The organism is Pseudochrobactrum lubricantis, assembly GCF_041929865.1.
GTDB lineage: Bacteria > Pseudomonadota > Alphaproteobacteria > Rhizobiales > Rhizobiaceae > Pseudochrobactrum > Pseudochrobactrum saccharolyticum.
In genome coordinates, this window is the sequence record NZ_JBHEEE010000002.1 from 287,938 (window position 1) to 345,608 (window position 57,671).

Below are 57,671 nucleotides of genomic sequence, written 5' to 3' on the forward strand. Positions count from 1 at the left end.
GCCAGCTGGATTATATCTGGGCATCACCGGCTCTGGCGCAGCGCAATGCACAGGCTGTGCCGGAAATTATTCGCAATGGGCAGCCTTACCGTACCTTATTTCCTGAAGGGCAGGATGTGGTGCGCTTCCCGCGTATCGGCTGGGACAGACCAAAAGCGAGTGATCATTGTCCTGTTGCCGTCACACTTGAGCTTTAAGGACAGGCTCAGTCTAACGGAGCAGACGAATGCAAAGCAGAGATCAGAACAGGGTTTATCCTGTCCGTGATGTCAGGATACAGGTTGTTGGCGGTGTTCCTGATTATGTTGTCCGGAATCAGAAGGCTATTGATGAAAACTGGCAGCAGGAAGTAGCAAGCAATCCGACACTCTATGACGGAGAAATTTATCTGGCAGCAGAGGCGCGCCTGTCTGAAGATATTCTGAGTGCGCCCTATCAGCGTACCAGTTTTCGCAGTCTGCTTTACTGGCGCAAAGACAAAACTGCGGATAAGCCGTTTCATATTTTCGGCAGTGGCGTCATCGTCTCCTCAGATAATCAGCTATTGCTCGGGCAAATGGCCTCACACAACGCTGTCGGCGGCCGGATTTATTTTCCGGCGGGCTCCAATGATGATCAGGATATTGTTGACGGTGTGGTTGATCTTGACGGAAATGCCAGACGTGAAGTGCTGGAGGAAACCGGAATTGATCTGAATCATGCGGTGCGTACCGGTGGCTATAGTCTGGTTATGTTTGATCGCAGTCTGGCGCTGTTTCGTTGTTATTATTTCGACCGCACGGCGGATGAATTGCAGAGGCAGGTGGAGGAATTTATTGCAGCGCAAAAGCAGCCGGAATTATCGCGGGTGCTGATGATCGGGCAGGGCGGCATATTGGATGAACGCAGTCCCGATTATATTCGTACTTTCACCGACTGGTATTTTGCGCAATAGTAACGGCATATGATGCGGGCGGCTGAGATTTGAATTGCATATTATGCACTTCATGAATCATTTGAATGTTTTAACCGGCAATGCAAATGTGTTGAATCAGATACGGTACTTTCGAAAGTTCCGGAGCGGGGCGGACATGGATCATCTTAAAGGGCAGGGAATATGAACGGCATGGCTGTACAGGGGCGTTTCTACGAGATCTATGATGTTTTCACAGAGAAAGCTCTAAGCGGTAATCCGCTTGCTATTGTTCATGATTCTGAAGGGCTGGATGATGCCACAATGCTGGCCATTGCCCGCGAGTTCAATCTCTCGGAGACTGTGTTTGTTGCTCCTGCAGCCAATCCGCTGCATACAGCTTCGATACGAATTTTTACGCCGGATTATGAGTTGAATTTTGCCGGTCATCCGACCGTGGGTACGGCGGTTGCGCTGGCCTATAAAAATTGCAACGGACAAAAACCTCAGACCGACCTGATTATGACGCTTGAGGAAAAAGTCGGGCCGGTGCGTGTCGCGGTTCATTGCGCAGGTTCCGGCGACACGGAAGGACAGTCGGCAGCTTTCGCCGAATTTGACCTGCCACGCCTGCCTGAGCGTGTGAATATCACCGTAGAGAAGGAGCAGGCCGCCGCTGCCTTGCGCCTCAATACACATGAAATCGGCTTTGAAAATCACGTGCCTTCGGTCTGGAGCGGCGGTAAGCCGTTTGTGCTGGTGCCGGTGAAGAATATGATTGCCGCAGCCAAAGTTGTGGTTGATCCGGTTTTTGTGGAAGATCATATGCAGGCTTTTGAAGGTCGTGCGATACCTTTCTACATTTATACCCGTGAGACACGGCTCTTTGAGAGTAATTATCATGCGCGGATGTTCACATCCGGCAAGCATGTTTATGAAGATCCGGCCACCGGCTCTGCGGTTGCCGCCTTTGCCGGTGCAATCAACGAATTTGACCAGCCTGTAGACGGGCTTACGCAGCTATGGATCGAGCAGGGTATTCAGATGGGCAGACCATCGCGTATCCGGCTGGAGTTGGATGTGGCTGCGAAGAAGCTGACCGGTGCGCGCATCGGCGGCAGTGCGGTTAAGGTTGCTGAAGGCTATCTGAAGATTTAGAATATGTTGTATTGCGTGGCTGGTTCTTGCTAAAAGTCACAAGATGCAACATTTCTGTATCTGGAGTTGTCTGTGGCAGAAACCTCATCGCAATCTGATCCTCAAAATCCGGTTGATGCTCAAAACCCGACCGGGCAACGCATTCTGGCATCGCAGCGTCATGATGAAATTCTGCGCAGGCTGAATGAAGATGGCGTGGCGGGTATCAGTGAGGTTGCGGCGTTTTTTGATGTCTCACGGGAGACAATCCGCCGTGACCTGAAACTGTTGGCACAGCGGGGATTGCTGGCGCTGGTTCATGGCGGGGCTACAAAAATCCAGCTTCATGAACCAGCCTTGGGACTGCGCAGTCAGGAAAATAGCGGAGGCAAAGCCGCGATAGGTCAGGCCGCCTGTGCCTTGATCCGCTCCGGCATGGTAGTTTTTCTGGACTCCGGCACAACGACTTTGGCTTTAGCGCAGGCTTTAACACAACAGGATAAAGCACCGGAAAATCTGACAATCTGCACCACAAGTCTGCGAATTGCATTACAGCTTTGTCATGTGCAAACTATTCGCGTGCATATATTAGGCGGTGAGATCAGTCCTGAAGAAGAGGCCAGCGGCGGTATTGATGTATTACAGGCGCTGGAGCATTTCCGGTTTGATCTGGCATTTCTTGGCACGGGCGGCATTACTGCCGAGGGCGAGATTACGGACTTTACCCGTAATGGTGCGGAATTGCGCTCACGGCTTGCCGTTGTTGCCGGTGAAGCATGGTTTCTGGCCAGCGCAGAGAAATTCGGACGCATGACGCCGCTGCGTGTTGCACATTATGAGCAAGCCGCAGGCATTATTACAGATCACAGACCGGAGCCGCATTTTGTGACAGCACTGGCTGAGAAGGGCCTTCGGTTACATATTTCATAAATGTGATATTTTGTTGCATTTAATGTTGTTTTTTGTTGCTTTGTTTTTATAGTGATCTCAACCGGAGGGAGTGAGGTCATGACAGAGCATAAGGCAGATCACAAAAACAAAGCAGATAGTTTTCCGTCTCAGGCGCGGGTGGTGATTATTGGCGGAGGCATTATCGGCTGTTCCGTTGCCTATCATCTGACCAAAGCGGGATGGACCGATGTTGTGTTGCTGGAGCAGGGCAGTCTGAGTTGCGGCACAACGTGGCATGCGGCAGGACTGGTGGGGCAGTTGCGCAGCCATGCCAATATGACCGGCCTGATCCGCTATTCCACACAGCTTTACAGTGAGCTGGAAGCGGAAACCGGCTTAGCGACCGGATGGAAGAAATGCGGCTCCCTGTCTGTTGCCCGCAGCAAAGATCGCATGACTGTTTTGCAGCGCACTGCTGCCTCTGCTCGTGCGCAGGGTGTCAATGTCGAGGTGATTTCAGCCCTTGAGGCAGGCGATCTCTGGCCGGTTATGGCCACGGATGACTTGCAGGGGGCTGTCTGGCTGCCGGATGACGGAAAGGCTAATCCCAGTGATCTGACACAATCTTTGGCGCGCGGCGCACGAATGCGCGGTGCCAGAATATTGGAACGGGTTCAGGTGACCGGTATTACCGTGAAAAATGGCCGTGCTTGCGGTGTTGAAACGGATCGCGGCAATATTATTGCAGAAATCGTGGTCAATTGCGCGGGGCAATGGGCGTGTAAAGTCGGACAGATGTGCGGTGTAACGGTGCCTCTGCATTCGGCAGAACATATGTATATCGTCACCGGAAAGATTGAGGGCGTGCATCCGGATTTACCGGTTATGCGTGATCCGGACGGTTATATTTATTTCAAGGAAGAGGTTGGTGGTCTGGTCATGGGTGGTTTTGAGCCGCAGGCCAAACCATGGGGTATGCAGGGTATCCCCGATAAGTTTGAATTTGCTTTGCTGGAAGATGACTGGGATCAGTTTGAGCCGCTGATGGAAAATGCTCTGATCCGCGTGCCGCAACTGGCGGAAGCAGAAGTGAAGAAGTTTTATAACGGGCCGGAAAGCTTCACTCCCGATAATAATTTTATTCTCGGTGAGGCACCGGAACTGAAGAATTTCTTTGTTGGCGCCGGTTTTAATTCCATGGGTATTGCCAGTGCCGGCGGTGCGGGACGTGCGCTCGCGGAATGGATTATCAATGGTGCTCCGACGATGGATCTCTGGCCGGTGGATATCCGCCGTTTTGCCGGATTCAACAATAATCAGCGCTGGCTACATGACCGCGTTAAAGAAACGCTTGGTCTGCACTATGCAATGCCCTGGCCGAACCGCGAGCTTGATACGGCGCGGCCGTTCCGCCGGTCGCCGCTTTATCATCTTCTGGAGGCGAAGGGGGCTTGTTTCGGTTCGAAAATGGGCTGGGAGCGGGCGAACTGGTTTGCGGATAAGGGACAGAAGCCGGAGACGGTCTATAGTTTCGGGCGGCAGAACTGGCATGAGAATGTCGGGCGTGAAATGCAGGCTGTGCGCGAGCATGTTGCTTTCTTTGATCAGAGTTCTTTCGCCAAGCTGCTGATACAGGGGCGTGATGCCTGTCGGGTTCTCAACCATCTCTGTGTCGCTGATATTGATGTGCCGGTGGGGTCGTCGGTTTATACGGGCATGCTCAATGAGCGCGGCGGTTATGAAACAGATCTGACTGTGCTGCGGCTTGGTGCGGAGAAATTTCTGATCATTACCGGCTCCGCGCAGGCAGTTCACGATGCGGATTGGATTAACCGGCATATCAACGACGAAGATTATGTAACGGTCACCGATGTTTCCTCCGCCTATGCAGTGCTGGCACTGATGGGGCCGCAGTCGCGCAGCCTATTGCAAAAACTGAGTGATACGGATTTCAGCAATGCAGCATTTCCGTTTGGTCAGGTGCGTGAAATCGGCGTGGGCTATGCAACCGCTTTTGCCAACCGCATGACCTATGTGGGTGAGCTTGGCTGGGAACTGATTGTGCCTGTTGAATTTGCCGTTGGTGTTTATGAAGCGCTGCAGGACGCGGGGCAGGAATTCGGCCTGCGTGATGCCGGATATTATGCACTGGAAGCCCTGCGCCTTGAGAAAGGTTATCGTGCATGGAGCCGCGAACTGACGCCGGATATTAATCCCTATGAGGCCGGACTGGGATTTACCGTGGCGATGGATAAGGCCGGTGGTTTTATCGGGCGGGATGCGCTGGTGAAGTTCAAGGCTGAAAATATTCTGAAGCGGCGCATTGTGCAGCTGACCCTTGATGATGCAGATGCCGTTTTGTGGGGCGGGGAACTGATCCTGTGCAATGGCGTGCCTGCCGGTGAAATCCGCTCTGCTGCCCATGGTCATACATTGGGCTGTGCTGTTGCCTTGGGGCTAATCAGTCATACGGAGGGCGTTAGTAAAGACTGGCTGGAGCAGGGGGATTTCGAGGTTGATGTTGCCGGTCAGTGCTACTCTGCGCATGTGCATTTGCGCAGCCCTTATGACCCGAAATCCGAGCGGGTAAAGATCTGATTTTGATTCAATAACCTACCGAATGATGTTGTTTTATTTATAAAAACAGATCTTCCGGCGGGCTTCCGATTGTGGAGGCTACTATGTCGGGGCGGCGTGCCGCGACCGCTGTCACAATGGCATCTGCCAGCGCAAAGATTGCTGCCGGAGAATTCGGCAGCAAACGGTTCCGCGCCGGTGCGAAAAAGATTGTATCAGCAACCTGAACGAGCGGTGATGTCGGGCTGTCGGTGATTGCCAGAATCACTGCCCCTTTTTGCTTGGCAGCTTTGGAAAGCTGCACGGTATTGTTGGAATAACGCGGCATGGAAATAGCGATAACCACATCGCCTTCATCCACCGAGCGCACAAAATTGTTGGAATATTGGGATGCGCCGCGTGACAGAATATTGGATACGTTTTTCTCCGTATAGAGAGCCAGTCCTTCCTCCAGCAATGTCGCAGCGTAATGGCTGGCGCCGGTGCCGAGAATGATGATGCGTCTGGCATTGATAATGGCTTCAATAAATGCCTCCGATGAAGGCGTATCAATATTGGCAATCGTGTCTTTGATATTGTCGGAACAATCGGCCAGAACAGTATGCAAATAGGCACTTTGCTGGCCGGACTGGGTGTTTTCAGCACTGTTTAATCTGTTAACTGACGGTGAAAACTGAAAGTCCGAGACAATTTTTTCACGAAACTCACCATAACCGCTATAGCCAGCCGCACGCACGAAACGGGTGATTGTGGCGGTCGAGCTGCCACTGGCATGAGCCAGCCCTTCAATCGACATGGCAACGACATCCAGCGGTTTTGCCAGAACAAAATCGGCAATCCGGCGATAGGATTTGCTGAAAGAAGGATATGCCGCAGACATGCGGTTGGCAAAATCGGACTTGGGATTCAAAGTTTGCGACATGATGGTTTCCGGTGTTGACGGCATAAAATTTTCATATACTCTATTTTTGAAAATAACCATGTCAAATATAATGATAATTATATCAAAAATGACATTCGTTGGGGAACGGAGACTTTTATGTATAAAAAAATGCTCGTGGCGAGTCTGCTGGGAACAACTCTGCTAAGCTCTGCTTTGATGAGCGGTGCGGCATCAGCTGAAACACTGCGCATTGCGCTCGGATCAGAACCGACTGCAATTGATCCGCATTATCATGATCTGACACCGAATAATGCTTTGGCAGTCCATATATTTGACGGACTGACCCGTCAGGATGAAAAGCAGAATGTACATCCGTCTCTTGCAAGTTCATGGGAGAATGACGGCAAGAATACCTGGACATTCAAATTGCGGGAAGGCGTGACTTTCTCTGATGGTTCACCTTTTACTGCCGATGATGTGATCTTTACTTTCTGCCGCACGCTGAAAAACGAAACAGCGATTGCCGGTTCCTTTGCGGACATTACCGCGAATTTTGAGTCTGTTGAAGCACCTGATGCGCAGACACTGGTGATTAAGACCAAAGCGCCTGAGCCGCTGCTTCCGTCCTTTATCGGCACTGTGGGTATTCTGAGTTCCTCAATCGTCAAACATGACAAGATCAGTTTCGCACCGGAGCAGAATTGCGGTGTGACCGGTGCTTGGCCGGTGGTTGGTGATTTCAATGACGGCAAACTTGCAATCGGCACCGGCCCTTACAAGCTGAAAAGCTATGTGCGCGGTTCTGCTATCGAGCTGGAACGTAATGATAAATATTGGGGCGAAGCCGAGCCATGGGAAGCTGTGCGTTTCCTGCCGGTTCCGAATGCCGGTCCGCGTCTCGCCGGTCTTCTCGCCGGTGACTATGATATTATCGAAAATCCGGCTGCCCGCGATCTGTCCCGTATCAAGGATGATAAGCGTTTCGGCTACACGATCACACCTTCAACACGCGTGATTTATTACCAGCTTGATGTGGCGCGTGATGAAAGCCCTTATGTCAAAGCTGCTGACGGCAAAAACCCGCTGAAGGATGTGCGTGTCCGTCAGGCTATGTCGCTGGCGATTGACCGTAATGCTATTGTTGCCCGTCTGATGGACGGTGCGGCGGAACCTGCCTATCAGTTCCTGCCTACGGGCATGTTCGGCACACTGCCAAACCCGCCGGAACTGCGTTATGATCCTGCGGAAGCCAAGAAACTGCTGGCTGAAGCCGGATATCCTGACGGTTTCCAGCTGACACTTTCCACCACCAATGACCGCTATATCAATGACAGCCAGATCACGCAGGCCGTGGCACAATATCTGACGCAGATCGGCATTAAGTCGGATGTGGATGCCATGACCCGCGCCATCTATTTCCCGCGCCGTTCCAAGAAGGAGCTGAGTGTGGCGATCGGCGGCTGGGGTTCCACCAGCGGTGAAGCTTCATCCTTCCTGCGCCAGTGGCCGGCAAAGCCGAATGAAGAAGGCACTTTGGGCGGCTCCAATTATGGCGGCTATTCCAACCCTGCTTTTGACAAGCTGATCTATGAAGCTGTTGCAACAATGGACGATAATAAGCGCTCGGAACTGCTCCAGCAGGCACAGACCGAAGTGATGAAAGACTATGCTTTCATTCCGTTGCATTTCGAAAGCGGTATCTGGGCGCATAAGGCCAATGTCACTTATACCGGTCGTTCAGACCAGTTCACGATGGCTATGTCTGCCAAGCCGGCCAAGTAACTGAGGGTTAAGACCGGAGCGTGTGACGTGGTTTACTCAATGTCACCCGCTCTGGAGTCTTTCGTGGGGACATCATCACAGTCAGACTTGTTCTTGCCTGACTGTGAAATATTTCAGCCCCAGATAATCTGAGAAGCATGTCATGACAGCTTATATTCTTCAGCGACTTATCCAGAGCGCATTGGTTTTGCTTGCTGTGTCGGTTGCTGTTTTCTTTGCCGTATATGGCATTGGTGATCCGATTGAACTTCTTGTTCCCCCGCAGGTCAGTGCTGCCGAACGGCTGGCTCTGATTAAGCGGCTGGGGCTCGATCTGCCGGTATGGCAGCAATATTTCACATTTCTGGGCAATGCCCTGAAAGGCGACCTCGGCACATCTTTCGTTCACGGTGTGCCGGTGGTCTCGCTTATTCTTGCCCGCTTGCCAGCTACATTTGAACTGGTACTGCTGTCGATGACAGTTGCCGCCGTTATCGGTATTCCGCTGGGTCTTCTGGCTGGGCTTAATCCTGACAGCCGCCCGTCGCGTTTCATTATGGCCGGTACAGTCATCGGCTTTTCACTGCCGAGTTTCTGGAAAGGCATGATGCTGGTGCTGCTGTTCAGCGTGGCACTTGGCTGGCTGCCGACAGCAGGGCGGGGCGAAACCGTTTCTGTGCTCGGCGTTCAGACCAGTCTGTTTACCGCCAATGGTCTGCGCCATCTGATCCTGCCTGCGCTTAATCTTGCTATTCCCAATATGGCTTTGATGATCCGCCTTGTAGCGGCCGGCACCACGGAAGCGATGACGCAGGATTATGTGAAATTCGCCCGCGCCAAAGGTGTACGCCGCAAGCGTATCGTCAACCGCCATGTGCTGCGCAATATTCTGATACCTGTTGTGACTGTTGTCGGCATTGAATTCGGCAGTCTTGTTGCTTTCTCCACCATTACCGAAACCGTGTTCTCATGGCCCGGCATGGGCAAACTGCTGATTGACAGTATCTACCAGCTCGACCGCCCTGTGGTGGTTGCCTATGTGCTGCTGGCCACGCTGCTGTTCGTCGCTGTGAATTTCATGGTCGATGTGCTCTATGCGGTTCTCGATCCGCGGGTCAAACTTTCCGGAGATATGGTATGAATAAGCCGATTATTCCGGATTATGCCAATACACCGCTGCGCCAGAAAGTGCTGCGCAGCATCCGCAACAAACCGACAACACGCGGTGCGGGTATCCTGCTCGGGCTGCTGGTTTTGCTGGCGGTGCTGGCGCCTTTTATTGCCCCGCAAGACCCTTATGATCTTGCCTCTTTGAGCGTGATGGATAACCGTCTTGCACCAGGCTCAACAAGTATGACGGGTTCGGTCTACTGGCTGGGCACGGATGCGCAAGGCCGCGATATGGTCAGCGCCATCCTCTATGGTTTGCGTACCAGCCTGCTGGTCGGTCTGCTGTCGACACTTGGCGCCATGACCATCGGTGTGAGTGCCGGATTGCTGGCCGCACAACTTGGTGGTGTTGCCGATGCGATTATCATGCGCGTGGTGGATTTTATGCTTGGCTTTCCGTCAATGCTGGTGGCGCTGGTGCTGCTGGCCTCGGTCGGGCGCGGTGTTGATAAAGTGATCCTCGCGATTATTCTGGTGCAATGGGCGCAATATGCCCGTCTTATGCGTGCTTCTGCTCTGGTTGAGCGCCGTAAGGAATATATCGAAGCGGCCGTCAATTTCGGCCTGCCGACCCATTATATTATGCTCCGGCATTTGCTGCCGAATTCCATCGGCTCTGTGCTGGTGATCTCCACCATCAGTATTGCCAGCGCCATCACATTGGAAGCGACCTTGTCCTTCCTCGGTGTTGGTGTGCCGGTGACGCAGCCGTCGCTTGGCCTTCTGATTGCTAATGGATTTGATTATCTGTTGTCGGGCGAATACTGGATTGCCGTGTTTCCGGGGATTGCACTGGTTCTGCTGATTATCTCGCTCAATTTTGTCGGTGACCGCCTGCGTCGCAGCTTTAATGTGAGGGGCGTGTGATGACGGCTTTGCTTGAAGTAAAGGGTTTAAGGACCGTATTTCACCTGCTGGGCGGTACATGGTCGGCAGTTGATGGCATTGATCTGAGCATTGCACGTGGCGAAGTGCTGTGCCTTGTCGGCGAGTCCGGTTCCGGTAAATCTGTCACCGGTTTTTCTCTGGTACAACTGATTGATCCGCCGGGGGAAATTGTTGAAGGCGAAATCCTGTTCAATGGCGAAAATCTGCGTGAAGCATCCGATGAACGTCTGCGTAATTTACGCGGCGACCGCATCGCTATGATTTTTCAGGATCCGCTTTCCACGCTTAATCCGGTACTGACCATTGGTGAGCAAATGTGCGAGGCGATCCTTGAACATCGTTCCTGTGGTAAAGCGCAAGCGATGAAAGAGGCGGCGGATGCGCTGGGGCGGGTTGGCATTTCCTCACCGGAAGTGCGGCTCAAACAATATCCGCATGAGTTTTCCGGTGGTATGCGCCAGCGCGTGGCGATTGCCACCGCATTGCTCAATAACCCCGATCTGATTATTGCCGATGAGCCGACCACGGCTCTGGATGTGACCATTCAGAGCCAGATCCTCTATGAGGTGCAGAAGCTGGTACGGGAAACTGGTACTGCTGTGCTGTGGATTACTCATGATCTTGCAGTCGTGGCTGAACTCGCCGATCGTGTGGCGGTAATGTATGCGGGGCAGATTGTTGAAACCGGTGCGGTCGATGATGTGCTGGACAGACCGCTGCATCCTTATACGCAAGGTCTGCTGAATTCGTCTTCCGGCACGGTAAAACCGGGGGAACGCCTGCACCAGATTGACGGCAATGCACCGCGTATTGATGACAGGCCAAGCGGCTGTCCGTTCCGCACGCGCTGCGAGCGCGTCAAACCGGTTTGTGCAGAAGTTAATCCCGAACAGCAGGTGATCGACGGGCGGATTTTCCGTTGTCACAATCCGGTATCACTGCCTGTCCGTGAGGCATTTACTCAGGAGGCAAGACCATGAGTGATGCATTTTTTGAAATGCGCGGGGTGAAGAAGCATTTTCACTCCAAATCCACAATGGCTGACCGCATTCTGCGCCTGACAGGGCAGGCCGCACCGGCGCGGGTTTTACGTGCGGTAGATGGTGTTGATCTCAGTATCAAACGTGGAGAAGTGTTGGGACTTGTCGGCGAGTCCGGCTGCGGGAAGTCCACTCTGTCCCGTATGGCTACAGGGATTTATCAACCGACCGCAGGCAATGTGCTTTATGACGGTCGCGCCGTTGAAAAGCTCAAAGGCCGTGAAAAACTCGACTTTCTTTTGAAAGTACAGATGATTTTTCAGGATCCTTACGCTTCGCTTGATCCGCGCATGAAGGTCAATCAGATTGTCGGCGAGGCACTGAAGGTGCATCGCCTGATGCCGAAAGCCGAGATTGCCGGTGCGGTGAACAAAGCGCTTGAAGAGGTGGGGCTTGATCTCGCCTATCGTGACCGCTATCCGCACCAGTTTTCCGGTGGCCAGCGTCAGCGTATCGGTATTGCCCGCGCTTTGTCAGTGAAACCTGATTTTCTGGTTTGTGATGAGCCGGTATCTGCACTTGATGTGTCTATTCAGGCGCAGGTGATCAATCTGTTTATGGATTTGCGTGCCCGTTACGGGCTGACTTATCTGTTTGTCAGCCATGATCTCGGCGTTGTCCGGCATATCAGCGATCGGATTGCGATCATGTATCTCGGCCGTATCGTTGAGATTGGTTCCGCATCAGCAATTTTCAGCAAGCCTGCGCATCCCTATAGCGCGGCTCTGATTAATGCCAGCCCGTCGATCAGCCGTCGTAAACGTGATTTCCAGCCGCTGACCGGTGATCTGCCATCACCGCTGGCACCGCCTTCCGGCTGTCCGTTTCATCCGCGCTGCGCCCATGCCATGCCGGTATGCCGCGAGCGCCGCCCCGAACTAAAAGATGTGACAGCCGACCAGAGTGCTGCCTGTCACTTGCATAATCCGGAGACATAATGACTACCACCATTCTTCGTCCAGAAACCGGACGCAGTACGCTGCCGTTTGTTGATCAGTATCATCCGGACAGACCACTGGAAGTAAATTTCTACCGCCCTGAAAGCTATCGCCCCGAAGATCCGGTGATTATCGTTCAGCATGGTATGCTGCGTAATGGCGATGAATATCGTGATTTCTGGATTCCGGCGGCTGAAAAACACCGTTTACTGATTGTTGCGCCGACATTTCCCGATGCTCAGTTCCCGATGGCGGAAAGCTATAATAACGGGCTGATCCTCGATGAAAGTGCAGGACTTGTGCGTGAAAAGCAGGATTGGCTTTATGGTGTGCCTGCGCGTGTTCTTGCAGCCCTTCAGGCCGGAGGTGTGACCACGCAGAAACAGGTGCGTTTATACGGCCATTCGGCTGGTGGGCAGTTCTCACATCGTCTGCTTGCCACGCAGGATCACAGTATTTTCTCGGATGTGGTTGCGGCCAATCCGGGCTGGTACACACTGCCTGATCTGTCGCGTAAATTTCCGGAAGGTATGGGTGGCATTGGTCTCGATGAGACGCAGCTTGCCCGCTGGTTTGCCTATCCGATGCATATTTTTGCCGGTGATCAGGATATTGATGAGGCTGATCCCAATTTGCCGGATCAGCCGGAAGCATTCGCGCAGGGACCTTCCCGCTATAAACGCGCATATTTCGTCTATGATTTTGCGAAGAAACAAGCACAAAGTTTGGGCATGCCGTTCAACTGGAAGTTGATTGATGTGGCCGGTGTCGGTCATGACGGTGCGGCTATGTCGCGTGCCGCTGCGGCTTACTGGTTTGAGGGGCGTATTCCGCCCGCATCCGAACTGGTCTTTGAAGAAGCAACCAATCTCTAATTTTATGCAGGAATGATCAATGAGCATGAATGACCGTCAGGACTTGTGGCAGAAGGTTGAGGACGAAAAGCAGCGCCTCATCGAAATGAGCGACCGCGTTTGGGGAATGCCGGAGGTTTGCTATACCGAAGAGCGCTCTATGGCTGAACATAAAGCCGAGCTGCTGCATCACGGTTTCCGTGTGACCGAAGGCATTGCCGGTATTCCGACCTCTGTCATTGGTGAAGCCGGTGAAGGCGGGCCGGTTATTGCTTTTATGGGCGAATATGATGCGCTGCCGGGTCTCAGTCAGGAGGCCGGAGCGTCCGAGCATCAGCCGATTGAAGCGGGGGGTCATGGCCATGGCTGCGGCCATAATTTGCTGGGCGCAGGGGCATTGCTTGCGGCAGTTGCTCTCAAAAATTATCTCGCTGAGAATAAAATTCCTGGGCGTGTGCGCTATTATGGCTGCCCAGCGGAAGAGGGCGGTGCGGCCAAAGCATTTATGGTGCGTGCCGGTGCTTTTGACGATGCCGATGTTGCAATCTCCTGGCATCCGTATAGCTTCTGGGAAGTGGCTCCGGCTTTATCGCTGGCCAATACCCGTGCGGACTTCATCTTTACCGGTCGTGCTTCCCATGCCGCTGCTGCGCCGCATCTTGGACGCAGTGCGCTTGATGCGGTTGAGCTGATGAATGTCGGTGTCAATTATATGCGTGAACATATGCCGTCTGACGCGCGTATCCATTATGCGCTGCTGGATGCCGGTGGTATTGCGCCGAATGTGGTGCAGGCTCATGCACGGGTGCGTTATTCTATCCGTGCGATGGATTTGCAGGCCATGTTGTCGCTGGTGAACCGCGTGAATAAAATTGCGCAGGGCGCAGCGATGATGACCGAAACCCGCATGGAGATGAAGATTGTCAGCGCGGTTTCCAATACGCTGGGCAACAAGCCGCTGGAACAGGCACTGTATCGCACCATGCAGGAGCTGGGCGCACCGGAATTTGACGATCAGGATCGTGATTATGCCCGCAAAATCCGTGCCACCCTCTCACCGGAAGAAATCTCCTCAGTCTATAATGTGATCGGTATGCCGGAAACTGATGCGCCATTGGCAGAGTTTCTGGTGCCGCTCGATCAGCCACATAAGCCGCAGATCGGCTCGACTGATATCGGTGATGTCAGCTGGGTGGTGCCGACTGTGCAGGTTCATGCGCCAACCGTTGCTATCGGCACGCCTTTCCATACATGGCAGGTAGTGGCGCAGGGCAAATCACCGGCAGCACATAAAGCCATGGTGCATGTGGCAAAGGCGATGGCCGCAACCGGTCTTGCCGTGCTGAGTGATCCGGTGCTGATGGCAGATGCCAAGGCAGCATTGGCGGCGCAGACCACCCGCACACCTTATATCAGCCCACTGAGCGAAGGCGTTGAGCCGCCGCTGGATATGTCCAAAGGCTGATGGTTGTTTAAAGCGCTGATAAAATGAAAAAGGCAGCCTTCAGGCTGCCTTTTTTGCTGATGATTTTGAGTGCTCTCAATCATTCGATTTGGTGCGATACCAAATATATCCGATACCAATGATGGCGATAAATGGTGCGAAAGCCCATAGCAGCGCATTGATGAATAGTTTCAGCATCATCAGGATCAGCGCGTTCATCAGGAATATATTCTGTCCCATGACGAGATTTTTCAGCTCATCCCAGACGAGTTTTGAAAACGGGAACATAAGCGTGCAGATTGCAAAATAGAAAAGCGGGGCGAACTGTGCGCCGTTTTTTGCCTGCAAAGCTACCGTGACCATTAAAGCGAAGAAACAAGCACCAATTAACCAGGCACGGATCAGATATGTGCGTTCAACACCGTTCAGAATACGCCCTAACATTTTACCTCAGTCATATTTATGAATATTGATAAAGGGGCGTATAACTTTCATGTGTCGAAAAAGTAAACAAATCAAATAATTTGGTATTACTGAGGCTATGTTCATGCCCGGTACAGTTTTGAATGTTATTGTGCAACTGTAATTTACGACAGGAAGTCCGGTATGTTTTCAAAACCTATAATTATCGCTTTGGCACTGGCAGTCTTTCCGGTTTCGGCACATGCAACAACAGGGCCGGGTTGTCTTCGCGTTGTGAATGTTGATGCCGGTGATGCGTTGAATGTTCGTGCGAGACCCTCTGCAAAAAGCAGAATTGTGATTTCAATTCCTGCCAATAATTATGGTGTGCTGGCTCTGAAGGGGGAATGCACACCGAAGACAATTCCGTGGGGACAGCGCTGGTGTCCGGTCAGCTATTCCTATGAAGACGGTACATTGCACGGTTTTGTTAAAGCCCGTTTTGTTCGGGATCAGGAATGCCCGTGATCAAATTCATTCATGGATGAACGGGATATGTATGACTAAAGTATAAGGCAGTCTTTTGACTGCCTTATTTGTTTTACTTGACCTTAATCAATCCCTTGGCCAATTAGACTGTGTGTATATGGTGGGGGAATCATGAAGATCAAATTAATATTAGCTCTGTCTTTGACAGTATTTTCTGTAGCATGTGCTAAAAGACCTGATGCTATAGTGCCGGTTGATATTCCGATGGCAGCTTATTCAAATTTGAACTGTCAGAGTTTGGCTCATGAATATTCCAGAGAGAAAAATAATCTTGCTGTTCTTTCTAAACAGCAGAATGATGCCGCAACCGGAGATGCCGTTGGTGTGTTTTTAATCGGTGTTCCGGCTTCGAGCACATTTGGCGGAAATAAAGAAGGACAGGTTGCTGTGTCTAAAGGCAAAATAAATGCCATTGAAGCCGTGTGGAGAAACAAAGGCTGCAGATAGTCATTCGCAATTTTACAGACCCCGCCAAGTGCGGGGTTTTTATTGAAGCAGGAATAGAGTGGCTACAAATGTGCAGATGAAAACAACAATCACAATTGCTGAAAAAGCAGTGCTATTCAGCTGAGTTTTAGGCGGAGGCGGAAGCATTCGCAGCTTCTTTTCAGGATCTGCGTGTTTTACACTTCTGGATTTGTGGACATTGTTTCTCATTGGCTAGAGCATAATTTTAAAGTGTTAGAGCGAGTTTTGTGTGCCAAGTCTGGCACACGGCGCTCTATGTCGTTTCATCTAACGATACCGCGAGAATAAATCGAACTGGGCCTGATTGATTGCCTGTTCATTCCAGTCAACTTCCCGCTTTGATTGCGGTATGAAGTTTTTACGGTGATCGTTATCGTAGAATAATGTCCCGTGAATACCAACAGCATTACGTTTCAATATCGGACGCTCCCAAAGAGGAGCCAGTACACGATTGGTTTCATCGTCACCGAGCCGTGCAATGAGGTCTTCAATCAGCTCCATATCACATTCATCGGGAAAGATGATGTTATATTCACTCTCGGTTGCCTGAAATATGCTATAAGTCGCGTTTATTGCACCGTCGATAATCTGGATATTTTTCATCATTATTATCTGCTGTTTTTATCGGACACACTATTACTGCAAGCTTATGTCATATGGATACTGGTAATAAGCAAGCGGTTTTCTGGTAATATATTCTACAGCTTATTGGCTGCCTTTTTTGTTGATCGCTGTTTCAGGTGCGGAGGTGTCGGGATCATCTGTCAGAGACTTTCCGTTGGAGAACATCCACAGGGTTAATAGTGCGAAAACCATAATGATGATTGCGACATCAAATGTGCCCATCGCACATGCGATGCCGACTGCGCCGGTGGCCCAAAGACTTGCGGCTGTTGCTGTCCCTTTGACTGAAGTACTGAGGCGTAAAATTGCACCGCCGCCGATAAAGCCCATGCCGGTGATGACACCTTCTATAATACGGGCAAGCGCTTCCGGATTGTCTGCTGTGATGCTTTCAGCCGCCTGAACAAAGCCGCAGCTGGCTACGGCAACTAAGGGGAAAGTTCGAAGGCCTGCGCTTCTTTCTTCCCTTTCCCGGTGCCAGCCTATGGGCAAAGCCAATATATAGGCCGCTGCAAGGGCGATAACATGCGGCCAGACATTGAAATTATCGGCGCTGAACGTGGTTGTGATTGCTGCCTGAAACGCTTCCATCCGCTTCCTCGCATCTTTGTGGTGATGAAGAGGAAAACGTGGTGATCTGCAGAATGTTCCAAAGAAGCGGTTGTGGCAGAAGCTCTTACAGTTCCGCGCGGAAGCTCATTTTCTCAATATGGCCTTCCCGCAAATATAAGAATAATGGCAGTGCGAAGGATACGCCTGCAGCTAAGCCGATCAGCGCATAATATCCGGAAGGCATTTTAAGTTTCCGGCTCTGATGGATGATAAAAATGATTAGTACCAGTGCGGATATAGCGACATCTGCTGCGAAGAAGCGTGAGATATTGTTTGCAAATAAATGCTCAAAAAATAAAGCTGGGTTGAACCCGTTTTCGATCAGGAACAAACAGAAAAAATATAAAGGGAATACTGCGCCTATAATCATCAATAGAAAATAAATCTGCCGCATTCTGCCCTCTGATTTAAATATTAAAACCCGAGGAGAATAAAACGCGACTTCCGGAGTAAAGCAAGAGGCGATAGCATGAGGAACTGCAACGGTCAGGCTGGCCAATTAGTTGTCGTGTCTGCCACCAGCATAATAAAGTGCGATTGCCCCGTTTATGGCGAGTATCACAAAAATACATATCCAGAACCCTGCCATATCAATCTCCTGTCCGTGGAGAATGGCAAGTCAGAGGGCGTATTGCCCAGCTATAATTTTCTGTAATTTTGTTCGCTGTGAAAGTTTTGTTCTACAGGCAGATAATCAGTTAAGACCGATAAGCGAAGGCATGCCGTGCTTGAGCATTTCACAGTCAAGTTGGATCAACTTGACTTCTTGATTATGTCAAGTTGGATCAACTTGACGCCCGTGATAATGCGACCAAATAAAGAATCTAGAGCGAGCGAATGATCCAATCTGGTCGTAAACCGCTCTAGGTGTCGGGATATGCATGAAGAGGATAGTTGGAGCAAAATGATTTTCAGCCGGTTCTTTGCAGAAGGTGTCGCTCATTTTTTATCCAAGAGAGGGAGCATAACAGGGGGTGTCTGTCTGCTTTGCGTTGTTGCTGTTTTTACTCCGGCTTCTGCCCATGCAGAAGATGTTGCAGACTGGGAAGATATAGCTTCAGGCACTGCATTTATGTCCAATCCTGCTACTGTTGAATATAAGATCGGCTATAGCAGTATTGGTTATGATCATTTCCGTTCGGAAATTATGCTGAACTGGACTGATGGCGAGGCGCAGTCGCAGACTATTTATGAGGGGATTTATGACAGGCCTCCCGCTAAAGTCTGGGGTGCCGGTGACCGTCTCTGTGTATCAATTCAAACCTGCGCACGGTATGAGGATAGCTGCACGACACATATCATAACCTATCACTATGATGGGGATGCTAAACTGTTTTCTGAGCTTCCGGCCGGTGGCAATCTATGCGTTCAAGAAAAGAAATAATTTGTGCGGCTTCATTATCTGAAGTCAGTCAGAATTGTGTAGAGTGTCTGCTTTGGCGAACAGTTAAACAATCCGGCGGGAATGGCGCGGTGCAATTATTTTTCCGGCATGTGCCGCAATCGCCATTTCAAAACTATCGGCAATGCGGCGCGCCCGATCAATAAAGATAATGGCGGTTTCCTCAGGGAATATTTCCCGTGCAGTTTGCTCAAACAAGCCGAGCCAGCGGTCAAAATGCTCGCTTTTTAAATTGAGTTTCAGGTGAGGCGGCATCGGACGACCTTCATAGCCACCGGTTTTGAGAATGACTGCCGACCAAAATTCCGAAATCTGCGCGATGTGATGATCCCAGTCATGCACTGCATCGGCGAAGATCGGGCCAATTAATGTATCTTCACGGGCACGGCCGTAAAATCTGGCAACCAAAATCTGGATTGACGCTTTGTCGATGGATGGATGCGGTTGATTAATAAGAACAGTCATAACCGATACAGGAAGCACTGTCCGACGTAAGGTGTGCTTTTTTGTTGGAAGGATATCGCAGCTTGTACTCAAGACGGGCATGTTTTGAAAGCAAATTCACGGCTGGATTAAAAATTGCTTTGCAACCTGCGTAACCTGTCGGGTGAGATTGGTCAGTTCATTCGCTGCCAGATGATTGACCTGCCAGAACAGAGGAATTTCCAAAGCACTGTCGGGAACCAGTTCAACCAGACGACCAGATTTGATGTGTTCATGCACGATATGAACCGGATTCATACCCCAGCCCATTCCGGCTAAACAGGCATCGATAAAACCTTGTGTTGAAGGAATCCGATGCGTGGGCATAGTAATAGTACGCCCCATTGTCCGGTTAATCCATTCCTGTTGCAGCCGGTCTTTCTGATTGAATGAGAGTGCCGGTGCTTTAGCAATTCCTTCTGCAATACCATTGGTAAAATGCTTCTCAATAAAGGCGGGGGTGGCCGTTGCCTGATAGCGCAATGCTCCCAGCTGCGAAACACGACAGCCCTTTATTGGCTTTGAAAGTGATGTAACTGCCGCAAGTACCCGACCGCGCTCAAGCCATTCAGCCGTATAGTCTTCATCATCAATCGCAATGCTCAGTAAATAGCCTGTATCCTGCACAAAAGGAGCCATAGCCTTTAGGAACCATGTGCCTATACTGTCTGCATTTACAGCTATATTGATGGTAATTCGTTGCATCGCTGAGCTGCGCATCTCAGTCAGATTTGGCAAATGCTTGGCCAACTCGCTTTCAAGCATGCTGACATGTTCCAGATGCCGGCAAAGCCATTCACCTTTCTCTGTTGCCACACACGGGCTTCCTCTCTCGATCAAAGAAACACCGAGACGTTCTTCTATGATTTTCACACGTTGAGAGATTGCAGAGGGCGTAACATGCAGAGCTTTGGCAGCCTGTTCGAAGCTGCCGGTTTGTACAACCATCTTGACAGCAAGAGCGGCAGGATAGTCAATCATGCATTAGTTTCCCTTACTTTGAATTAGATTGTTTAATTTTACTAAACTCACGCTTCTGATAACACGGTTTGCAATTCCAGCCGAGTTTAAAATTCAGATATGAGCTTATCAGTATTCATTACAGGCATGACGATGGGGCTGAGCCTGATCGTTGCCATTGGTTCGCAAAATGCTTTCCTGCTGCGGCAAGGCTTGCGCAACGAACATGTTTTTGCCGTTTCTTTAACCTGCGCTTTGTCCGATGCAATTCTGATCGCATTGGGGGTCGCGGGCTTTGGTACGATTATCGGCATGGCGCCCTGGCTTGATCCGGTCATGCGCTATGGCGGAGCCGCGTTTCTTATATTCTATGGAGCGGCTAATATGCGCTCGGCATTGCGATCATCTGAAACCCTTGCATCCGGTAATTCTGCTGAAAAGCAAAGTTTAAAAGCAGCTGTGCTAACCTGTTTCGCGCTCACATGGCTCAATCCGCATGTTTATCTCGATACGGTGATGCTGCTCGGCTCTATCTCGACCCAGTTTTCAGGTTTTGAGTTTATGTTTGCAGCCGGTGCAATCTTAGCTTCATTTTTATTTTTCTTTTCGCTTGGTTACGGGGCAAAGTGGTTGAGACCGCTATTTGCAAAACCGTCAGCGTGGAGAATTCTTGAGGCAATTATTGCATTTGTAATGTGGGGAATTGCTGCCCGTCTTCTTATTGGTTCGTGAGTAAATTACCGGAGTTTAACTGAATGCCTGAAGCCCCGTTTATTTCTGAGAAAGTAATGGCAATAGCGCCGGATTTTCGTGCGCTGAGTATCTATGTCGATACTAAGGCGGGTGTCATGAATGAGGCTGATCCAGTTATTCTGGACGATGCGTGTGCTTATGTGCTGGCAGGCGGACCAGCATGGGCAGAGGATCACCTGGCTGGTTGGGCAGACATCTATCTGAAATTTGGTGCGAAGCCTAATCGCACTCCATGTTCTGCTCAGGCGCTTCGAAAGCGCGTTTTGAAAGAGGGACGCATTCCTGCAATCAATCCTGTTGTTGATCTCTATAATGCAATTAGCCTGCGCTATGCGCTGCCGGTAGGTGGGGAAAATTACGATGCCTATGTCGGGCGTCCTCAATTGATGCTTGCTGAAGGAACCGAGATTTTTGACACTAAGAATAACGGAGAGGACGTCATTGAGAACCCTATGCCGGGGGAGGTGATTTGGCGTGATGATCTGGGTGTTACATGCAGGCGCTGGAACTGGCGTCAAGGAAGCAGGACGCGGCTTGATCATGCTGGAGGCCGTATGTGGTTTATATTGGAAAGTTTAAAAGCAATGCCTGCATCTGCTCTTGATGAAGCAGGGGATATGCTTGTGAATGGTATTAGGAAAATGGCACCGAACAGTGAAATACTCATACAAAAAACCGCAGTTTAACCGGTAGGTGCGAGAAATTTTATGTCAGTATTAACCGGACTCTCTGCGTTTCCGACCACGCCTGCCAATGAATATGGCGAAGTCTGCATAGAAAACCTATGTTCGCTAATCGAAAGAATGATTGTCGCCGGGGTCGATTCAATCGGGCTTCTCGGCAGTACAGGTACATATATGTATCTGAATTATACAGAGCGAAAAAAGGCGATAGAAGCAGCGCATCAGCAAATTAAAGGCAGGGTGCCGCTAATTGTCGGCGTAAGTGCTCTGCGGACTGATGATGCCGTTAAATTTGCACAGGATGCGAAGTCTTTAGGAGCTACAATAGGGCTTTTAGCGCCTGTTTCATACACAGCTTTAACGCAGGACGAGGTCTTTGAGCACTACGCTGCTGTCGCTAAAGATAGTCAGTTGCCGATCTGCATTTACGACAATCCGGGAACGACGCACTTTAACTTCTCTGATGCGTTAATAGCCCATCTTTCCAGAGTGTCGGGGATCATCGGCATCAAAAATGCTTTGCCTGCAGATAGTAATTTGGAGCAGCATATATTGAAGCAACGCGCTTCAGTTCTGCCAGAGTTCTCGTGTGGCTATAGCGGTGACTGGAAATGCTCCGAAGCTTTGCTCAAAGGCGCGGATGTTTGGTATAGCGTTTTGGGAGGTGTTTTTCCTGAGCTCTGTGTCAGTTTAACACGGGCATCTGAAAGAAAAGATACAGAGCTGGCACACAAACTTAACGGGATTTTGCAGCCGGTTTGGTCTTTGTTTCAACGACATGGCAGTCTGCGTGTTGTTTATGAAATGCTTAATCAGCTGTCTTTGTCTGATGCTGTACTTCCGGGCCCGTTTTTGCCGCTCGATAAAAGCATTACTGCTGAAATTGCAGTTGCAATAAGGGCAATTTCTGGAGCCACAGGGCAGGAATAAATAACAATGGCAGAGCTTTGTAACATGCGAGCCTGCCGCTAAAATCACATATAAATGCGCACGGCTTTTATATGTAACTACGCTGTTATGTTCTTGCGAGAAATCACTAAGCTATTGAAAAATTGGTGAATACGATGTTGCGCACCCGTGCCCCTCTGATTAGTGGGGGCAAAGGAAATAGGCGAACTGTGCTATTGGTTGTGATGCGGGAATTTACTGATTATTGAGCGGGCATATTGGGCGGGGCGAAGACGATAAACGGCGTTTTTGGTGTCTGATTTGGTTCCACATATTCTGGGGCAGGACGCCCAATTTCCCCAAGTGACTTCACATATTGATATAATGACCGCAACTCATGGTCAGTCATGGCATTTACTCCGTACCACGGCATAGGTGGACGGGCTTTCATTGTATGTCCGTATTTTACGAATTCATTTTCGCTCATTTTGGAGAGGGTAATGCGCAAATTAGCCGGATAAGTCGTCCCCCAAGGCCCTTGAAACCCGATTTGATTTCCTAACAGCGCTTTCTTGGGATCGACTTTACCACCATTTTCAGCGAAGCCTTCTGTGTGGCAGTCATGGCATCCGCCGACCACAGCGATACGCGCACCTTCTTCCACGCTGGCCTTGTCGGCCGCTATTGCTGTACTTGCAAAAACAATAATGAAAGTCGCTGTAACAAACCTTATCATATTTCTCTCCATTTAGCTTGATACCTATGACAGTTAACAAGGTAGAGGCGCTTAAGTAAGCTAGCTAAACGGAGTACAATATTAGCCTTTTGATGGAGGGCGTGGGCTAAATACAGAGCAGGATAAGTATTAATGAGGTAATCGACGGCTTAGGCAGAGTTGAGCATGGTGACTTACGTGGCGAATGCCGATAGTTGTTCGGATGATATCAATGGCTGATCGGGATATCTGCCTCTATAGCCGTTTCATTTCGGTCTCTTGCTGTATCCATCAAGGCCGACGATGATGCCCTACATGAGCGGATCAACAGAACACGTGATGATTACGTACACCGTGTTGGTCTTGACGGTCATGTGACCCAGTTACGAGATGGTGTGAAAAAGCTAACGGAAGAGACGCGGGAAAGTGTCAAAGAGACAATTAAGGGTCTCGACTAAGTGTTGGCTGTTTTAGCTCAGGAGAAAAAGCAACATCCATCGACCCGTTTTTGAGCTAAGCGTTGCAAGTTGGGTACGGACGAAAAACTGATTAATTCTCAATCGTTGCCATTCATAAACTCATTGTTATCTGGCGCTTATTGGAGAACACTCCTTGCCAACAATGTCTACGGTATTAGCCTTCGCAAGCTTGACATTTGGAATGGCCCTCATTCCGGGGCCTAATATGATTTATTTAATCTCACGTACTGTTTGTCAGGGAAAAACAGCAGGTTTTATCTCTCTTTTCGGCATTGCAATGGGGTTTGTTGTTTATGTCTTGTGCAGTGCCTTGGGAATAACTGCGGCGTTTTTCGCAGTGCCTTACGCTTATGAGGTGCTGCGTTATCTGGGGGCTTTGTATCTGCTTTTCCTGGCGTGGGCAGCCCTGCGGCCAAAGAAAACACTTTCGTTAACACCTCATCGAGTTGATGTTGATTGTTATCAAAAGCTTTTTATAGTTGGGTTTTTGACAAATTTATTAAATCCAAAAGTTGCAATGCTTTACTTAGCGCTGCTCCCTCAATTTATTGACCCAGCACAAGGGAGTGTGTTTGTGCAGTCTTTGACACTAGGCTTAGTGCAGATACTGTCGGCAATTACGGTTCAGTCAGTAGTAATAGTAACAGTCGGTTCAATTTCCTTTGTCGTGTTGCGTCACACGAAGTGGATCAAGATACAGCAGTGGGTAATGGGAACTATTTTTGCAGGCCTTGCACTTCGTGTTGCAACACAAAATTAAAACTATCTAATACAGCGTGAGTTACTCTACTCATACCACCCCTGAGGTAAAGCCGGACAGTTCATCCAGCCTGACCATAGCTATGCGCATCTGACCTTTGCAGCCTCTAGCCTTGCATCGGACACGGTTTCAATTTCATTTAGATGGGGTTGTTTTTGAACTGCATGGCAATCTTCCAGCTCATCTATGTTCCTGCCAGAGATGCATAAAGAGTGCTCTAGTGCATTCAATCTCATGCCGATTAGGGAGTGAGATTGCACAAAATCTGTAAACTGATTGTAAACTACAGCAGTTCGTTCTGGGGAGGTCGCCACTAAGCTATTGAAAAGCTTGGTGGGTGCGACAGGGATCGAACCTGTGACCCGCTGATTAAGAGTCAGCTGCTCTACCGACTGAGCTACGCACCCACTTTTCTGAATAATCATTCAGTAAGTGAGCGGTTCTATAAAGTGGAGCCGAAGGCCTGTCTAGTCATGAAATTATTTTTTTGAAAAAAATGTGCAATTTTCATGTCTTGTGATGTGAGGCAGGCAAGTGACTGATCCGGATTGTGTTTTTACGCCTGACTGGGATGTTTCGGTTCATAAACCGCAAAACAGGCGGCTAAATAGCCTTGATACGTGATAAATCATTGCACATATAGTTTGCATTGCAGACATATAGGTATATCACGCTGAATTAAGTTTCAGCCTGCATATCGGATTTTTAATAATCTAACAGCTATACAGACTGCTGAATATTGTTGCTGCTGACTGGTTTTGTCATCAGAGTTTTGTCTTTGTGCCATAATTAGGCGCAAAAAAACTGGCATAGCGTCTGCTATGGTTCTGGTTAATCCGCCTTCCGGGCAGTATTAATCATTTACAGGAATGATGGCGAAGCAGCGCGGAAATTTTCATGCTTTGCATGATCTGAGGGTTCAATGGACGGTTTTATCGGCGATCTCGGGCAGTTTATTTCGGCCAATCAGGCTTGGGCCGGACCAATTGTCGGGTTGATAGCATTTGGTGAGTCTCTGGCTGTGATCGGTATGCTGATTCCGGCAACACCAATCATGCTGGCGATCGGCGGTCTGGTCGGAGCCGGTATTATCGATCCTATTCCCGTCATGATCGGCGCTGTCATCGGTGCCGTTATCGGCGATGTTATTTCCTATTTGCTCGGCTGGTGGCTCGGACGCCGGGTTATTCACCAGTGGCCGCTGAACAAATACCGTTCCCATATTGCGCAGGCACGCCTGCTGTTCCGCAAATATGGTTTTGCTGCCGTGTTTTTTGGCCGTTTCTTTGGCCCTGTGCGTTGTACAGTGCCGCTGGTTGCGGGCATGATGTCCATGGATCAGAAGCGTTTTCAGACCGCTAATATTACCTCCGCGCTGGTTTGGGCGCCGGTTATGATCCTGCCAGGTTGGTTGGCCGGTAAAGGTGCGGGCATTTTTGCACGTCTCGATGGTACTGACTGGGTGTGGATGGCTGTTGCTCTTACAGTGCTGGCGACAGTTGTCAGTATTGTTGGTGTCCGCTTTATGCGTGCACGCCCGAAACATGAGCGCAGACGCGGTGCCGCGAAGAATAAAATCTCTGCAACACCAGCTGAATAATAGTTCCTGTCATAAATTTCGGGGCAGTGTCTGATATACACAGACACGTAAAATTGTTGCCGCATTGCCAGAGGTTTGGCAAAATAATCACCGGACGAACTTGATTAGATTTGCATTTGTATTCATTATAAATGCAAATTATCAGTCCAACAGACAGCCGTTCATCGTGCAATGGTCTGATTTTTAAAAAGCTTTACGCTGAATATGAAATGTTTAACCGCGCAAATTGCGCCTAAAATGGGTCTTTAAAAACTCCGATGCCGGAAGATACTTCTGACGATTCGTCTATTCCGGATTGTTGCCGCTCCGAACTGGTAACAATCCGAAACACAATTTTCCTGCACGCCGCTGGCAGACATAACAGGTCTTTGACATATCAGACCTCTGTTCCACCGGTTGTGCATGTTTCCCGTCCTGTACAATTTCTGCGTGATAAGACTGCCGGTGCTGCAGCTGTCATCGCCCGCCTGTTTTCTGCAAAGGAGACCGGCCCGCGGGATAAAATCCTTCTGTTTTTCTCTGTGATGTATCAAGCCTTATTTCAGGTGCCTGAAGCGGCTCTGAAAAAAGGGATCTCTGATCCTGCACGATCAGCAGGAAATCACGCTGCCAATAAGCATGTCCGGTTATCTGATTTCAAAACCGGTAGCGGAACGGAACTGATACGGTTTTTGGTAACCGGATTCAGTGCCGAACCAGTGCTTGCGCGTTTGGCTGGCCAAAAACAGGCTTGCAACCGCATCCCGCAACAGAAATTCTAGGAAACGACAACCCATGGAATGGATTGCCGATCCCAATGCCTGGATAGGCTTGGTTACTCTGATTGTTCTTGAGATTGTTCTTGGTATCGACAATCTCGTATTTATTTCTATTCTTGCCGGTAAATTGCCACCGAGCCAGCGTAATAAAGCGCGACTGCTCGGCCTTGCGCTTGCGCTTTTGATGCGCCTTGGTTTGCTGGCCTCGATCTCGTGGATCGTAACGCTTACAAAGCCGCTCTTTACCATTTTCTCCTTTGGTTTCTCCGGCCGCGATATCATTATGATCGTCGGTGGTGTGTTCCTGCTTGCCAAGGGTACGATGGAGCTCCATGAGCGCCTTGAAGGTGAAAATGCTGTCAAAGAAGGTAATCCGGTTCATGCGGTGTTCTGGCAGGTTATTGCGCAGATCGTTGTTCTTGATGCCGTGTTCTCGCTTGATAGCGTGATTACCGCTGTGGGCATGGTGCAGCATCTGCCGGTGATGATGATTGCTGTTGTTGTTGCTATGGCAGTGATGATGGTTGCTTCCAAGCCGCTGATGACATTCGTCAACAAACATCCGACCGTGGTTATCCTGTGTCTTGGCTTCCTGATGATGATCGGTTTCAGTCTGGTGATTGAAGGCTTCGGTTATCACGTGCCTAAGGGTTATCTCTATGCGGCAATCGGCTTCTCAATCCTGATCGAAGCTGCCAATCAGGTCGGCCGTCACAACCGTGAAAAACGTGTGACGACCAATGACCTGCGTGAACGTACCGCCGGTGCCGTGCTGCGCCTTCTTGGCGGTGGCCGCGGCAGTGACAATGCTCTGTCGGAAACCGTTGACGTGATTGCGGAACATACTGCTGCGGCAGATGTGTTCCGTCCGGAAGAGAAGGAAATGATCCGCGGTGTGCTGGATCTGGCTGATCGTCCGGTTCGTTCCATCATGACACCGCGTAATGAGGTGGAGTGGCTGGATCTGGATGCGAGTGAAGAAGAGCTTCGTAATGAATTGCGCCAGTTTGCTCATTCGCGTGTTATTCTTGCCCGTGGACAGGTCGATGAATTTGTCGGCGTGGCGCTGACAAAAGACTTGCTGCTTTATCTGGCGGATTCCGCACCGATTGACTGGCAGAGTGCCATGAAACAGCCGCTCGTTGTTCATGAACACAGCAATGTGCTGCGGGTTATGGAGCAGTTGCGCGGTTCTCCGGTGCAGATGGCGGTTATCGTCGACGAACATGGTTCTTTCGAAGGTGTTGCAACGCCGACGGATATTCTTGAGGCCATTGCCGGTGAGTTCCCGGATGAGGATGGCGATGCTCCGAGCGTCGAGACCGTTGAAGACGGTGTCTGGATTGTCGATGGCTTTACAGATATCCGCCGCCTGAGCGGTATTCTGGATCGTGATCTTGTGGATGAGGATGACCGCTATACGACACTGGCCGGTTTTGTTCTCTGGCATCTCGGACATATTCCGACAGGTGGTGAAAAATTCACTGCCGAAGGTTTTGAGTTCGAGGTTCTGACCATGGAGCGCCGCAACATCGCCAAAGTCAAAATCACAGCTTTGCCTGCTTATGATCTTTAAGCTGGCTGACTGATAAGAGAAAAACGCCGCATCATCTGATGCGGCGTTTTTATATGAAAATGCATTGTCCTATTCTGTGAACACTGTGTCGCAGGAGATAACTTGCAGTTTTTCTGAAACACTTTTAACAGGTGGCTGAAAAGAGGGCGCAGTTATGCCTGTCTGTTTTCAGCTGAAAAGGAAATATCCGTGCCAAAGCTTTATACAATCATTTGTGCAACACGTTCTGCGCGTCATGGCGATAAATTTGCCAAATGGTTTAATGATTTTGCAGCTGCAAATTCTGATTTTGATGCAGAGCTGGTTGATCTGGCTGAAGTTAAACTGCCGTTTTTTGATGAATCCACACATCCGCGCGCGCAGAAATATGAGCATGAGCATACCAAAAAATGGAGCAAGCTCATTGATGCCGGTGATGCATTTGTCTTTGTGATTCCGGAATATAACTATTCCCCGCCGGCTGAATTTTTCAATGCAGTGAACTTCCTCAATACCGAATGGAATTATAAGCCTGCGGCTATTATGAGCTATGGCGGTGTGTCCGGTGGTTTGCGTTCCGCACAGGTTGCCCGTTCGCATCTGAGCACATTGCGTATGATGCCGCTGCCGGAAGGTATTCCGCTGCCGAATTATCCGCAGTTCCTGAATGAGAACGGCGAATTTGTTGCGACTGAAATGGTTGAAGCCAGTGCAAAGACCGTTTTGGCAGAGCTGAAAGTCTGGAATGACGGTTTGCAGACAATCCGCAATAAGTAAGCCTTCATCTTATTGATGTTGAATGAAAAACCGCTGCAGCAATGCAGCGGTTTTTTGTTGTTTAGCGCCAAATTAGCAATCTTAAATCACATAAAATTAATGGGATTATTGACAATAGCACTGCATTGGCAGACATTAACGGAATGTTAATTCTGGAGCATTTCCGGTTTATCTTGATCACAGGAAATGCTCTGTCTCTTTGTTTCTGCGCGTATCTTACCCGAAAACCGTTTCACACTTTTCGGGATACGCTGGCAATCTGACGATACAGGAGTGTTATTCATGGCTCTATTTCAGTCTCTGAAGGGAATAATGCAGCAGCGCGGTCAGGCGTTTCAAAAATTCTGGCAGGAAATTTCTCAGGACGAGAAGACTATTGAACGGCGACGCCAAAGCCGCCTTGCACCTAACCAATCCGAAAAATTCGGCTGCTGGCGTCACCGCGGTATTTGGTAAAACCTTCCGCAAACTGCGATTTTTCAACCATGTTCAGGAAATCAAATTGCGTCATATGAATGTTCGGTAGTAAAATCTTGCTCATTCTTTTTCTGACGTATCATAGATTTCTGATTTTGTTTCTAAAAGTAAATTATCTATTTAAATCAATAATTTAGTATTGATTTCATGCCGCTGCTGCTTAATCTTTGGAGCTATAGATAACTCCAATCATTTGCCTCAGGCAAAGACACAGGCGGCGGGTATTTCATGAAAAAACTTCTGTTAGCGGCCGGGCTTGTGCTCGGTTTGGGAACTTCTTTGACTGCGGCACAGGCTGAGGATCCGAAAGAAATCCTCAATGTCTCCTATGACATTGCCCGCGAGTTGTATGAGCAGGTCAACACAGCCTTTATTCCGGTGTGGAAAGAACAGACCGGTGAAACACTCACCGTCAATCAGTCTCACGCCGGTTCTTCCAAACAGGCACGTTCTATTCTCGAAGGGCTGGAAGCCGATATCGTGACCTTTAATCAGGTGACAGATGTGCAGGTGCTGCATGACAAAGGCAATCTGATCCCTGCGGACTGGCAGAGCCGTCTGCCGAACAATTCCTCGCCTTATTATTCACTCCCAGCGTTTCTTGTGCGTGCAGGCAATCCGAAGCAGATCAAAAACTGGGATGATCTGGTGCGTGAAGACGTACAGGTGATTTTCCCGAACCCTAAAACCTCCGGCAATGCGCGCTATACCTATCTGGCCGCGACCGCCTATGCGCGTGAAGCTTTCAATAAAGACGATGCCAAGGTTCGCGAGTTCATTACCAAGCTGTTCAAAAATGTTCCGGTATTTGATACCGGCGGACGCGGTGCGACCACCACTTTCACCGAGCGCGGTATCGGCGATGTTCTGGTGACATTTGAAGCTGAAGTGTTGGGTACGCAGAAGCTGCTCGGCAAAGATAAATATGACGTTGTCGTACCGCCAATCAGCCTGCTGTCGGAGTTTCCGGTGACTATTGTTGATAAGGTTGTCGATAAACGCGGCTCGCGTAAAATCGCTCAGGCCTATCTCGATTTCCTCTATGCGCCACAGGGGCAGGAAATTCTCGCCACCAATTTCAATCGTGTGCATGACGCTGCAACCATTGAAAAGCACAAAGCCAATTTCCCTGAGGTGAAACTGGTACGTGTGGAAGATGAGTTTGGTGGCTGGGCAAATGTCACCAAAGAGCATTTTGCCGAGGGTGGTATTCTCGATCAGCTGTTCACGGGCAAATAACGTGATCTGAAAATGACAGCCGGTGCGTCTTCAAAGACGCGCCGGTTTTTCCCGTATCTCATACAGAGCAGACCGGTTATGAAAAGACCAATCTTTAAAGTCAGAAAAACAGTGATGCCGGGCTTTGGCATTACGATGGGCTGTACGCTGCTTTATCTGACGGTGATTGTGGCTCTGCCGCTCTTTGCTCTGATTATGAAAACGGCCAGTCTTGGCTTTGCGGACTTCTGGGCGATTATCAGTTCGCCACGCGCTGTGGCGACATTCAAGCTGACCATACTCACCTCTGCCGCCGCGACGGTGTTCAATGCTCTGTTCGGTCTGCTGATGGCATGGGTGCTGGTGCGTTATGAGTTTCCGGGCAAGCGCCTGCTGGATGCTGCCGTTGATCTGCCTTTTGCGCTGCCGACCGCCGTTGCCGGTCTGGCGCTGGTAACCGTTTTATCGAAGAATGGCTGGATCGGGCAATATACTGAACCGCTTGGCCTGTACCTGGCCTATACGCCTGCGGGCATAATAATTGCGATGGCTTTTACCAGTATTCCCTTTGTTATCCGAACAGTACAGCCGGTTCTTGAAGACTTGAATCACGATGTGGAGGAGGCGGCGGAGACGCTAGGTGCCAATCCATGGCAGGTCTTCAGCCATGTGATCTGGCCGATGATCCTGCCTGCATTTCTGGCGGGCAGTGCTTTGTCCTTTGCACGTGGCTTGGGGGAGTTTGGCGCGATTGTTTTCATCTCTGCTAATCTGCCGTTTAAAACCGAAGTGACTTCGCTGCTCGTTTTTGTGCGGTTGGATGAATATGAATATCCGGCAGCGGCGGCTCTGGCGATGGTGATGTTGCTGATGGCTTTTGCCATGCTGCTGATAACCAATCTGATGCAGGCACGGCAGCTGCGCTATGCGGAGCGAAACTGATATGGCGATTTTGGCTTTTCCTGCTTTAGCTTCTGAAAAAACTTCACCGCAGTTTCGACGCAGACTTTGGGGGCGGCGTTTCCTGATCGGGCTGGCCGTTGTGCTGTCGCTGATCGTGCTCGGCATTCCGATGGCGGTGATTTTCTCTGCCGCCTTTGGCAGCGGTATGGGGCGCTTCTGGGCAGAAATTACCAAGCCGGATACGATGCATGCGGTGTGGCTGACTGTGCTGACGGCGATTGTGGTTGTGCCGATCAATATGGCGTTTGGTGTTTGCGTGGCATGGCTGGTGACGCGGTTCCGCTTTCCGGGGAGACGGTTACTGATCAGCTTTATCGAAATTCCGTTTTCGGTATCGCCTATCATTGCCGGTACAGCCTATCTGTTTCTCTATGGTGCGCAGGGGATGCTGGGACCTTTGCTGGAGAGCTATGATCTCAAGATCATGTTCACCGTTCCGGCGATCTTTTTGGTCAGTCTGTTTGTCACCAGTCCTTTTGTTGCCCGCGAGCTGATCCCGCTGATGGAAATGCAGGGCGGCGAGGATGAAGAGGCGGCATTGTCACTCGGTGCCAGCGGCTTGCAAACCTTCTTCTATGTGACGCTGCCGAATATTAAATGGGCACTGCTCTATGGTGCCGTGCTGTGTAATGCGCGGGTTATGGGCGAGTATGGCGCGACATCGATTGTCTCCGGCGCCATTCGCGGTAAAACCAATACGCTGCCTTTGCAGGTTGATCTGTTGTTTCAGGATCAAAACACAGTTGGCGCATTTGCTGCGGCTTCAACATTGGCGGTGCTGGCTCTGCTGACACTGGTGCTGAAAGTCTGGCTGGAACGCAAGCAGGTAGATTAAAAAGATGAAGCCGCCTCTGAAATTGATTCAAAGGCGGCTTTTATCTTTTTGTAATTGTTTATTTTATTGCGGCTGCGCAGCTGCTTTACGCTGTGTCAGGATCATCACCAGCGCAATTAATATTGTACCGACAATGAAGACGAATGCAGCGGCGGCAATAGCCGGACTGATATTCTCACGAATAGTCGAGAACATCTGTCGTGCCAGTGTACGCTGGTTCGGACCTGCCACGAACAGGGTTAGCACCACTTCATCCAGCGAGGTTGCAAAAGCAAAGACTGCACCGGAAATAATACCGGGTTTTGCCAGTGGCAATGTCACTTTTTGCAGGATGACATAGGGTGGCGCACCAAGGCTGGCGGCGGCTTGTTCCACGCGCCGGTCAACACTTTGCAGCACAGCCAGCACATTGATGACCACGAATGGTACTGCCACAACCGTATGGGCGATAATTACGCCGATATAGGAGTTGAGCAGGTCATATTGCGCAAACATCAGCTGCATGCCCACGCCGAGCACCACAGCAGGTACGACCATCGGCAGCAGGAACACTGTTTTGATCGAGTTGAACACAAAGGAATATTGATTGCCGCGCAGCCCCAGCGCTCCGACGGTGCCCAGCACTGTTGCCAGTGCCGTGGTGCCGACAGAGATAATCAGGCTGTTGATGATCGACCTGCGCCATGCGTCCGCCTGCACCAGTTCCTGAAACCAGCGTGTGGAATAGCCTTCCATCGGATAGCCGAGCAAAGCACCGCTGGTAAAGGCCAGTGGCAGGATTGCCACCAGCGGTGCCAGCAGGAAGAATACGACCGCTGCGCCAAACAGAAGTTTGAGGAGTTTGAAGCCGTTCATGAACGTACCTCCTTCTCGGTCGAGAGACGCATATAGATCGTATAGAGCAGAATGGTTGCAATCAGCAGAACCATGCCGAGCGCACCGGCCATGCCCCAGTTTGCAGCGCCCATGGCATAGAACGCGATAACCGAGCTGATGAGCTGATCTTTAGCGCCGCCGATGAGAGCAGGGGTGATGTAATAGCCAAGCGCTGTCATGAAGACGAGCAGCGAGCCGGAAACCACGCCACGCATGATAAGCGGCAATAGCACATGAAAGAAAGAACGCAGCGGATGTGCGCCGAGTGAAGCGGCGGCTGGCATCAGATTTTTCGGAATGCCGATCAGCACACTGAACACCGGCAGCACCATGAAGGGCAGCAGCACATGGGTCATGGCAATAATCACACCGGTGCGATTGAAGATCAGCGCCAGTGGTTCACTGGTGATGCCGATCGCAATCAGCGCATTATTAATCAGCCCCTGATCCTGCAACAGGATAAACCATGCGGCAGTACGCACCAGCAGCGATGTCCAGAGCGGAAGCAGCACTGCACCAAGTAGCAACTGGCGTTTCCAGCCTTCAACGGAGGCGGCAACCATAGCGAACGGAATACCAATCAAAATACAAGCAATGGTGACGCTGAGGGCGGTGATGAAGGTACGCACCATAATGGTGACATTGGCAGAGGCATCGGATGGCAGAGAGCGGATTTCACCGGAGATGTCGCGTTCCATATCCACGGCTGCCAGCAGATTGCGGTCTGTCAGCGTGGTTGAGGCCGCTGAAGCAATGGCCTGCCAGTATTGCTGTTCGCCCCATTTCTTGTCGATGGCGACGAGATCAATCTGCGCATAATCAACCGGCTCTTCAAGCTTGGTCAGCTGATTACGGGTTTTGCTCATCAATGTGCGGAAGCCGGGTTGCGCACTGTTGAGGCGGCGCACCAGATCACCAAAGAGCTGGGCATCATCATTGTTGCGGATATCTTCCGCCAATGAGGCTTTCATTTCCGGTGTCGGCGGTGCTTCCGGATTCCAGTCGCTGACAGCCTGAGCGGTGAGCGGCAGAGCTTTGGCCGCAACCGGATCAGACACTGCCTCTTTCATCATCGTCACCAACGGAATGATGAAAAAGACCAGCAGGAACAAAGCCAGCGGTGCCACCAGTGCGAAAGATTTCAGCCGTTGTCGTTGCAGTTCATTCATGCCGCCACCTGAGAATTACGGGCAGGAACTGCAATCGGCCAGCAATCAGCCGGCAGGAAAGATAAGGTGACCGGATCGCCGGCTTTCAAATTATGGAAGCTGCGGTCGGCCTTGGTGACAAGACTCTGGCCTGCAAAGTCCAGTGCCACGCGCAGATGGTCGCCATGATAGACAATATCGCTGACGGTTGCTGTCAGATGATTGGCGGCACTTTCCTCTGTATTCAGCCGCACGCGCTCAGGCCGCAGCGACAGGCGGATATCCTGACCGGCATGGAACGGTGCTTCGGCGTCTACTCGGATATCCTGACCATTGTTCAGACGGATCTGGGTTTCGCCATTGTGGATGCCGGAGACTTTACCGTCGATCAGATTGGTTTCACCGATAAATTCCGCAACAAATTGCGTGGCCGGATGGTCGTAAATCTGGGATGGCGTGCCGATCTGCTCAATCTTACCGCGATTGAATACGGCAATGCGGTCGCTCATAGTCAGCGCTTCGGACTGGTCATGGGTCACGAAAACAATGGTCAGGCCGAGACGATGATGCAATTCGCGGATATCGAGCTGCATACGTTCACGCAACTGCTTGTCGAGAGCGCCGAGCGGCTCGTCCATCAGCACCACTTCCGGTTCAAAAACCAGAGCACGTGCCAGTGCCACACGCTGCTGCTGGCCGCCGGAAAGCTGCGAAGGCTTGCGCTCCAGCATGGTGCCGAGCTGCACCATAACCAATGCACGCTTCACACGATCCTGCATTTCAGACTTGGATAGCCCGCGCATTTTCAGCGGGAAAGCCACGTTTTCGGCAATGGTCATGTGGGGAAACAGAGCATAATTCTGAAACACCACGCCCATATTGCGCTTATGCGGCGGGAGCTGATCGATACGCTTGCCGTCCACGCTGACCGTGCCGCCGGTAGGGCGCTCAAAACCGGCCAGCAGCATCAGCAAGGTGGTTTTGCCGGAACCGGAAGGCCCGAGCATACTGACAAACTCACCTTTGCTGATGGTTAAATCCAGATTATCGACAACTGTCAGGGAGCCGAATGCTTTGCTCACCTTGTCAAAATGAATGAAGGGATTATTCACGCGTAAAACCTCGAATGGAGCGAAGCACCGTCAGACCGTTTTCGGGAGTCAAACAGGACAGTGTTTGCTGTTGTCTGCTGCGGGGCGGCAACAGGAAATGCGCTTTTGAATCGAATGACTGCCGTGCAGTCGGGGAAAAAATGACTGCTTAACAGTCAGGAAAATCAAGCTGCGAAGTGCAGCCGTTCCGGAGAATTTGCATCCTTACGGGGGAAGGTATGCAAATTCCGGAACAACTGCATAACCGGTCATATGATTGCCGGTCTTTGACTTCAGCTTACTGGGCAAGCCATGCGTTGAAACGCTGGTTCAGGCTTTCAGAATTATCTGTCCAGAATTCCACGCCAATGGCTGCTGCATCGGTCATATTGGCCGGTGTGGTCGGCAGGTCTTTGCGGTATTTTTCGTCAACGAATTTATCGGCTTCGATATTCGGCAGACCATAGGTGATATATTCAGGCAGTTTGGCCTGATTGTCGGCCTTGCTGGCGAAAGCGATGAAATCCATCGACTCTTTCGGGAAAGGCGTGCCTTTCATGATTGCCCAGCTGTCGACCGCATAGATGCTGCCCGGCCAGACAAAGCCGAAATTCTTATTCTCAGTGCGGTTGAGTGCATTGATACGGCCATTATAGACCGAGGCCATTACCACTTCACCGGAAGAGAGCAGCTGTACCGGCTGCGCACCGGCTTCCCACCACACGATATGCGGCTTGATTTCATCGAGTTTTTTGAATGCGCGATCCACACCTTCCGGTGATGCCAGCACATCATAAACATCTTTCGGAGCAACGCCGTCAGCAATCAGCGCAAATTCAAGAGAATATTTGGCGCTTTTGCGCAAAGAGCGTTTTCCCGGGAATTTTTTCACGTCCCAGAAATCAGCCCATGATTGCGGGGCGTCTTTCATCGTGTCGCCATTATAGGCGATGCCGGTAGACCAGACGATCGCGCCGACGCCGCAATCATGTACTGCTGCCGGAATGAATTTATCTTTGCCGCCGAGCTGTTTCCAATTGATATTTTCATAAATACCGTCGGCACAGCCAAGCTCAAGCTCTTCAGCTTCAACCTGCACAACGTCCCAGTTGGTTTCGCCGGCTTTGACCTTGGCTTGCAGAACGCCGTAGCCGCCATCCCAGCTCTCATCGAGAACCGGCTTGCCCAGCTCTTTGGCAAAAGGTTTGAAATAAATTTCGCGCTGTCCGTCCTGATAGCTGCCGCCCCAGGAGACAACTGTAAGGTCGCGTGCCTGAGCAGAACCGGCTGCGAGAGCCAGACCGCCGAGCATGGTGCAGGCCGTGAATGCAATATGCGTAAGCTTCATTGATTATTCCCCACAGTTTATTGTTATGAAATTTGTTGCAACAAGTTTTCCATAGGAAATGCAGGGGGGCAATAGCTGATTGTGCAGTTGCCATACAATTAATGTCGCATAGTGCAGGTACTAATTTAGCATTGTGACAATGTTGAATGAGAGCCTTTGCGGCAGCTCCTGCGCAAAGAGCATGAAGCATTTCTGCTGCCTCATTGCAGGGAAATGGTCTTGAAATCATAAAACCACAGTAAGAATGATGAGCGTTTTCCTTGGCTTGAAAAGGCTGACTTCCGTTTACGTCACACAGATATATTACAGTTCGGAAATGACAAGGTTGATGCGTTTTAGGAATGATTTTGTGTTTAAAATGTATGGACTGCTGATTTTACTGAGGCTTCCGCGCACCGGAATAAATTAAAAAAATAGTTTTTATCTTTGGGGAGTTGCACTTCCCTGAGAGGATTTTAATGTGGTTCTGCGTTGCTGACGCTGCCACCTTGCCGGAGATTGCTGATGAACTCAGCCGGTTACGGACAAATGCAGCTGGTCGCCACGGGCCGGATTTTGCTTGCAGCAGACTGCCGGATTTCAAATTTGATTCGCATATGGAGAAGTGACATGGGCCAGATTGGTCGTAGCTGGACATTTTATAAAGGCAAATGGCATGAAGGCGATGTGCGCATTCTCGGTGCGTCATCACAGGCAACATGGCTTGGTTCGCTGGTTTTTGACGGTGCACGCGGTTTTGAAGGTGTGATCCCTGATCTGGATCGTCATTGCGCACGCGTTAACCGCTCCGCAGAGGCACTCGGCCTGAAACCGACGAATACGCCTGAAGAAATCATGGAACTGAGCCGTCAGGGCATGACAAAATTCGGCGAGAATGCTGCGGTCTATATCCGTCCGATGTATTGGGCGGAAGAGGGCGAAGCCAATGTGGTTCTGCCTGCTGCCGAAAGCACGGATTTTGCGCTGTGTCTGGAAGAAATTCCGATGGGCGAGCCAACCGGTTTTACCATTACCACAACACGTTTCCGTCGTCCGACAATTGAGACCATGCCGCTGGATGCCAAGGCTGCCTGCCTCTATCCGAATAATGCCCGCATGATCCGTGAAGCCCGTGCCAAGGGTTTCGGCAATGCGCTGGTTTGCGATATGCTGGGTAATGTGGCCGAACTGGCATCTTCCAATGTGTTCATGGTGCGCGATGGTGAAGTGTTTACACCTGCGCCAAACGGCACATTCCTCAACGGTATTACCCGCCAGCGCGTAATCGGTCTGCTGCGTGATAATGGTGTGTCTGTAACGGAAACCACGCTGAAGGTTGAAGATTTCCGTGAAGCCGATGAGATTTTCTCAACCGGCAATCATTCCAAGGTCGTGCCGGTGATCGGCTTTGACGACAAGCAGCTGAGCTATGGTCCGGTTGCGCAGAAAGCCCGCAAACTCTATTGGGATTGGGCGCATTCGTAAGAGTGCCATCCTTTAACAAAAAAGCCGCGAAACTTAAGTTTCGCGGCTTTTTTGTTTTCAAGACTTGATATCAAGTTTGCGCTTTTTGGAGAATTCACTCTTCTCAAAAATCAGCACGACAATCAGAGAGATACCGAACGGTATCAGCAGATAAAGCAGGCGGAAGACAATCAGCGCCGCCAGCACATCGGCTGGATTGAGATTTGGCAGGCCGGTGATGAACAGAAATTCCAGAACGCCGAGACCACCCGGTGCATTGGAAATCAGAGCTGCCGAGAATGAGATCAGGAAAATACCCAGCACAATCAGAAAGCCCGGATGGTTCACTTCAGGCAGAGCGAAATAGATGATGCCTGCTGCACCGATCAGTTCCAGAGGGCCGATCAGCAGCTGCCATGACACAACGGACAGGCGCGGATAGGACAGCTGGAATTTTGAGCCGATGCGCAAAGGCCGCAATTGCATGAAGCTGCCAAATACATAAAGCGCAACCAATACGAGAATGACGACACCGGCAGCTATTGCGAGGCTTTCAGGAATATCATTGTTAAAGCGCTGGAGCAGTTCCGGCTCAACGAGCAGAACAATAGCACTGAGGATCAGCGTGCCGAGCGCAAAGGTGAAAGAGCAGAAACCGACCAGAACGGCAACTTCCGCACCGGAAAGACCTTTGGAAGAATAGGCACGGTAGCGGACAACCGCACCGGAAATAACCGAAGCACCGATATTATGGGACAGGGCATAAGCAGTGAAAGAGCACAGGCTGATAAACAGCCATGAGATTTTTTTGTGCAGATGCTTGAGCGCGATGCGGTCGTAACCGGCCAGCGCCATATAGGAAAGCAATGCACAGGAAGCACTCAGCAGCCATTGTTTCAGGGTAATCGCCGCGAGACTGTCAATTACATCCTCAAGAGAAATGCTGCGCAGTTCATTATACAGAAGCCATACGGATACAATAACCGCGCCGATGCCGATTGTCGGCCAGATGTAATCTTTCCATTTCATCTATCAGATGACACCCTTTTGTTGTTGGTGTGGTCACACAAGTCATCACCGGAATTCCGTCTTTTAAGGGCGGATGTCTGCTGATTGATTCCACATCACTCATTTGTAACAGGTATTCACATGTTGTCAGTTTTTATACTTCGTCACTTTTAACGATTTTTATGTCTTAATCATTAATTTATGGAACTTAAGGGTTCTTCAGGTGAAGTTTCTGTCAAGTTTTTTACATAATCTGTCTTTGTCCCGGAAATTTTTCCGAGAATGCCGCGGGCAATTTCTTCTTCTGCCAGAATAATCGTACCAATCCCGAGATCACGCAGATAATCAGCCTCAACGACCGATTCAGCACGGGCAATAATATGCAGGGACGGATTGATCTGGCCGGCCTGCGCAATAACACGCGCTGTCTCAAATGCATAAGGCAGAGCGAGGATCAGGCATTGTGCATCTGCAAGACCGGCTCTGGCCAGTGCATCTGCATCGGCGGCATTGCCGAGAATAACTTCGACACCTGTTTCACGTAATTCTGTGGCCGGTTTTTCGGCATTCTCAATCACGACGAGCGGGCGCTTTTCTTCAATCAGTCTGGCTGCAACACGCGAGCCCACCTCACCATAACCGGCAATGATCGTGTGGCCGGTCTGTGTGGTTGCATAGGTGCTGAATGCATCTGCCGCGCTGTCTTTGTCATCAGCGTCGAGATCTGTGACATCTGCGGATTGTTTCGCTCCCAGCTTTCTTTCAATAAACGGGCGCAGTTTTTCAAAGCCGATAAAGACCAGCGGATTACAGAGAATGGAAAGAATAGCACCGGCCAGCACCAGATCGCGTGCTTCCGGCGGCATGATTTTCAGCGATACGCCAAGACCGGCCAGAATGAATGAGAATTCACCGATTTGCGCAAGGCTGGCGGAGATGGTCAGCGCGGTGCCTGTCGGATGTTTGAACGCGCGCACAATAAAAAAAGCGGCAGCGGATTTTCCGATCATAATAATCAACAATGTCGCCAGCAGGGATAGAGGATTATTAATCAGCACCATCGGGTCGAACAACATGCCGACCGAGACAAAAAACAGCACTGCAAATGCATCACGTAGCGGCAGGGATTCCTCGGCCGCCTGATGGCTGAGTTCTGATTCACTCATCACCATACCGGCAAAAAATGCACCCAGTGCCAGTGAAACGCCAAACAGGTTGGCAGCGCCAAAGGCCACGCCAAGCGCAATGGCCAGCACACCGAGGCGGAAGAGTTCACGCGAGCCGCTGGCGGAAATCACCTCAAGCACCCATGGCACAACTCTTTTGCCGACAATCAGCATCAGTGCAATGAAGACCGCGATTTTGATCAGTGTCAGCAGGATAATACCGGTAATGCCAAGCCCCAGATACGAAGCAATCGGGTCTGACGGAACCGTGCCGGAATTGCCATGTAAAAGACCGGCAATGGCTGGCATCAAGACGAGTGTCAGCACCATGACCAGATCTTCAACAATCAGCCAGCCGACGGCGATACGGCCGCGATCGGTTTCCATCAGGCGGCGTTCCTGCATAGCGCGCAGCAGCACAACGGTCGATGCAGTGGAGAGTGCCAGACCAAAAACCACAGAGCCTGTGAGATCCCAGCCGATAATCAGGCCGAGGCCGGTGCCAAGAGCGGTTGCGGCAAAAATCTGTGCCAGTGCTCCCGGAACCGCGATGGCTTTGACCGACAGCAGTTCCTTGACGGAGAAATGTAGGCCGACACCAAACATCAGCAGGATGACGCCGATTTCAGCAAGCTGCAGTGTCAGTTCCTGATCGGCAACAAAACCCGGGGTGTAAGGGCCGCAGAGAACACCGGCGAGGAGATAGCCGACCAGCGGAGAAATGCGCAGGCGATTGGCGATAGCCCCGAACAGAAAGGCCAGACACAGACCAACAACAATCGTAGCGATCAGGGGAGTGTCGTGAGGCATAGCGGCTTGTCCTTATAAAACCAAAGTCCGTTGAGTGAGACTCATTGGACTTTGGTTAAGCCCGAGTGGCGATTGAACTTTCCAAGGCGTGATGCGCAGCATCTCATCGCCTTGCGATAAGCGTCTTTTGCCGTTTGTCTCAACTGCAATCTCGGCGGAATTATGCAGGTTCAGAAAAAGGGCAAGGCAGAGAAGGGGATATCGCGCGGCTTTAGAGCGCCGTGCGTCCAATTGGACGCACAAAGGACGCTCTAATATTTTAATGGAGCATCGGAATAATCCGAAAACCGAATACACTTTTCGGTCCGATGCTCTATGCCGCGCGATAAGATCATGTCTTTGTTACTTGGCAGTCACTGCGTCGTCTGTCTCGCCGAGGCCGCGCTTATGAGTACGCTCCCACCAGGTGCCGAGCAGCATCAGGATCGGTGCTGCAATGAAGATCGACGATGTGGTTGCAATGAACACACCGAACAGCATCGGGATCGCGAAGTTCTCAACCGCGCTGCCGCCCCAGATTGCCATCGGAAGAACAGCAAGGAAGGTACAAAGCGAGGTGTAGATACAACGGGCGAAAACCTGATTGATACTCAGATCAATGATTTCACGCAGCGGTTTGGCCTTATACATACGCATATTTTCACGCATACGGTCATAGACCACCACCTTATCATTGACCGAGTAACCGACCAGTGTCAGCACGGCCGCAATCGCTGTAAGGTTGAAGTCGAGCTGGGTGATGACGAAGAAACCGACCAGCTTGGTGGTATCAAGAACCAGCGTGGCAATCGCACCCACGGCGAAATACCATTCAAACCGCCACCAGAGATAGATCAGCATCGCACCGGCAGCCAGCACCAGAGCGATAAAGCCGGAACGTGCAAGCTCGCCGCTGACCTTTGGTCCCACGACTTCTGTACGTTCGATCTTCACATCCTTGTCGATCGACTGAACAGCTTCACGAACCTTGTTAACCGCAACTGTCTGCGCTTCTTCACCACCATCCTGACGCTGAACGCGGATCAGAACATTTTCTGGGCTGCCGGCATTCTGCAATGCGACTTCACCCAGACCAAGACCGCCGAGCGAGGAACGCAATTGTCCCAGATCCGCCGGTTGGGATGTGGTGATTTCAACCTGAATACCACCGGTAAAGTCGAGACCGTAATTCAGACCTGGTTTGAAGAACAGGAACAGCGAGGCAACCGACAGAACCACAGATACCAGAATCCCGAAATAACGGGCTTTCATGAACTGGTAATTGGTGTTTTCCGGTGCAACGCGAACCCAAGGTTCAATCTGCAGAACCTTCAGCTTACGGCGGCGGACAGACCATGCCATGATGATGCGAACGACCGAAACAGCCGTGAACATGGAAATGGCAATACCGAGCATCATGGTGATAGCGAAGCCGCGAACAGGGCCGGTACCGAACATGAACAGCAGAACGGTTGCAATCACCGAGGTGACGTTGGCGTCAACAATGGTTGAATAAGCGGAGTTGAAGCCTTTATCGAGCGCAGCCATAGCGCCCATGCCTTTTTTGGTTTCTTCACGAATACGCTCGTTAATAAGAATATTCGCATCCACAGCAATACCAATACTGAGGATAACACCGGCAATACCGGGCAGGGTCAGCGTTGCCCCGATCAGGGTCAGTGCCGCAAAGGTCAGAACAATATTCAGAAGCAGCGCGAAATTCGCGATCATACCCCAGAAACCGTAGAGCATGACGATGAATGCGGCGACCAGAATAAAGCCGAGAATACCGGTATAGACACCCATTTTAATGGCATCGCCGCCGAGATCCGGACCAACGGTACGTTCTTCAATAACTGTCAGCGGCGCAGGCAATGCACCGGCACGCAGCAGGGCGGACAGAACCACAGTATCTTCAACAGTGAACTGACCGCTGATCTGGCCGGAACCACCGGTGATCGGCTCACGGATTGTCGGTGCAGACAGAACCTTGTCATCAAGAACGATAGCGAAAGGACGGTTCACGTTCTTTGTGGTGATTTCAGCAAACTGACGGGCACCCTGACTGTCAAAACGGAACGAAACAATCGGCTCGTTTGAGCGCTGGTCAAAACCGGCGCGGGCATCGGTCAGGCGTTCGCCGCTGAGTGCGACCTGATCTTCGATCGGATATTTAATGTCCGGATTTTTGGAATCTTCCATAATCGTGACGCCCGGAGGCGGCGGGCTGTTCGGATCTGCATCCGCAACCATATGGAAGGCCATTTTAGCCGTTGAACCCAGCAGCTGACGCAGCTGTGTCGGATCCTGCAGACCCGGCAACTGAACCACGATACGGTCACTGCCGACACGCTGGATGGACGGTTCGGAAACACCGACCTGATCCACACGCTGACGGATGATTTCAAGGCTCTGGGTGAGGGCGCTGTCGAGACGGTAGTTGAAACCGGCTTCTGTCAGCGACAGACGGATCTGTTCGCCTGGCGTTGTCACATCAATATCATTGATCGGTGTGCCGAAACCGCTGGTCGATACAGGATTAATCAGGGTTTTCAGTGCTGTTACCGCACGGTCACGCTGCGCAGTATCGGCAATATTGACCAGAACCGCATCGCCGGCCACACGAATGGACTGTGGCTGAATGCGTTCTGAGCGCAGCTTGCTGCGTGCATCATCCAGCAATGTACGCAGACGGTCTTTTTTCAGACCGGCAGCATCCACTTCAAGGACGAGATAGGAACCGCCGCGAAGATCAAGCCCGAGTGTGACCTGATTTTTCGGGAACCAGCCGGGCATATTTTCCAGCTGTTGCTTGGTAAAGACGTTCGGCAGGGCAATGAATATGCCCGCCAGAATGATGAGACTGTAAAGATATACAGCCCATTTGGGTGTACGCATGAGAGTAATCCGGTCCGATTGTTTGCGGCAGGAATGGCTATATTCAGACAGACCGTGCCGTAATGCAGATGGAAATCATAAGACCTGTCAGACAAATAAAGTCCAATAGGGCTTATTTTAAAAGAACTGCCGGAAAGCAGAATTTAAATTTGGAAGAAAGCAGGCGGTGCGCGGGCGCGGATAGCGCTCCGGCGGGCATCTGTCTGCGGGTTATGCTGAATGCGCAGAACGGATGCGGAAATGAAAGCTGCCAGAAGGGCAAATAATGCAGGCACAATGAAAGTGCCGTCAGCACTGAAAGGCAGAGCCTTGCTGCTGAAATAAAGCGCAGGGGTAAGAATTGCCCGAACCGGCGCTGTCAGCGTGCTGTTCGGTGCGCGCCCTGAAGGATCAGTGGTCTGAACGCTTTGACGATCCTGCACCAGTGCTGCGGTCTGATAGCTGATTGAGTTTTGATCACCGGCAGTAAGTAATGCCGATTGCAGAGCCAGCAGTCCGGACAGAAACCACAGCAGGCCGAAAGAATAAAGCACAGTGCGAAGAGACAGCCTGTGCTGTTCCTGTCGTGCTTTCCCCGTTATCGCGCTGCAAAGTCTGGATCTGAAAATTGTTCCGGCTCGCTTTTGTCCTGATTTGCGAAAATCATGTCTGACTTGCGTAAATTTGCAGAAGGTCTCCGGCTTATGCAAAAATACTGTTTCATCTCATTAACCATTCAGCATCTTAATCACAAGGAAAATAGCTGACATGACACGGCTTTGTTGCATTTTACCGACAAAAATCAGCTATGTCTGCTGACGACCTGCACGAGAAGATAAACAATTTCTCTGTGACATGAAGCTGTGGCCTTAATCTTATTTGCGCCTATATTGTGCATAAGAAAGCAGCGTTTGCGCCCATTTATTTCTATGCTGTTATTTGTGGATTGACGGCTCTGAAAAAGCCCCGGAAAAGTCAATAATATGAATCGGAAGCAGCAGTTTATTGAGAGACAGATTTTGAAACTCCTATCAGCAATCTCCTTAAGGTTTTTATTGTGCTTTGTATTGCTGATATCGGGCATTGCTGCAGGGAGCGTGACCGGAAACGGCTGGGATATGGCTCAGGCGCAATCCGTGTCGCAAAATCTGGCAGCGCAGCAAAAGACGATTGTCGAGGACTTGCGCGTCCAGATTGATGAGATCGGCAAAACTCTCGATAAATCCAAAAGCAATGATGAAACGCTGGCCAATATTAAGGTCAAGCTTGAGGGAATTTCCAAAAAGCTTCTCGATGCCGGTCTCGCATTTCGCCCGCGTCTGAGCGAAATCAATTCACGCCTTGACCAGATGGGGCCTCCGCCTGCGGAAGGTAAGCCTGCTGAATCCGAAATTGTTGCGACTGAGCGGGAGCGGCTGACAGCAGAAAAGGCCGAGATCAATACGGTTCTCGGCTTTACCGAAGATGCATCGGTACAGGCCAATCAGCTGATTGAGAAAATCGGCTCTATGCGCCGTGACCTGTTTACGCAGACCCTGTCTCAGCGTGTTGATATTAACACGGCGCTGGTGACCGAGGTTATCAATGCGGCCGGTTATGAAACCAAGACATTCTATTATCTGCTGAAATCATGGTGGGATTTCACGCTCTATCCGCGCCTGTGGACATTGCTTGGTGTTCTGGCGATTTCCGTTATTCCGGCATTGCTTATTCACTTAAGTGCAAGGCGCTGGCTCGCCGATCTTTATGAGCGCGATCCGCTGGAGGAGAGACCGAGCTATCTCAGCCGCTTGTCGGTTGCCTTCTGGTCAACGGTCATTCCGTCGCTGGCGATTGTCGTGTTTCTGGGGCTGGTCTATGTGCTGTTCCAGCGTTTCGATCTGCTGCGACCTGATGTAGCGCAGTTACTGGCTGCTTTGTTTTCTCTGTTCTGTGTCGTGTTGTTTATTTACCGGCTGGCCAGAGGTGTGCTGAGTCCCGATATGCCGAACTGGCGTCTGCTGCCGATTGCACCAAAGCCTGCACAAATCCTGATCTGGTTGCTGACAGCCGCTGCGATTACGCAGAGTATTGAATATTTTCTGGAAATTCTGAATGGCGTGATGTCCTCGCCTTTGTCGCTGACCGTGGCGAAAAGTGTGATCGGCACAGCAATGGTCGGCGCTCTGCTGCTGGCGATTGCCTTTCTGAAACCGATTCAAAATCCGAGAACCGGTGAATTGCGCGAATGGCCGAAACTCACCAAGATCATTCTGATCGTGCTGGGACTGGTACCAATTTGCGCTGCGATTTTTGGTTATATCGGTCTTGCCCGTTTTGTGGCGCAGCAGATTGTGGTGACAGGTGCGTTTATCGTCACCATGTATCTCGGCTTTCTGACAGCCCGCGCTATTACCCATGAAAAGGCCTTTGCCAATACTAGTCTCGGGCGGAAGCTGCGGGACAAGTTTAATGCCAATGAGGCTACGCTGGATCAGCTGGGGCTGTTGGCGGGTATCGTCATTAATCTTATTGTTCTGCTGATTGGTGTGCCGCTGGTTCTGATGCAGTTCGGCTTTCAGTGGTCGGAAATGAGCACGAGTTTTGTGCGGATTATGACCGGTTTCCAGATCGGTAATTTCTCGATTTCGCTGCTGAGCATTCTGACCGGTATTGTGCTGTTCATTATGGGTTACTTCCTGACGCGGTTGTTCCAGAACTGGCTGGACGGCAGTGTCATGGCACGCGGACGCATTGATCCGGGTGTGCGCAATTCCATCAAAACCGTGGTTGGCTATGTCGGTCTGGCTTTGTCGGGGCTGCTTGGTATTTCTGCTGCCGGTATCAATCTCTCCAGCCTTGCACTAGTCGCCGGTGGTCTTTCGCTTGGTATCGGTTTCGGTTTGCAGAATATTGTCTCGAACTTTGTTTCGGGGCTGATCCTGCTTGCTGAGCGCCCGCTGAAGGTCGGCGACTGGGTACAGACAGGCACTGTCAGCGGTTTTGTGAAAAAGATCAGCGTGCGTGCAACGGAAGTGGAAACCTTCCAGCGCGAGACGATTATTGTGCCGAACTCGACGCTGATTAATGACAATGTCGGCAACTGGACGCATCGTAACAAACTTGGCCGTTCCGATATGCAGCTTCTGATCGGTTATCGTACCGATGTGCGCCGAATTCAGGCAATGCTGTTTGAAATTGCCAAGGAAACGCCGCTGGTTCTGAAAAATCCGGAGCCGATGGTGTTTCTGATTAATATGACCGAGCTGGTCAGCAGCAATATGATGATGCGCTTTGAAATCCGTATTTTTCTGGCCGATATTACCAGCGCTCTCGGTGTGCGCAATGAATTGCAATTCACGATTGTTGAGCGGTTCGCAGCAGAAGGGATCAGTGTGATGCCTTTGCCGTCTCCGATTCCTTTGCCTGAGCCGCATGTAAATTCAGAAGAGGTCGCTTAGAGCTGATCATGAAGGAAATGCCAAAAAGTTGTTCGATTCTTGTCTGGATTAAGCTTTAATTAACTTCTCATTCAGTTGCGGTTCATCGGCAATGATTATAAATAAGGCCATGAAATGATGCGGTGCAGACTAAAATGTGACTGACACAGAGATTGAAACCGCAGTGAAGTTCAGAGTTTGAGGAGTGCTATGGTGAATATGAAAAAAACCGGATTTGGCAGCCTTGTTATGATTGCAGGCATTCTGGCCGGATCAGCATCTGCTTTGGCAGCATCCGTCCTGAACAGCGACAGCACAGCACAGACGCTTGTGGTGACGGAAGGTTCTTCCAAGCAGCAGGTGACAGTGCAGCCCGGTGAAACAGTATCAATCTGCCCGAGCGGCTGTTTTGTGACCTTTCCGAACGGCGACCGCGAGGCGCTGACGGGCAATGAGGCCATCACAATTCTCAATGGCGGCGGTACGCATAAATAACCGCTTCAAAGCGACTGATTTTTTTAAAGCCGCAATGGTCACAACCGTTGCGGCTTTTTCTTATGCTTAAAGCAGCAATCCTTGTTTTGACATTGCCTGTGCGGGTGAATTTACACTGCGGAGAGGTCGCGTCGCGGCGCTTTTCGGCTGTGTCGCAAACAGACCTTACAAGTCACTGAACTGACAGCATAGTAAGCGCAATCTGCTTTGAAACACCGGAAGAATGGTGCGCCTCAAGGCGGGAGATTTGCGCCCTGCCACGTTATGACCGCACCGGATAAAGGGGCTGAAATAACAGGCTGTATCAGAATGTTGCAGTGCCGGACCGCTTCAGAACAAGACGCGGCATTGCCGGTTCAGAGGATGAAGTTTCATGAAGACCCATGCCCGTGCGGTGGTTATTGGTGGCGGTGTGGTAGGCGTGTCAACGCTCTATCATCTGGCGAAGAAAGGCTGGGCAGATTCTGTGCTGATCGAGCGCAAAGAACTGACCTCCGGCTCGACATGGCATGCGGCGGGGCTTTTGCCTCTGTTCAATCTGAGCTATTCGGTCGGGCAGATTCACAAATATTCCGTCAAATTCTATCAGGAACTGGAAAAAGAGACCGGTCTGAATGTCGGTTTCAGTAAGTGCACCAATATTCGCCTGGCGCGTACCAAAGACCGCTGGGACGAATATATGTATTATGCCGGTGTGGCGAAGACCATTGGTGTACCGGTGAATATTCTGACGCCGGAACAGGTCAAAGAAGTATGGCCGCTGGCGGAAACGGACGGTATTCTCGGCGCGATCCAGCATCCGGATGACGGTTATATCCAACCGGCCGATCTCACGCAGGCGCTGGCAAAAGGTGCCCGTGATATGGGCGCTACGATTTACCGTTACACCACTGTGACCGGTATTGAACAATTGCCGGACGGCAAATGGCTGGTGAAAACTGACAAGGGCGATATTACCGCTGATCACGTTGTGTCCGCTTCCGGCAGCTTCGCTGCAAAAACCGGCAAGATGGTCGGCTTGACTGTGCCGGTTGTGCCGGTCGAGCATCAATATATTGTCACCGAGCCGCATCCGGCAATCATGGAGCGCAAATCCAAAGGCTTGCCGGAAATGGGCGTGCTGCGCGAGAGCGACAGCTCGTGGTATATGCGTGAGGAAAATGGCGGGTTGTTGCTCGGGCCTTATGAAATCGGTGCGCCGGTCTGTTATCAGGACGGCCCGTCTGACGAGAGCGAATATGAGCTGTTTCAGGAAGATCTCGAACGCCTGATGCCATATATTGAAACCGCAATTGCGCGTGTGCCTGCCTTTGGCGAAGTGGGGATCAAGAAAGTTTATAATGGTGCGATTGCCTATACGCCGGATGGTAATCCGATTATCGGCCCTGCACCGGGGTTGCAGAATTTCTGGCTCAATGAAGGCCATTCTTTTGGTGTGACTGCTGCGGGCGGTGCCGGCTGGCAGCTGGCCGAATGGATTGTCGAGGGCGAACCATCCATTGATATGATGGGTGTGGATCCGCGCCGTTTCGGCCCTTATGTGACTGAAGGCTATCTCAAGGAAAAAGCGGAAGAAGCCTATGCTGATGTTTTCACGGTGCATTATCCTGATGAGGAACGCACGGCTGCGCGTCCGCTGAAGCGTTCGCCGTCCTATGACCGCCAGAAGGCCTTGGGCGGTGTGTTCGGTTCCGTCTATGGTTGGGAGCGTGCCAACTGGTTTGCACCGGAGGGCTATGGCATTGATGTTGCATCGCTGGATAAGCCGGATGTGCTGCTGAACCATAATCATCCGGAGCCGGATGCCAATGGTAAGGTTCAGGAACTCTGGTCGTTCCGCCGCTCGAATTATTTCGAGCATGTCGGCAATGAAGTGAAGAATGTCACCAATAATGTCGGCCTGCTGGATATGTCACCCTTCGCTAAGATGGAAGTGACCGGTTCCGGTGCGCGCCAGTGGCTGGAAAGCATTCTCGCCAATCGTGTGCCGAAGAAACAAGGCCGCGTGGCACTGAGCCATATGCTGACACCGCAGGGTGGTGTGCAGAGCGAATTCACCGTCTATGAGTGGAAACCAGGAAGTTTCTATCTGGTGTCTGCCGGTGCCTATGAGAATATCGATCATGATTATCTCTATAAGCTGGCGCCAAAAGACGGTTCGGTTATTCTGCGTCCGATCACCCAGAAATATGGTGTGCTGGTTCTTGCGGGGCCGAATAGCCGTAAAGTTTTGCAGAAACTGACCCGCACCAGCCTGTCTAATGAAGACTTTCCTTGGCTGACAGGTAAGGAAATCAGTGTCGGCACTGCAACTGCCCATGCATTGCGCGTCAACTTTGTTGGCGAGCTGGGCTGGGAACTGCATCATCCGATTGAACAGCAGAACACGATCTATGATCTGGTGATGGAAGCCGGTGCTGAATTTGGTATCAAGCCGTTTGGCATCCGCGCCATGCTGTCGATGGGCATTGAAAAATCCTATCGTCTGATCCCGCGCGAAATGTCGGTGGAATATAATGCCTTTGAATCCGGTCTGGATCGCTTTGTTCACCCGAATAAAGGCGAGTTTATTGGCCGTGATGCAGCTGTGGCTGCCCGCGAAAAAGGCTTGCGCTGGAATTTTGTGACGCTGGAAATTCACGGTGTTGAGGATGCCGATGCCCGTGGTTCCGAGGCGATTTACAAAGACGGCAAGCTGGTTGGCCGCGCCACCAATGGCGGCTTTGCATGGCGTCTCAATAAGAGCATTGCACTGGCAATGGTAAAGCCGGAACATGCTGCAATCGGGACGGAACTGGAAATTAATATTCTCGGCAAAAACTATAAGGCGACGATCGTACCGGAATCGCCGTTTGATCCTGAGAATGAACGTCTGAGAGCTTAAAACTCTCAGTCATTGCAAAGACAAAATCACCGGCATTTCCTTTGAGATGCTGGTGATTTTTTATGTATTGAGCGCACAATAAAAAGGCCGGTAAAACCGGCCTTTGCAGTGTTCTTAAGCAGCAATCAGCTGTTTTCTGTCGGCGCGTTCCTGCTGCGGTGAACGACCGTAAAGTTCGCGATAGCATTTTGAGAAATGCGAGGCGGAGACAAAGCCGCAGGCTACAGCCACCTCAACCACCGGCATAGAAGACTGGATCAGCAGATGGCGGGCGCGGTCAAGACGGATTTCCAGATAATAGCGGGCAGGGGAACGCCCCATTTCCTGACGGAACAGGCGTTCAATCTGGCGGCGGGACAGGCCAACATTACCGGCAACATCCAGCAGTGACAGAGGTTCTGTAAGGCAGCCTTCCATCATTTCAATGATTGAGAGTACCTTGGAGTTCTGTACGCCGAGACGGGCACGCAATGGCAGGCGCTGGCGGTCATGCGGTTTGCGCACGCGGTCAGTCAGCGCCTGTTCGCAGATGCTGTTGACCAGATTTTCATCAAAATCATCGCCGATCAGTTTCAGCATCATATCCAGTGCCGCTGTGCCGCCTGCACAGGTGTAGAGATTGCTGTCGATCTCAAACAGATCCGCATAGACCTCAGCCTTCGGAAAGGTTTCAGAAAAGCCTGGCAGATTTTCCCAATGAATGGCGCAGCGTTTGCCGGAGAGCAATCCGGCCGATGCCAGAATATGAGCGCCGGTGCACAGTCCGCCAACGGAAATGCCGCGATTATAGGATTCACGGAGCCATGCCAGTGCAGATTTATTCTGATAATTTTCGACATGAACGCCTGAACAGACAAATACCATGCTGGGGCGGTTCTCGCCGATAAGATTGCGGCGTTCATCATCCAGTGATGTGTTTGCAGCAATTTCAATATCGCTGGATGCCATGACAGGTTTACCGTCTGCGGAGGCCAGCCGCCAGCGATAGGCTTCAAAACCGAGCATACGATTGGCAATGCGCAATGGCTCAATCGCCGTGGCAAAAGCAATCATAGAAAAATTCGGCACCAGAAAAAAGACAATAGACCGCTTAAGCCGTGCTTTATCATTCATGGCCATGTTCCCGCATTTTCAGAGCTGTCATGTCGTAAAACAAGATGCTCAATTATTAATTTGTGCAGGTCAGATCGGGCCAGAGAAGAGCCGGGTTTATCCTTTAAGGTGCTTTTCCCGTAAAACACTCTCTGTTTTGTCTGAACCGCTTTGTATAGTTTGATCTCTGACAGGCCGGTTTTCTGTCCCACACAGACGGCGCAATCAGGATATCGGTATTGAGACATATTCTTTGGTCTTAGGGAAGTGCGGCCAAATGCCTGTCGCGAAATGGTAATTTTGTATCGAAAAATGGCGTGCAGACGCAAATTTTTTGTAATCTTAGAATTGGTGTAAAATGAAATTATGTCGCGAACGCTATATTGTTTGCGTCTCTTGATATTGTGCAAGGCACAGCCGGTAAGGCGCTCAATTATTTCCTGAATTATGTTTTAGTGATGCAACCAGAAAGGGGCGTTCCGCGTTCCTTGTCATGAAACTGTTCGTTTTCTGTCAGGAGTGATGCGGTTTTCTAAGGTTATTCTTTGGGAAAACGCCCCGTAACTGACAGGCGATCAGGTTTTGGCTCATGATTTGGGAGATATCTTGATGAAAACTTCTGTATTCGCCCCGCTTGTTATTGTTATCTGTGCGCTGTCGCTGGCCGCTTGTGCCAATACGGTGCGCGGTGTCGGTAAGGACGTGAAAGACACTGGCCGTGCTGTTCAGCAGACCATTGAGTAAATAAGCGCATCTGAGACTTTAAAAGCCTGCATTGAGCTATCAATGCAGGCTTTTGCTATTTACGCGTCTAAAGTTTAACGGCGTATCATCGCAGCCATAACCGAACTGACAGAGGTCTGGCCGATGATGATGCCTTTTTCGCAGCACACATTGACCTGTTCAGTTTTTTCATCCACGAGTTTGCGCATTGCCTCTTCCAGCAGCGTATCAAAACGGATTACCGGCAGATTGGTGTCCGCACCTTGCGGGGGTGTCATAATCGTATCCACACGGATAACCCGCCCGCGATTGACCTCCTGCACAAAGCTTTCAATATAAGCATCTGCCGGATGAAGCACGATATCCTGACCTGTGCCTTGCTGAATAATTTCACCGTCACGTAGAATGGCAATCCGGTCACCCAGCCGCAAAGCCTCATCCAGATCATGCGTGATAAATACAATGGTCTTTTTGATCTCTTTTTGCAGATCGAGCAGCACAGATTGCATATCCACGCGGATCAGCGGATCAAGCGCGGAAAAAGCCTCATCCATCAGCAGGATCGGTGCATCATTGGTCAGCGCACGGGCAAGTCCCACGCGCTGCTGCATACCGCCGGACAGCTGGTTCGGATATTTCTCCTCAAAGCCTTTCAGGCCGACGCGTTCAATCCAGCGATGGGCTTCCTCCAGCTGTCGGGTACGCGGCACGCCCTGAATTTCCAGTCCGTAGACGGTGTTTTCCAAAACTGTGCGATGCGGCAACAGGGCAAATTTCTGAAACACCATCGCCGTTTTGTGCCGCCGGAATGCGCGCAATTGCGCAGGCGACATGGTGACCACATCTTCATCACCGACCAGAAGTTCACCGCTGGTCGGGTCAATCAACCGGTTAATATGGCGGATAAGGGTGGACTTTCCAGAGCCGGACAAGCCCATCACCACCTGAATACAACCCGCAGGCATATCAATATTAATGTCGCGCAGCCCCAGAATATGACCATGCTTGTCATTCAGTTCTGCTTTGGTCATGCCTTCTCTGACAAGCTGCACATAGGCTTTCGGATCATGACCGAAGATCTTGTAGAGATTGCGGATGGAGATGCCGGCTGCAGGTGTCTCAGCCGTCGATACAGACGGATTATTGGCCATGCGTGATCTCCAAATGTTTCTGCAACCGTGCGCCATAGGCCTGACTGATGCGGTCAAAAATAATGGCAATACCGACAATGGCCATGCCGTTGAAAATACCCAAAGTGAAATACTGGTTGGAAATAGCTTTAAGCACCGGCTGTCCCAGCCCCTGCACGCCGATCATCGAGGCAATCACCACCATGGCCAGCGCCATCATGATTGTCTGGTTGATACCCGCCATAATAGTTGGCAGCGCCAGCGGTAGCTGTACATTTTTGAGTTTTTGCCACGGGGATGAGCCGAAAGCATCTGCCGCCTCCAGCACGTCACGGTCAACCTGCCGGATACCGAGATTGGTCAGGCGGATAATCGGCGGAATGGCATAGATAACCACGGCAATCAGCCCCGGTACGCGGCCGATACCAAGCAGCATCACTACCGGAATGAGATAAACAAAGCTTGGCATGGTCTGCATAATATCCAGCACAGGGCTGATGACACTTTGCAGGCGGTTGGATTTGGCCATCAGAATGCCGGTCGGGATGCCGACGAGAATGGCGATAACCGTACAGACAAAAATCATCGAGATTGTCTTCATCGTATCATCCCACATGCCGAGATAGCCGATGATAAACAAAGTGATGACAGAGCCGATGGTGATTTTGATGCTGCGGCTGGAGAACCATGCGATTGCGGCAATGAGCAATAATATGACCGGCCATGGTGTGCCTGTCATAAAGCGTTCTGCCTGAATCAGAAAATATTGCAGCGGGTTGAAAAAGCCCTCAATGGCATCCCCGTAGGCACGGGTGAAGCTGCGGAATGTCTCGTCAATGGCTTTTTTGAGATTGGTAAGTGTCGCATTGTCGAGATTGGGAAAGCGGTACAGCCAGTCCATGAAGCGTCTGTTCTCCGATTTGCAACTCATTCAATTTTTTAAACACTCCCTGTCCGGCATGATGAGGCCGGACAGGGATTTTTGAAGAGGCTTTGTTACTGATAAAAATCAGTGACTAGAGCGGTTTACATCCAGATTGGATCATAGCGCTCGCTCTAGATTCTTTTCATTGTCGATGTTCGCGGTAGCTCAAATGAATTCATTTGAGCGCGACATGCTCTAAGGATCAGATCGCAGCTTTCACTTTTTCCGCCACATCTGCCGGAACCCACTTCGTCCACATATCTTCCTGTGTTTTCAGGAAGTAAACGGCAGCCTGTTCACCGGTTGCCTGATTGTCGGTCATCCATGCGAGCAGCTTGTTCAGCGTTTCATTCGACCATGACCGGTTTTTCAGATAATCGAGGGCAGGGCCTGCACGATCAGAGAATTTCTTGGTGACCAGTGTTTGTACGCGATCTTTCGGCCAGCCGTTTTTCTTCGGATCTGGACAGTCGAGCACGGTGTTGCAGCGTTTCCATTCGGCTTCATCAATGTCATAGCCGGTTTTCAGCATGACCATTTCATATTTGCCGAGCAGGGCAGTTGGTGCCCAATAGAAGGCAGCAATCGGCTCTTTGCGCTCATTGGCTTTGGCGATAGCGCCGTCCAGACCTGCTGCGGATCCGGTATCAATCAGATTGAAACCGGCTTTTTCAAATTCAAAAGCCTTGTAGAACTGGCTGGTAACAACCGTGCCGCCCCAACCCGGTGCACCATTATAAATAGCGCCCTTGGACGGATTTTCCGGATCAGGAAACAGATCAGGATGTTTCAGCAAATCGTCGAAGGTTTTAATGTCAGGGTTTTTGTCGGCAATATATTTTGGAATCCACCAGCCCTGTTCACCGCCATCGGGCAGGGACTCGGACACGGCAATAATTTTGCCGTCATCAAAACCTTTTTTAACAATATCGGGCAGCAGATCGACCCAGCCTTCCGGAGCAATATCCGGCTGACCTTTTTCTACCATGGATGTGATGGTCGGTACTGTATCGCCGACAACGATTTCCGCATTGCAGCCATAGCCTGCGGTGAGAATGATTTTATCAAGATTGGAAAGCAGTTCTGCGGACTGCCAGTTCATATTGGAAATGGTGACTTCACCGCATTCGGCAGCTTGTGCAGACACAGACATCATACCGGAAGCCGTCAAAAGACCGGCGGCCAGAATAGTTGAAGCAAAGAGCCTCTTCATATGTGTTCTCCTATTCCCCGTGGTACCGGTTGTTATCTGTCTTCCGGTGGTACCGGTGCCGGAGACAGTTAATTTTTTATAATGATATGCAATATTCTAAGCAGCAAACTGTGCGGCTTCACAACGACGATCTGTAACGAATTAGCGACATTCCTATTTAAAGAGTGAAAAACTTTGCTGCGGTCAGTTGTTTTATGGCAGAAGAGAAATGGAGTGCTTCAGTTTTAAAAATGTGACTTATTTTGTCATGAAGATTTTGTGGGTAATATTTAGTTTGGTGTAAAATCAGATAAAAATAGTGATATTATACTTTGAGAGATTTTAAGTATCACTTTGATAGTAAAGAGGTTTTTGGGTGGCGTATACAGCCTGTGCTACAGGCGCGAAAAAACTCGCTCTGGCATAATAGGCGGGGCAGATTTCTCAGAATTTGGAGCTGGGAAAATACAGGTGCAGGCTTGGCTGCGGCTGCGCATAGAGAGCAGATACGGCAAAAACCGCGCTATCGCTTTTAAGCTTGCGCGGTGATTGCCAAAATACGCTTGGCTTATCTGCCTCACTCAACGCGGCAGATAAAATACAACTCCGGTACGCAATACCTGATCCGGAGCGGGAGACATAAATGTCTCTTATCCACTCTTTTAAACACACATCGTTACCGTTCGGTTATCAAGAGTTTAACGGGTGGTAAATATGCAATTTTTTTTGATTGTTTTTCTCTCGGGATGCAGATTATTTCTATTGTGCAATACATTAAATAATGGGCTGCGTGACCATTATTGTTAGTAGCATCTGAAAACTCAGAAGATTATTTACAAGAAACGCAGAAGATAAAGTTAAGGAACAGACAATGACGGAAAGCTGGCAATTCTGGGCGCTGGTATCAGCTGCATTTGCGGCACTGACAGCAATTTTTGCCAAGCTGGGTATTGCCGGAATTAATTCGGATTTTGCGACCTTTATCCGTACATTGGTGATTATCGCAGCCTTGTGCCTGTTTCTCACAATCAGCGGGCAGTGGCAGAAAACATCTGATATTTCGGCCAAGAGCTGGTTGTTTCTGGTTCTGTCAGGACTGGCAACCGGTGCGTCATGGATCGCTTATTTTCGTGCGCTTAAAATCGGGGATGCCGCGCGGGTTGCGCCGGTAGACAAGCTCTCAATCATTATGGTGGCAATTTTCGGCGTGGTTTTTCTCGACGAAAAGCTCTCCGCGATAAACTGGGCCGGTGTGGTGATGATCGCAGGCGGCGTTATTCTGCTGACCTTAAAAGTTTAAAACCCGATCCAGAGACGCAGCGGATTGCTTGGCTCCATCAGCAGGCGGATTGTCAGCAGGATACAAGTGATAATCAGCAATGGCTTGATGAGGCCTGCGCCGACGCGCATTGCCAGATGGGCACCCGCTGTTGCGCCGAACATTTGGGCGACACCCATCACCAGACCGATTTTCCAGTTAATCGCACCGAAGGCCAAAAAGGTCAGGAAGCTGCCGAAATTAGAGGCAAAGTTGAGCAATTTTGTGTGGGCGGTTGCTTTGAGCAGGCCATAGCCTGCCAGAGACACAAAGCACAGCATGAAGAATGAACCGGTGCCGGGGCCAAACAA

General features: G+C 50.6%; 53 protein-coding genes and 1 tRNA gene (2 of these 54 only partly in view). 32 read left to right on the top strand and 22 right to left on the bottom strand.

The genetic code is table 11. From position 1 onward, the window contains the following. The 5 genes from JNC80_RS05815 to JNC80_RS05835 all read left to right on the top strand — a co-directional run. Positions 1-197 carry the final stretch of an endonuclease/exonuclease/phosphatase family protein gene (locus tag JNC80_RS05815; protein WP_445482806.1) on the top strand. It extends 940 nt beyond the left edge of the window, so 197 of the gene's 1,137 nt are visible here — the last part of the coding sequence; the start codon falls outside the window, past its left edge; the stop codon is at positions 195-197. Between the two features lie 29 nt (positions 198-226). Next, entirely contained in the window at positions 227-934 is a 708-nt protein-coding gene (locus JNC80_RS05820) for an NUDIX hydrolase (protein ID WP_376709759.1), read from the top strand. Positions 935-1,096: 162 nt separating this feature from the next. Beyond that, positions 1,097-2,050: a PhzF family protein gene (locus JNC80_RS05825; protein WP_151159909.1), complete on the top strand. Its 954-nt coding sequence runs from the start codon at positions 1,097-1,099 to the stop codon at positions 2,048-2,050. A gap of 66 nt (positions 2,051-2,116) precedes the next feature. Further along, positions 2,117-2,959, top strand: a complete 843-nt coding sequence (locus tag JNC80_RS05830) for a DeoR/GlpR family DNA-binding transcription regulator (protein ID WP_376709760.1) — start codon at positions 2,117-2,119, stop codon at positions 2,957-2,959. A gap of 78 nt (positions 2,960-3,037) precedes the next feature. Next, the gene (locus JNC80_RS05835; protein WP_376709762.1) at positions 3,038-5,518 is read left to right on the top strand and encodes a GcvT family protein; all 2,481 of its coding nucleotides are present in this window, start codon (positions 3,038-3,040) and stop codon (positions 5,516-5,518) included. Positions 5,519-5,555: 37 nt separating this feature from the next. On the opposite strand, the gene JNC80_RS05840 is transcribed toward JNC80_RS05835, so the two are convergent. Then, complete coding sequence (locus tag JNC80_RS05840; protein WP_376709763.1) at positions 5,556-6,419, bottom strand: MurR/RpiR family transcriptional regulator; 864 nt, start codon at positions 6,417-6,419, stop codon at positions 5,556-5,558. A gap of 117 nt (positions 6,420-6,536) precedes the next feature. On the opposite strand from JNC80_RS05840, the gene JNC80_RS05845 reads away from it, so the two are divergent. The 7 genes from JNC80_RS05845 to JNC80_RS05875 all read left to right on the top strand — a co-directional run bounded on the left by JNC80_RS05845 (position 6,537) and on the right by JNC80_RS05875 (position 14,496). Further along, positions 6,537-8,162: an ABC transporter substrate-binding protein gene (locus JNC80_RS05845; RefSeq protein WP_075656203.1), complete on the top strand. Its 1,626-nt coding sequence runs from the start codon at positions 6,537-6,539 to the stop codon at positions 8,160-8,162. Positions 8,163-8,304: 142 nt separating this feature from the next. Continuing rightward, positions 8,305-9,282, top strand: coding sequence for an ABC transporter permease (locus JNC80_RS05850; protein ID WP_376709764.1), 978 nt, complete (start codon positions 8,305-8,307; stop codon positions 9,280-9,282). Further along, positions 9,279-10,178 (top strand): ABC transporter permease, encoded by a 900-nt coding sequence (locus JNC80_RS05855; RefSeq protein WP_075656207.1) that lies wholly within the window; start codon positions 9,279-9,281, stop codon positions 10,176-10,178. The genes JNC80_RS05850 and JNC80_RS05855 overlap by 4 nt, the downstream gene beginning before the upstream one ends. Then, on the top strand, positions 10,178-11,179 hold the full coding sequence (locus tag JNC80_RS05860) for an ABC transporter ATP-binding protein (protein ID WP_376709765.1): 1,002 nt from the start codon (positions 10,178-10,180) through the stop codon (positions 11,177-11,179). The genes JNC80_RS05855 and JNC80_RS05860 overlap by 1 nt, the downstream gene beginning before the upstream one ends. Then, positions 11,176-12,177, top strand: coding sequence for an ABC transporter ATP-binding protein (locus tag JNC80_RS05865; RefSeq protein WP_075656211.1), 1,002 nt, complete (start codon positions 11,176-11,178; stop codon positions 12,175-12,177). Before JNC80_RS05860 ends, JNC80_RS05865 begins: the two co-directional genes overlap by 4 nt. Then, a complete protein-coding gene (locus JNC80_RS05870; RefSeq protein WP_376709766.1) occupies positions 12,177-13,052 on the top strand; it encodes an alpha/beta hydrolase family protein in 876 nt (291 codons plus the stop codon). Before JNC80_RS05865 ends, JNC80_RS05870 begins: the two co-directional genes overlap by 1 nt. 25 nt (positions 13,053-13,077) lie before the next feature. Further along, positions 13,078-14,496, top strand: coding sequence for a M20 family metallopeptidase (locus JNC80_RS05875; protein ID WP_376709895.1), 1,419 nt, complete (start codon positions 13,078-13,080; stop codon positions 14,494-14,496). Positions 14,497-14,571: 75 nt separating this feature from the next. On the opposite strand, the gene JNC80_RS05880 is transcribed toward JNC80_RS05875, so the two are convergent. Next, entirely contained in the window at positions 14,572-14,919 is a 348-nt protein-coding gene (locus tag JNC80_RS05880) for a hypothetical protein (protein WP_022709127.1), read from the bottom strand. Positions 14,920-15,081: 162 nt separating this feature from the next. On the opposite strand from JNC80_RS05880, the gene JNC80_RS05885 reads away from it, so the two are divergent. Beyond that, entirely contained in the window at positions 15,082-15,405 is a 324-nt protein-coding gene (locus tag JNC80_RS05885; RefSeq protein ID WP_022709126.1) for a hypothetical protein, read from the top strand. Positions 15,406-15,537: 132 nt separating this feature from the next. Beyond that, a complete protein-coding gene (locus tag JNC80_RS05890; RefSeq protein WP_376709767.1) occupies positions 15,538-15,873 on the top strand; it encodes a hypothetical protein in 336 nt (111 codons plus the stop codon). Positions 15,874-16,161: 288 nt separating this feature from the next. Here JNC80_RS05890 and JNC80_RS05895 read toward each other — a convergent pair whose 3' ends face one another. The 3 genes from JNC80_RS05895 to JNC80_RS05905 all read right to left on the bottom strand — a co-directional run bounded on the left by JNC80_RS05895 (position 16,162) and on the right by JNC80_RS05905 (position 17,629). After that, the gene (locus tag JNC80_RS05895; RefSeq protein ID WP_376709768.1) at positions 16,162-16,500 is read right to left on the bottom strand and encodes a DUF8220 family protein; all 339 of its coding nucleotides are present in this window, start codon (positions 16,498-16,500) and stop codon (positions 16,162-16,164) included. Positions 16,501-16,599: 99 nt separating this feature from the next. Beyond that, positions 16,600-17,109, bottom strand: coding sequence for an MgtC/SapB family protein (locus JNC80_RS05900; protein WP_376709769.1), 510 nt, complete (start codon positions 17,107-17,109; stop codon positions 16,600-16,602). An 85-nt stretch (positions 17,110-17,194) separates the two neighbouring features. Then, complete coding sequence (locus tag JNC80_RS05905; RefSeq protein WP_376709770.1) at positions 17,195-17,629, bottom strand: DUF2834 domain-containing protein; 435 nt, start codon at positions 17,627-17,629, stop codon at positions 17,195-17,197. Positions 17,630-18,007: 378 nt separating this feature from the next. On the opposite strand from JNC80_RS05905, the gene JNC80_RS05910 reads away from it, so the two are divergent. Further along, positions 18,008-18,514, top strand: a complete 507-nt coding sequence (locus JNC80_RS05910; protein WP_376709772.1) for a hypothetical protein — start codon at positions 18,008-18,010, stop codon at positions 18,512-18,514. Between the two features lie 63 nt (positions 18,515-18,577). Here the strand turns inward: JNC80_RS05910 and JNC80_RS05915 are convergent, their stop codons facing one another. Together JNC80_RS05915 and JNC80_RS05920 are read right to left on the bottom strand one after the other, a co-directional pair. Then, a complete protein-coding gene (locus JNC80_RS05915; protein WP_376709773.1) occupies positions 18,578-18,997 on the bottom strand; it encodes a group III truncated hemoglobin in 420 nt (139 codons plus the stop codon). Between the two features lie 96 nt (positions 18,998-19,093). Next, positions 19,094-19,996: a LysR family transcriptional regulator ArgP gene (locus tag JNC80_RS05920; protein WP_376709774.1), complete on the bottom strand. Its 903-nt coding sequence runs from the start codon at positions 19,994-19,996 to the stop codon at positions 19,094-19,096. Between the two features lie 99 nt (positions 19,997-20,095). On the opposite strand from JNC80_RS05920, the gene JNC80_RS05925 reads away from it, so the two are divergent. From JNC80_RS05925 to JNC80_RS05935, 3 genes are read left to right on the top strand one after another with little or no spacing between them, the layout of a single operon-like run. Then, positions 20,096-20,707, top strand: coding sequence for a LysE/ArgO family amino acid transporter (locus JNC80_RS05925; RefSeq protein WP_220159951.1), 612 nt, complete (start codon positions 20,096-20,098; stop codon positions 20,705-20,707). Positions 20,708-20,730: 23 nt separating this feature from the next. Beyond that, positions 20,731-21,414 (top strand): B3/B4 domain-containing protein, encoded by a 684-nt coding sequence (locus JNC80_RS05930; protein ID WP_376709775.1) that lies wholly within the window; start codon positions 20,731-20,733, stop codon positions 21,412-21,414. A 21-nt stretch (positions 21,415-21,435) separates the two neighbouring features. Then, positions 21,436-22,341, top strand: coding sequence for a dihydrodipicolinate synthase family protein (locus JNC80_RS05935; RefSeq protein ID WP_376709776.1), 906 nt, complete (start codon positions 21,436-21,438; stop codon positions 22,339-22,341). A gap of 220 nt (positions 22,342-22,561) precedes the next feature. Here the strand turns inward: JNC80_RS05935 and JNC80_RS05940 are convergent, their stop codons facing one another. After that, positions 22,562-23,035: a c-type cytochrome gene (locus tag JNC80_RS05940; RefSeq protein ID WP_376709777.1), complete on the bottom strand. Its 474-nt coding sequence runs from the start codon at positions 23,033-23,035 to the stop codon at positions 22,562-22,564. 591 nt (positions 23,036-23,626) lie between these two features. Between JNC80_RS05940 and JNC80_RS05945 the strand changes: the two genes are divergently transcribed. Beyond that, positions 23,627-24,253 (top strand): LysE family translocator, encoded by a 627-nt coding sequence (locus tag JNC80_RS05945; protein WP_376709778.1) that lies wholly within the window; start codon positions 23,627-23,629, stop codon positions 24,251-24,253. Positions 24,254-24,584: 331 nt separating this feature from the next. Here JNC80_RS05945 and JNC80_RS05950 read toward each other — a convergent pair. Continuing rightward, a tRNA-Lys gene (locus JNC80_RS05950) sits at positions 24,585-24,660 on the bottom strand. Positions 24,661-25,175: 515 nt separating this feature from the next. On the opposite strand from JNC80_RS05950, the gene JNC80_RS05955 reads away from it, so the two are divergent. The 7 genes from JNC80_RS05955 (at position 25,176) to cysW (ending at position 32,436) form a co-directional block, all read left to right on the top strand. Beyond that, positions 25,176-25,853, top strand: coding sequence for a DedA family protein (locus JNC80_RS05955; protein WP_022709872.1), 678 nt, complete (start codon positions 25,176-25,178; stop codon positions 25,851-25,853). A gap of 774 nt (positions 25,854-26,627) precedes the next feature. Next, positions 26,628-28,187 (top strand): TerC family protein, encoded by a 1,560-nt coding sequence (locus JNC80_RS05960; protein WP_376709779.1) that lies wholly within the window; start codon positions 26,628-26,630, stop codon positions 28,185-28,187. Positions 28,188-28,376: 189 nt separating this feature from the next. Beyond that, the gene (locus JNC80_RS05965; protein WP_246176128.1) at positions 28,377-28,943 is read left to right on the top strand and encodes an NADPH-dependent FMN reductase; all 567 of its coding nucleotides are present in this window, start codon (positions 28,377-28,379) and stop codon (positions 28,941-28,943) included. A gap of 312 nt (positions 28,944-29,255) precedes the next feature. Then, complete coding sequence (locus JNC80_RS05970) at positions 29,256-29,399, top strand: hypothetical protein (RefSeq protein WP_170265285.1); 144 nt, start codon at positions 29,256-29,258, stop codon at positions 29,397-29,399. Positions 29,400-29,648: 249 nt separating this feature from the next. Beyond that, positions 29,649-30,659: a thiosulfate ABC transporter substrate-binding protein CysP gene (gene cysP, locus JNC80_RS05975; protein ID WP_376709780.1), complete on the top strand. Its 1,011-nt coding sequence runs from the start codon at positions 29,649-29,651 to the stop codon at positions 30,657-30,659. 78 nt (positions 30,660-30,737) lie between these two features. Next, complete coding sequence (gene cysT / locus JNC80_RS05980) at positions 30,738-31,580, top strand: sulfate ABC transporter permease subunit CysT (RefSeq protein WP_151159944.1); 843 nt, start codon at positions 30,738-30,740, stop codon at positions 31,578-31,580. Continuing rightward, positions 31,564-32,436 carry a sulfate ABC transporter permease subunit CysW gene (cysW, locus tag JNC80_RS05985; protein WP_376709781.1) on the top strand — a complete coding sequence of 291 codons (873 nt, stop codon included), beginning with the start codon at positions 31,564-31,566 and terminating at the stop codon, positions 32,434-32,436. Before cysT ends, cysW begins: the two co-directional genes overlap by 17 nt. Before the next feature lie 63 nt (positions 32,437-32,499). Here the strand turns inward: cysW and JNC80_RS05990 are convergent, their stop codons facing one another. The 4 genes from JNC80_RS05990 to JNC80_RS06005 form a co-directional block, all read right to left on the bottom strand. Next, positions 32,500-33,291: an ABC transporter permease gene (locus tag JNC80_RS05990; protein WP_221720149.1), complete on the bottom strand. Its 792-nt coding sequence runs from the start codon at positions 33,289-33,291 to the stop codon at positions 32,500-32,502. After that, on the bottom strand, positions 33,288-34,481 hold the full coding sequence (locus JNC80_RS05995; RefSeq protein ID WP_022709862.1) for an ABC transporter permease: 1,194 nt from the start codon (positions 34,479-34,481) through the stop codon (positions 33,288-33,290). Before JNC80_RS05995 ends, JNC80_RS05990 begins: the two co-directional genes overlap by 4 nt. Next, the gene (locus JNC80_RS06000; RefSeq protein WP_376709782.1) at positions 34,478-35,572 is read right to left on the bottom strand and encodes an ABC transporter ATP-binding protein; all 1,095 of its coding nucleotides are present in this window, start codon (positions 35,570-35,572) and stop codon (positions 34,478-34,480) included. Before JNC80_RS06000 ends, JNC80_RS05995 begins: the two co-directional genes overlap by 4 nt. 277 nt (positions 35,573-35,849) lie before the next feature. After that, positions 35,850-36,863, bottom strand: coding sequence for an ABC transporter substrate-binding protein (locus JNC80_RS06005; protein WP_376709896.1), 1,014 nt, complete (start codon positions 36,861-36,863; stop codon positions 35,850-35,852). 645 nt (positions 36,864-37,508) lie between these two features. On the opposite strand from JNC80_RS06005, the gene JNC80_RS06010 reads away from it, so the two are divergent. Beyond that, positions 37,509-38,363 (top strand): branched-chain amino acid aminotransferase, encoded by an 855-nt coding sequence (locus JNC80_RS06010; RefSeq protein ID WP_075656257.1) that lies wholly within the window; start codon positions 37,509-37,511, stop codon positions 38,361-38,363. Positions 38,364-38,420: 57 nt separating this feature from the next. On the opposite strand, the gene JNC80_RS06015 is transcribed toward JNC80_RS06010, so the two are convergent. From JNC80_RS06015 to JNC80_RS06030, 4 genes are all read right to left on the bottom strand, one after another. Beyond that, positions 38,421-39,371, bottom strand: coding sequence for a lysylphosphatidylglycerol synthase transmembrane domain-containing protein (locus JNC80_RS06015; protein ID WP_022709857.1), 951 nt, complete (start codon positions 39,369-39,371; stop codon positions 38,421-38,423). A gap of 173 nt (positions 39,372-39,544) precedes the next feature. Continuing rightward, positions 39,545-41,326: a cation:proton antiporter domain-containing protein gene (locus JNC80_RS06020; protein WP_376709783.1), complete on the bottom strand. Its 1,782-nt coding sequence runs from the start codon at positions 41,324-41,326 to the stop codon at positions 39,545-39,547. A gap of 342 nt (positions 41,327-41,668) precedes the next feature. Next, complete coding sequence (gene secD / locus JNC80_RS06025) at positions 41,669-44,203, bottom strand: protein translocase subunit SecD (protein ID WP_376709784.1); 2,535 nt, start codon at positions 44,201-44,203, stop codon at positions 41,669-41,671. A gap of 143 nt (positions 44,204-44,346) precedes the next feature. Continuing rightward, on the bottom strand, positions 44,347-44,736 hold the full coding sequence (locus JNC80_RS06030) for a hypothetical protein (RefSeq protein ID WP_376709785.1): 390 nt from the start codon (positions 44,734-44,736) through the stop codon (positions 44,347-44,349). Positions 44,737-45,300: 564 nt separating this feature from the next. Here JNC80_RS06030 and JNC80_RS06035 point away from each other — a divergent pair. The 3 genes from JNC80_RS06035 (at position 45,301) to JNC80_RS06045 (ending at position 50,980) form a co-directional block, all read left to right on the top strand. Further along, on the top strand, positions 45,301-47,622 hold the full coding sequence (locus JNC80_RS06035) for a mechanosensitive ion channel domain-containing protein (protein WP_376709786.1): 2,322 nt from the start codon (positions 45,301-45,303) through the stop codon (positions 47,620-47,622). Between the two features lie 189 nt (positions 47,623-47,811). Further along, a complete protein-coding gene (locus JNC80_RS06040) occupies positions 47,812-48,096 on the top strand; it encodes a hypothetical protein (protein ID WP_022709852.1) in 285 nt (94 codons plus the stop codon). Between the two features lie 373 nt (positions 48,097-48,469). After that, positions 48,470-50,980 carry a GcvT family protein gene (locus tag JNC80_RS06045; protein ID WP_376709787.1) on the top strand — a complete coding sequence of 837 codons (2,511 nt, stop codon included), beginning with the start codon at positions 48,470-48,472 and terminating at the stop codon, positions 50,978-50,980. Between the two features lie 114 nt (positions 50,981-51,094). On the opposite strand, the gene JNC80_RS06050 is transcribed toward JNC80_RS06045, so the two are convergent. Then, a complete protein-coding gene (locus JNC80_RS06050) occupies positions 51,095-52,093 on the bottom strand; it encodes a GlxA family transcriptional regulator (RefSeq protein WP_022709850.1) in 999 nt (332 codons plus the stop codon). Positions 52,094-52,681: 588 nt separating this feature from the next. On the opposite strand from JNC80_RS06050, the gene JNC80_RS06055 reads away from it, so the two are divergent. Then, entirely contained in the window at positions 52,682-52,816 is a 135-nt protein-coding gene (locus JNC80_RS06055; protein WP_075656425.1) for an entericidin A/B family lipoprotein, read from the top strand. Between the two features lie 74 nt (positions 52,817-52,890). Here the strand turns inward: JNC80_RS06055 and JNC80_RS06060 are convergent, their stop codons facing one another. The 3 genes from JNC80_RS06060 to JNC80_RS06070 all read right to left on the bottom strand — a co-directional run bounded on the left by JNC80_RS06060 (position 52,891) and on the right by JNC80_RS06070 (position 56,063). Further along, positions 52,891-53,946, bottom strand: a complete 1,056-nt coding sequence (locus JNC80_RS06060; RefSeq protein WP_376709789.1) for a quaternary amine ABC transporter ATP-binding protein — start codon at positions 53,944-53,946, stop codon at positions 52,891-52,893. Next, positions 53,936-54,826, bottom strand: coding sequence for an ABC transporter permease (locus tag JNC80_RS06065; protein ID WP_075656271.1), 891 nt, complete (start codon positions 54,824-54,826; stop codon positions 53,936-53,938). The genes JNC80_RS06060 and JNC80_RS06065 overlap by 11 nt, the downstream gene beginning before the upstream one ends. A 226-nt stretch (positions 54,827-55,052) precedes the next feature. Further along, complete coding sequence (locus JNC80_RS06070; RefSeq protein WP_376709790.1) at positions 55,053-56,063, bottom strand: ABC transporter substrate-binding protein; 1,011 nt, start codon at positions 56,061-56,063, stop codon at positions 55,053-55,055. 850 nt (positions 56,064-56,913) lie between these two features. On the opposite strand from JNC80_RS06070, the gene JNC80_RS06075 reads away from it, so the two are divergent. Then, a complete protein-coding gene (locus JNC80_RS06075) occupies positions 56,914-57,342 on the top strand; it encodes an EamA family transporter (protein ID WP_376709791.1) in 429 nt (142 codons plus the stop codon). Here the strand turns inward: JNC80_RS06075 and JNC80_RS06080 are convergent. Continuing rightward, positions 57,339-57,671, bottom strand: partial view of a TSUP family transporter gene (locus tag JNC80_RS06080; protein ID WP_075656427.1) — the end only. 453 nt of this gene lie beyond the right edge of the window; the window shows 333 of its 786 coding nt (coding positions 454-786); its start codon lies off the right edge, out of view — the gene reads right to left on this strand; the stop codon is at positions 57,339-57,341. The genes JNC80_RS06075 and JNC80_RS06080 overlap by 4 nt on opposite strands.

Excerpts from the sequence above, each read along its gene's own strand:
- JNC80_RS05900 (WP_376709769.1), bottom strand. The coding sequence starts at position 17,109 with ATGGAAGCGTTTCAGGCAGCAATCACAACCACGTTCAGCGCCGATAAT.
- JNC80_RS06035 (WP_376709786.1), top strand. The coding sequence starts at position 45,301 with ATGGCTCAGGCGCAATCCGTGTCGCAAAATCTGGCAGCGCAGCAAAAG.
- JNC80_RS06015 (WP_022709857.1), bottom strand. The coding sequence starts at position 39,371 with ATGAAATGGAAAGATTACATCTGGCCGACAATCGGCATCGGCGCGGTT.
- JNC80_RS05850 (WP_376709764.1), top strand. The coding sequence starts at position 8,305 with ATGACAGCTTATATTCTTCAGCGACTTATCCAGAGCGCATTGGTTTTG.
- JNC80_RS05915 (WP_376709773.1), bottom strand. The coding sequence starts at position 18,997 with ATGACTGTTCTTATTAATCAACCGCATCCATCCATCGACAAAGCGTCA.
- JNC80_RS06010 (WP_075656257.1), top strand. The coding sequence starts at position 37,509 with ATGGGCCAGATTGGTCGTAGCTGGACATTTTATAAAGGCAAATGGCAT.
- JNC80_RS05865 (WP_075656211.1), top strand. The coding sequence starts at position 11,176 with ATGAGTGATGCATTTTTTGAAATGCGCGGGGTGAAGAAGCATTTTCAC.
- JNC80_RS05825 (WP_151159909.1), top strand. The coding sequence starts at position 1,097 with ATGAACGGCATGGCTGTACAGGGGCGTTTCTACGAGATCTATGATGTT.
- JNC80_RS05910 (WP_376709772.1), top strand. The coding sequence starts at position 18,008 with ATGCATGAAGAGGATAGTTGGAGCAAAATGATTTTCAGCCGGTTCTTT.
- JNC80_RS06055 (WP_075656425.1), top strand. The coding sequence starts at position 52,682 with ATGAAAACTTCTGTATTCGCCCCGCTTGTTATTGTTATCTGTGCGCTG.
- JNC80_RS05840 (WP_376709763.1), bottom strand. The coding sequence starts at position 6,419 with ATGTCGCAAACTTTGAATCCCAAGTCCGATTTTGCCAACCGCATGTCT.
- JNC80_RS05860 (WP_376709765.1), top strand. The coding sequence starts at position 10,178 with ATGACGGCTTTGCTTGAAGTAAAGGGTTTAAGGACCGTATTTCACCTG.
- JNC80_RS05890 (WP_376709767.1), top strand. The coding sequence starts at position 15,538 with ATGAAGATCAAATTAATATTAGCTCTGTCTTTGACAGTATTTTCTGTA.
- JNC80_RS05935 (WP_376709776.1), top strand. The coding sequence starts at position 21,436 with ATGTCAGTATTAACCGGACTCTCTGCGTTTCCGACCACGCCTGCCAAT.
- JNC80_RS06020 (WP_376709783.1), bottom strand. The coding sequence starts at position 41,326 with ATGCCTCACGACACTCCCCTGATCGCTACGATTGTTGTTGGTCTGTGT.
- JNC80_RS05955 (WP_022709872.1), top strand. The coding sequence starts at position 25,176 with ATGGACGGTTTTATCGGCGATCTCGGGCAGTTTATTTCGGCCAATCAG.
- JNC80_RS05970 (WP_170265285.1), top strand. The coding sequence starts at position 29,256 with ATGCAGCAGCGCGGTCAGGCGTTTCAAAAATTCTGGCAGGAAATTTCT.
- JNC80_RS05895 (WP_376709768.1), bottom strand. The coding sequence starts at position 16,500 with ATGATGAAAAATATCCAGATTATCGACGGTGCAATAAACGCGACTTAT.
- JNC80_RS06005 (WP_376709896.1), bottom strand. The coding sequence starts at position 36,863 with ATGCTCGGCGGTCTGGCTCTCGCAGCCGGTTCTGCTCAGGCACGCGAC.
- JNC80_RS05920 (WP_376709774.1), bottom strand. The coding sequence starts at position 19,996 with ATGATTGACTATCCTGCCGCTCTTGCTGTCAAGATGGTTGTACAAACC.
- JNC80_RS06070 (WP_376709790.1), bottom strand. The coding sequence starts at position 56,063 with ATGAAGAGGCTCTTTGCTTCAACTATTCTGGCCGCCGGTCTTTTGACG.
- JNC80_RS05960 (WP_376709779.1), top strand. The coding sequence starts at position 26,628 with ATGGAATGGATTGCCGATCCCAATGCCTGGATAGGCTTGGTTACTCTG.
- JNC80_RS05820 (WP_376709759.1), top strand. The coding sequence starts at position 227 with ATGCAAAGCAGAGATCAGAACAGGGTTTATCCTGTCCGTGATGTCAGG.
- JNC80_RS05875 (WP_376709895.1), top strand. The coding sequence starts at position 13,078 with ATGAATGACCGTCAGGACTTGTGGCAGAAGGTTGAGGACGAAAAGCAG.
- secD (WP_376709784.1), bottom strand. The coding sequence starts at position 44,203 with ATGCGTACACCCAAATGGGCTGTATATCTTTACAGTCTCATCATTCTG.
- JNC80_RS05855 (WP_075656207.1), top strand. The coding sequence starts at position 9,279 with ATGAATAAGCCGATTATTCCGGATTATGCCAATACACCGCTGCGCCAG.
- JNC80_RS05880 (WP_022709127.1), bottom strand. The coding sequence starts at position 14,919 with ATGTTAGGGCGTATTCTGAACGGTGTTGAACGCACATATCTGATCCGT.
- JNC80_RS06045 (WP_376709787.1), top strand. The coding sequence starts at position 48,470 with ATGAAGACCCATGCCCGTGCGGTGGTTATTGGTGGCGGTGTGGTAGGC.
- JNC80_RS05845 (WP_075656203.1), top strand. The coding sequence starts at position 6,537 with ATGTATAAAAAAATGCTCGTGGCGAGTCTGCTGGGAACAACTCTGCTA.
- cysW (WP_376709781.1), top strand. The coding sequence starts at position 31,564 with ATGCGGAGCGAAACTGATATGGCGATTTTGGCTTTTCCTGCTTTAGCT.
- JNC80_RS05870 (WP_376709766.1), top strand. The coding sequence starts at position 12,177 with ATGACTACCACCATTCTTCGTCCAGAAACCGGACGCAGTACGCTGCCG.
- JNC80_RS06065 (WP_075656271.1), bottom strand. The coding sequence starts at position 54,826 with ATGGACTGGCTGTACCGCTTTCCCAATCTCGACAATGCGACACTTACC.
- JNC80_RS06060 (WP_376709789.1), bottom strand. The coding sequence starts at position 53,946 with ATGGCCAATAATCCGTCTGTATCGACGGCTGAGACACCTGCAGCCGGC.
- JNC80_RS05930 (WP_376709775.1), top strand. The coding sequence starts at position 20,731 with ATGCCTGAAGCCCCGTTTATTTCTGAGAAAGTAATGGCAATAGCGCCG.
- JNC80_RS05925 (WP_220159951.1), top strand. The coding sequence starts at position 20,096 with ATGAGCTTATCAGTATTCATTACAGGCATGACGATGGGGCTGAGCCTG.
- JNC80_RS05995 (WP_022709862.1), bottom strand. The coding sequence starts at position 34,481 with ATGAATGAACTGCAACGACAACGGCTGAAATCTTTCGCACTGGTGGCA.
- JNC80_RS05835 (WP_376709762.1), top strand. The coding sequence starts at position 3,038 with ATGACAGAGCATAAGGCAGATCACAAAAACAAAGCAGATAGTTTTCCG.
- JNC80_RS06075 (WP_376709791.1), top strand. The coding sequence starts at position 56,914 with ATGACGGAAAGCTGGCAATTCTGGGCGCTGGTATCAGCTGCATTTGCG.
- JNC80_RS05990 (WP_221720149.1), bottom strand. The coding sequence starts at position 33,291 with ATGAACGGCTTCAAACTCCTCAAACTTCTGTTTGGCGCAGCGGTCGTA.
- JNC80_RS05885 (WP_022709126.1), top strand. The coding sequence starts at position 15,082 with ATGTTTTCAAAACCTATAATTATCGCTTTGGCACTGGCAGTCTTTCCG.
- JNC80_RS06040 (WP_022709852.1), top strand. The coding sequence starts at position 47,812 with ATGGTGAATATGAAAAAAACCGGATTTGGCAGCCTTGTTATGATTGCA.
- cysP (WP_376709780.1), top strand. The coding sequence starts at position 29,649 with ATGAAAAAACTTCTGTTAGCGGCCGGGCTTGTGCTCGGTTTGGGAACT.
- JNC80_RS06050 (WP_022709850.1), bottom strand. The coding sequence starts at position 52,093 with ATGAATGATAAAGCACGGCTTAAGCGGTCTATTGTCTTTTTTCTGGTG.
- JNC80_RS05940 (WP_376709777.1), bottom strand. The coding sequence starts at position 23,035 with ATGATAAGGTTTGTTACAGCGACTTTCATTATTGTTTTTGCAAGTACA.
- cysT (WP_151159944.1), top strand. The coding sequence starts at position 30,738 with ATGAAAAGACCAATCTTTAAAGTCAGAAAAACAGTGATGCCGGGCTTT.